At 76.5% G+C, this 56167-nt stretch carries 57 protein-coding genes (1 of these 57 cut by a window edge); 21 read left to right on the plus strand and 36 right to left on the minus strand.

Annotated features, from left to right (window positions below):
* The 3 genes from ACI79L_RS11790 to ACI79L_RS11800 form a co-directional block, all read right to left on the minus strand.
* Positions 1–1819 (minus strand): ATP-binding cassette domain-containing protein (locus ACI79L_RS11790; RefSeq protein WP_456936971.1); only part of this gene is annotated, 1819 nt, incomplete at its 3' end.
* A gap of 8 nt (positions 1820–1827) precedes the next feature.
* Entirely contained in the window at positions 1828–2850 is a 1023-nt protein-coding gene (gene cydB, locus ACI79L_RS11795) for a cytochrome d ubiquinol oxidase subunit II (protein ID WP_456936972.1), read from the minus strand.
* A 14-nt stretch (positions 2851–2864) separates the two neighbouring features.
* Entirely contained in the window at positions 2865–4433 is a 1569-nt protein-coding gene (locus ACI79L_RS11800; RefSeq protein ID WP_456936973.1) for a cytochrome ubiquinol oxidase subunit I, read from the minus strand.
* A gap of 207 nt (positions 4434–4640) precedes the next feature.
* Here ACI79L_RS11800 and ACI79L_RS11805 point away from each other — a divergent pair, with 207 nt between their 5' ends.
* Together ACI79L_RS11805 and ACI79L_RS11810 are read left to right on the plus strand one after the other, a co-directional pair.
* Positions 4641–5006, plus strand: a complete 366-nt coding sequence (locus ACI79L_RS11805) for a BlaI/MecI/CopY family transcriptional regulator (protein WP_456936974.1) — start codon at positions 4641–4643, stop codon at positions 5004–5006.
* Between the two features lies 1 nt (position 5007).
* A complete protein-coding gene (locus ACI79L_RS11810) occupies positions 5008–5937 on the plus strand; it encodes a M56 family metallopeptidase (protein WP_456936975.1) in 930 nt (309 codons plus the stop codon).
* Between the two features lie 60 nt (positions 5938–5997).
* Here ACI79L_RS11810 and ACI79L_RS11815 read toward each other — a convergent pair whose 3' ends face one another.
* The 7 genes from ACI79L_RS11815 to ACI79L_RS11845 form a co-directional block, all read right to left on the minus strand.
* Positions 5998–6897, minus strand: coding sequence for an oxidoreductase (locus ACI79L_RS11815; RefSeq protein WP_456936976.1), 900 nt, complete (start codon positions 6895–6897; stop codon positions 5998–6000).
* Positions 6894–9125, minus strand: a complete 2232-nt coding sequence (locus ACI79L_RS11820; RefSeq protein ID WP_456937085.1) for a heavy metal translocating P-type ATPase — start codon at positions 9123–9125, stop codon at positions 6894–6896. Before ACI79L_RS11820 ends, ACI79L_RS11815 begins: the two co-directional genes overlap by 4 nt.
* A gap of 35 nt (positions 9126–9160) precedes the next feature.
* Positions 9161–10033: a hypothetical protein gene (locus tag ACI79L_RS11825; protein ID WP_456936977.1), complete on the minus strand. Its 873-nt coding sequence runs from the start codon at positions 10031–10033 to the stop codon at positions 9161–9163.
* 25 nt (positions 10034–10058) lie between these two features.
* Positions 10059–10268, minus strand: a complete 210-nt coding sequence (locus ACI79L_RS11830) for a heavy-metal-associated domain-containing protein (RefSeq protein ID WP_456936978.1) — start codon at positions 10266–10268, stop codon at positions 10059–10061.
* A gap of 29 nt (positions 10269–10297) precedes the next feature.
* Positions 10298–10609, minus strand: a complete 312-nt coding sequence (locus tag ACI79L_RS11835; protein ID WP_387990729.1) for a metal-sensitive transcriptional regulator — start codon at positions 10607–10609, stop codon at positions 10298–10300.
* A gap of 32 nt (positions 10610–10641) precedes the next feature.
* Positions 10642–11046, minus strand: a complete 405-nt coding sequence (locus tag ACI79L_RS11840; protein WP_456936979.1) for a helix-turn-helix domain-containing protein — start codon at positions 11044–11046, stop codon at positions 10642–10644.
* Positions 11047–11143: 97 nt separating this feature from the next.
* A complete protein-coding gene (locus ACI79L_RS11845) occupies positions 11144–11644 on the minus strand; it encodes an Hsp20/alpha crystallin family protein (RefSeq protein WP_456936980.1) in 501 nt (166 codons plus the stop codon).
* A 164-nt stretch (positions 11645–11808) separates the two neighbouring features.
* Here ACI79L_RS11845 and ACI79L_RS11850 point away from each other — a divergent pair, with 164 nt between their 5' ends.
* The 4 genes from ACI79L_RS11850 to ACI79L_RS11865 all read left to right on the plus strand — a co-directional run bounded on the left by ACI79L_RS11850 (position 11809) and on the right by ACI79L_RS11865 (position 14610).
* On the plus strand, positions 11809–12276 hold the full coding sequence (locus ACI79L_RS11850; protein ID WP_456928705.1) for an STAS domain-containing protein: 468 nt from the start codon (positions 11809–11811) through the stop codon (positions 12274–12276).
* A 63-nt stretch (positions 12277–12339) separates the two neighbouring features.
* Entirely contained in the window at positions 12340–13608 is a 1269-nt protein-coding gene (locus tag ACI79L_RS11855) for a YibE/F family protein (RefSeq protein ID WP_456936981.1), read from the plus strand.
* On the plus strand, positions 13605–14291 hold the full coding sequence (locus ACI79L_RS11860) for a class I SAM-dependent methyltransferase (RefSeq protein WP_456936982.1): 687 nt from the start codon (positions 13605–13607) through the stop codon (positions 14289–14291). The genes ACI79L_RS11855 and ACI79L_RS11860 overlap by 4 nt, the downstream gene beginning before the upstream one ends.
* Positions 14281–14610, plus strand: coding sequence for a TraR/DksA family transcriptional regulator (locus tag ACI79L_RS11865; protein ID WP_456936983.1), 330 nt, complete (start codon positions 14281–14283; stop codon positions 14608–14610). Before ACI79L_RS11860 ends, ACI79L_RS11865 begins: the two co-directional genes overlap by 11 nt.
* Here the strand turns inward: ACI79L_RS11865 and yczE are convergent.
* The 6 genes from yczE to ACI79L_RS11895 form a co-directional block, all read right to left on the minus strand.
* Positions 14594–15223, minus strand: coding sequence for a membrane protein YczE (yczE, locus tag ACI79L_RS11870; RefSeq protein ID WP_456936984.1), 630 nt, complete (start codon positions 15221–15223; stop codon positions 14594–14596). The two genes, ACI79L_RS11865 and yczE, sit on opposite strands and share 17 nt — an antisense overlap.
* 209 nt (positions 15224–15432) lie before the next feature.
* Positions 15433–16368, minus strand: a complete 936-nt coding sequence (locus tag ACI79L_RS11875; RefSeq protein WP_456936985.1) for a glycosyltransferase family 2 protein — start codon at positions 16366–16368, stop codon at positions 15433–15435.
* Positions 16365–17183, minus strand: coding sequence for a glycosyltransferase (locus ACI79L_RS11880; protein ID WP_456936986.1), 819 nt, complete (start codon positions 17181–17183; stop codon positions 16365–16367). The genes ACI79L_RS11875 and ACI79L_RS11880 overlap by 4 nt, the downstream gene beginning before the upstream one ends.
* 65 nt (positions 17184–17248) lie before the next feature.
* Entirely contained in the window at positions 17249–18283 is a 1035-nt protein-coding gene (locus tag ACI79L_RS11885; RefSeq protein ID WP_456936987.1) for a prenyltransferase, read from the minus strand.
* A 37-nt stretch (positions 18284–18320) separates the two neighbouring features.
* The gene (locus ACI79L_RS11890) at positions 18321–19082 is read right to left on the minus strand and encodes a class I SAM-dependent methyltransferase (protein WP_456936988.1); all 762 of its coding nucleotides are present in this window, start codon (positions 19080–19082) and stop codon (positions 18321–18323) included.
* A gap of 34 nt (positions 19083–19116) precedes the next feature.
* Positions 19117–20370 (minus strand): glycosyltransferase family 4 protein, encoded by a 1254-nt coding sequence (locus tag ACI79L_RS11895; protein WP_456936989.1) that lies wholly within the window; start codon positions 20368–20370, stop codon positions 19117–19119.
* 62 nt (positions 20371–20432) lie between these two features.
* Between ACI79L_RS11895 and ACI79L_RS11900 the strand changes: the two genes are divergently transcribed.
* The 3 genes from ACI79L_RS11900 (at position 20433) to ACI79L_RS11910 (ending at position 22702) form a co-directional block, all read left to right on the plus strand.
* Entirely contained in the window at positions 20433–20726 is a 294-nt protein-coding gene (locus ACI79L_RS11900) for a Dabb family protein (protein WP_456936990.1), read from the plus strand.
* Between the two features lie 54 nt (positions 20727–20780).
* The gene (locus ACI79L_RS11905) at positions 20781–21524 is read left to right on the plus strand and encodes a hypothetical protein (RefSeq protein ID WP_456936991.1); all 744 of its coding nucleotides are present in this window, start codon (positions 20781–20783) and stop codon (positions 21522–21524) included.
* Between the two features lie 95 nt (positions 21525–21619).
* Positions 21620–22702, plus strand: a complete 1083-nt coding sequence (locus ACI79L_RS11910; RefSeq protein ID WP_456936992.1) for a DUF4192 domain-containing protein — start codon at positions 21620–21622, stop codon at positions 22700–22702.
* 6 nt (positions 22703–22708) lie between these two features.
* On the opposite strand, the gene ACI79L_RS11915 is transcribed toward ACI79L_RS11910, so the two are convergent.
* The gene (locus tag ACI79L_RS11915) at positions 22709–24790 is read right to left on the minus strand and encodes a S9 family peptidase (RefSeq protein WP_456936993.1); all 2082 of its coding nucleotides are present in this window, start codon (positions 24788–24790) and stop codon (positions 22709–22711) included.
* A 104-nt stretch (positions 24791–24894) separates the two neighbouring features.
* Positions 24895–25602, minus strand: coding sequence for a metal-dependent transcriptional regulator (locus tag ACI79L_RS11920; RefSeq protein ID WP_456936994.1), 708 nt, complete (start codon positions 25600–25602; stop codon positions 24895–24897).
* A gap of 209 nt (positions 25603–25811) precedes the next feature.
* Between ACI79L_RS11920 and ACI79L_RS11925 the strand changes: the two genes are divergently transcribed.
* The gene (locus ACI79L_RS11925; RefSeq protein WP_456936995.1) at positions 25812–26993 is read left to right on the plus strand and encodes an acetoin utilization protein AcuC; all 1182 of its coding nucleotides are present in this window, start codon (positions 25812–25814) and stop codon (positions 26991–26993) included.
* Positions 26986–29691 (plus strand): bifunctional acetate--CoA ligase family protein/GNAT family N-acetyltransferase, encoded by a 2706-nt coding sequence (locus ACI79L_RS11930; RefSeq protein ID WP_456936996.1) that lies wholly within the window; start codon positions 26986–26988, stop codon positions 29689–29691. The genes ACI79L_RS11925 and ACI79L_RS11930 overlap by 8 nt, the downstream gene beginning before the upstream one ends.
* A gap of 6 nt (positions 29692–29697) precedes the next feature.
* Here ACI79L_RS11930 and ACI79L_RS11935 read toward each other — a convergent pair whose 3' ends face one another.
* From ACI79L_RS11935 to ACI79L_RS11955, 5 genes are all read right to left on the minus strand, one after another.
* Positions 29698–30342 (minus strand): dihydrofolate reductase family protein, encoded by a 645-nt coding sequence (locus ACI79L_RS11935; protein ID WP_456936997.1) that lies wholly within the window; start codon positions 30340–30342, stop codon positions 29698–29700.
* Positions 30343–30420: 78 nt separating this feature from the next.
* Positions 30421–30972 (minus strand): TIGR03086 family metal-binding protein, encoded by a 552-nt coding sequence (locus ACI79L_RS11940; protein WP_456936998.1) that lies wholly within the window; start codon positions 30970–30972, stop codon positions 30421–30423.
* A gap of 111 nt (positions 30973–31083) precedes the next feature.
* Positions 31084–32067 carry an RNA polymerase sigma factor SigB gene (sigB, locus tag ACI79L_RS11945; protein WP_456928687.1) on the minus strand — a complete coding sequence of 328 codons (984 nt, stop codon included), beginning with the start codon at positions 32065–32067 and terminating at the stop codon, positions 31084–31086.
* Between the two features lie 245 nt (positions 32068–32312).
* The gene (dtd, locus tag ACI79L_RS11950) at positions 32313–32744 is read right to left on the minus strand and encodes a D-aminoacyl-tRNA deacylase (RefSeq protein WP_456936999.1); all 432 of its coding nucleotides are present in this window, start codon (positions 32742–32744) and stop codon (positions 32313–32315) included.
* A gap of 56 nt (positions 32745–32800) precedes the next feature.
* On the minus strand, positions 32801–33580 hold the full coding sequence (locus ACI79L_RS11955) for a PIG-L deacetylase family protein (protein WP_456937000.1): 780 nt from the start codon (positions 33578–33580) through the stop codon (positions 32801–32803).
* Positions 33581–33809: 229 nt separating this feature from the next.
* Between ACI79L_RS11955 and ACI79L_RS11960 the strand changes: the two genes are divergently transcribed.
* The 3 genes from ACI79L_RS11960 (at position 33810) to ACI79L_RS11970 (ending at position 36477) form a co-directional block, all read left to right on the plus strand.
* Positions 33810–34601, plus strand: a complete 792-nt coding sequence (locus ACI79L_RS11960; RefSeq protein ID WP_456937001.1) for an alpha/beta fold hydrolase — start codon at positions 33810–33812, stop codon at positions 34599–34601.
* A complete protein-coding gene (locus ACI79L_RS11965) occupies positions 34598–35053 on the plus strand; it encodes a GNAT family N-acetyltransferase (protein ID WP_456937002.1) in 456 nt (151 codons plus the stop codon). Before ACI79L_RS11960 ends, ACI79L_RS11965 begins: the two co-directional genes overlap by 4 nt.
* Positions 35054–35145: 92 nt before the next feature.
* The gene (locus ACI79L_RS11970) at positions 35146–36477 is read left to right on the plus strand and encodes an adenylate/guanylate cyclase domain-containing protein (protein ID WP_456937003.1); all 1332 of its coding nucleotides are present in this window, start codon (positions 35146–35148) and stop codon (positions 36475–36477) included.
* Positions 36478–36488: 11 nt separating this feature from the next.
* On the opposite strand, the gene ACI79L_RS11975 is transcribed toward ACI79L_RS11970, so the two are convergent.
* The 7 genes from ACI79L_RS11975 to ACI79L_RS12005 form a co-directional block, all read right to left on the minus strand.
* Positions 36489–36911 carry a CBS domain-containing protein gene (locus tag ACI79L_RS11975; RefSeq protein ID WP_456937004.1) on the minus strand — a complete coding sequence of 141 codons (423 nt, stop codon included), beginning with the start codon at positions 36909–36911 and terminating at the stop codon, positions 36489–36491.
* Positions 36912–37061: 150 nt separating this feature from the next.
* On the minus strand, positions 37062–38186 hold the full coding sequence (locus ACI79L_RS11980) for an anti-sigma factor RsbA family regulatory protein (RefSeq protein WP_456937005.1): 1125 nt from the start codon (positions 38184–38186) through the stop codon (positions 37062–37064).
* Complete coding sequence (locus ACI79L_RS11985) at positions 38183–39004, minus strand: MEDS domain-containing protein (RefSeq protein WP_456937006.1); 822 nt, start codon at positions 39002–39004, stop codon at positions 38183–38185. The genes ACI79L_RS11980 and ACI79L_RS11985 overlap by 4 nt, the downstream gene beginning before the upstream one ends.
* A 109-nt stretch (positions 39005–39113) precedes the next feature.
* A complete protein-coding gene (locus ACI79L_RS11990) occupies positions 39114–40295 on the minus strand; it encodes an AI-2E family transporter (protein WP_456937007.1) in 1182 nt (393 codons plus the stop codon).
* 271 nt (positions 40296–40566) lie between these two features.
* On the minus strand, positions 40567–40881 hold the full coding sequence (locus tag ACI79L_RS11995) for a hypothetical protein (protein WP_456937008.1): 315 nt from the start codon (positions 40879–40881) through the stop codon (positions 40567–40569).
* Entirely contained in the window at positions 40863–42758 is a 1896-nt protein-coding gene (locus tag ACI79L_RS12000) for a glycoside hydrolase family 15 protein (protein WP_456937009.1), read from the minus strand. The genes ACI79L_RS11995 and ACI79L_RS12000 overlap by 19 nt, the downstream gene beginning before the upstream one ends.
* Before the next feature lie 18 nt (positions 42759–42776).
* Positions 42777–43862, minus strand: a complete 1086-nt coding sequence (locus ACI79L_RS12005) for a medium chain dehydrogenase/reductase family protein (protein ID WP_456937010.1) — start codon at positions 43860–43862, stop codon at positions 42777–42779.
* A 362-nt stretch (positions 43863–44224) separates the two neighbouring features.
* Between ACI79L_RS12005 and ACI79L_RS12010 the strand changes: the two genes are divergently transcribed.
* From ACI79L_RS12010 to ACI79L_RS12035, 6 genes are all read left to right on the plus strand, one after another.
* A complete protein-coding gene (locus ACI79L_RS12010; RefSeq protein WP_456937011.1) occupies positions 44225–44506 on the plus strand; it encodes a hypothetical protein in 282 nt (93 codons plus the stop codon).
* Between the two features lie 104 nt (positions 44507–44610).
* Positions 44611–45222, plus strand: coding sequence for a hypothetical protein (locus ACI79L_RS12015; RefSeq protein ID WP_456937012.1), 612 nt, complete (start codon positions 44611–44613; stop codon positions 45220–45222).
* A gap of 74 nt (positions 45223–45296) precedes the next feature.
* Complete coding sequence (locus tag ACI79L_RS12020; protein ID WP_456937013.1) at positions 45297–46937, plus strand: LuxR C-terminal-related transcriptional regulator; 1641 nt, start codon at positions 45297–45299, stop codon at positions 46935–46937.
* Between the two features lie 262 nt (positions 46938–47199).
* Positions 47200–48039 carry an alpha/beta fold hydrolase gene (locus ACI79L_RS12025; RefSeq protein ID WP_456937014.1) on the plus strand — a complete coding sequence of 280 codons (840 nt, stop codon included), beginning with the start codon at positions 47200–47202 and terminating at the stop codon, positions 48037–48039.
* A gap of 83 nt (positions 48040–48122) precedes the next feature.
* The gene (locus tag ACI79L_RS12030) at positions 48123–48716 is read left to right on the plus strand and encodes an HhH-GPD-type base excision DNA repair protein (RefSeq protein WP_456937015.1); all 594 of its coding nucleotides are present in this window, start codon (positions 48123–48125) and stop codon (positions 48714–48716) included.
* Positions 48717–48903: 187 nt separating this feature from the next.
* A complete protein-coding gene (locus ACI79L_RS12035; RefSeq protein WP_456928674.1) occupies positions 48904–49263 on the plus strand; it encodes a DUF3099 domain-containing protein in 360 nt (119 codons plus the stop codon).
* Positions 49264–49275: 12 nt separating this feature from the next.
* Here the strand turns inward: ACI79L_RS12035 and ACI79L_RS12040 are convergent, their stop codons facing one another.
* Both ACI79L_RS12040 and ACI79L_RS12045 read right to left on the minus strand, forming a co-directional pair.
* Entirely contained in the window at positions 49276–50157 is an 882-nt protein-coding gene (locus ACI79L_RS12040) for a carbohydrate kinase family protein (RefSeq protein WP_456937086.1), read from the minus strand.
* A complete protein-coding gene (locus tag ACI79L_RS12045; RefSeq protein WP_456937016.1) occupies positions 50154–51107 on the minus strand; it encodes a pseudouridine-5'-phosphate glycosidase in 954 nt (317 codons plus the stop codon). Before ACI79L_RS12045 ends, ACI79L_RS12040 begins: the two co-directional genes overlap by 4 nt.
* Before the next feature lie 101 nt (positions 51108–51208).
* On the opposite strand from ACI79L_RS12045, the gene ACI79L_RS12050 reads away from it, so the two are divergent.
* Complete coding sequence (locus ACI79L_RS12050) at positions 51209–51439, plus strand: DUF3039 domain-containing protein (protein WP_456928672.1); 231 nt, start codon at positions 51209–51211, stop codon at positions 51437–51439.
* A gap of 91 nt (positions 51440–51530) precedes the next feature.
* Here the strand turns inward: ACI79L_RS12050 and ACI79L_RS12055 are convergent, their stop codons facing one another.
* The 4 genes from ACI79L_RS12055 to ACI79L_RS12070 all read right to left on the minus strand — a co-directional run.
* Positions 51531–52601 (minus strand): YihY/virulence factor BrkB family protein, encoded by a 1071-nt coding sequence (locus ACI79L_RS12055; protein WP_456937017.1) that lies wholly within the window; start codon positions 52599–52601, stop codon positions 51531–51533.
* A gap of 82 nt (positions 52602–52683) precedes the next feature.
* Positions 52684–54933, minus strand: a complete 2250-nt coding sequence (locus ACI79L_RS12060; protein WP_456937018.1) for a VanW family protein — start codon at positions 54931–54933, stop codon at positions 52684–52686.
* Positions 54934–55076: 143 nt separating this feature from the next.
* Positions 55077–55301: a DUF7455 domain-containing protein gene (locus ACI79L_RS12065; protein ID WP_143108228.1), complete on the minus strand. Its 225-nt coding sequence runs from the start codon at positions 55299–55301 to the stop codon at positions 55077–55079.
* 463 nt (positions 55302–55764) lie between these two features.
* Positions 55765–56167, minus strand: partial view of an RNA polymerase sigma factor gene (locus ACI79L_RS12070; protein ID WP_456937019.1) — the end only. 974 nt of this gene lie beyond the right edge of the window; only the last 403 of its 1377 coding nucleotides appear in the window; its start codon lies beyond the right edge, outside the window; its stop codon occupies positions 55765–55767.

The raw sequence follows: 56167 nt of genomic DNA on the forward strand, positions 1-56167 counted from the left end.
CGCCGCCGGGGGCGGGGGGGCGCGCGGGCCGCCCACGCGGAGGTGGCCGCGCCCCGGCGGGCGGCGCGGGGGGGGGGGGGGGGGGGGGGGGGCCCCCCCCCCCCCCCGGCCCCGCGAGATCGGCGGTCTCGTGGCCATCAGCCGCCGATCGCCACGAGACCGCCGATCTCGCGCCGGGGAGCGCCGGGACCGCAGGGCCCGGCAGCGTGACCGTGCGGTCGGCGAGCGCCGCCAGCGCCGGGTCGTGGGTGACCAGCAGGACCGTGACCGTGCCGCCCAGGCCGGCCAGGACGGCGGCGACGCGGGCGGCCGAGGCCTCGTCGAGGTGCGCGGTGGGCTCGTCGAGCAGCAGCAGCCGGGCGCCGCGGCGCACCCGCACCAGCGCCCGCGCGACCGCCACCCGCTGCAGCTCGCCGGGGGAGAGGGTGGTGCAGTCCCGACCGGCCAGCGCCTCGGCGCCCACCCGCTGCAGCGCCTCGACGACGAACGCCTCGGCCACCACCGCGTCCACGCCCGGCGAGGCGGCGGCGTGCCGGCGCAGCTCGTCGGCCACCGTGCGCGCCGTCGTCCGGGGGTGCTGCGGGACCAGCGCGACCGCGCCGGCGGGGACGCCGGTGACGGTGCCGCCGACGTCCGCGGCCGGGTCGAGCGCGCCGGTGAGCGCGGCCAGCAGGGTGGACTTGCCCGAGCCACTGGGGCCGCGGAGCACGACCAGCTCGCCCGGGCGCAGCGCGAGGTCGACCGGTGGGAGGGCGGGCAGCGCGCGGCCGGGGTGGCGCACGGTCAGCCCGCAGACGGCGACGTCGGCGCCGCGCGGGTCGTCGTCGCCCGCCGCCGGGGGGACGGGGGCGACCGGGGCGGCGAGCACGGCGCGCGCCTCGGCGGCGGCCAGGGTGGCGGCCTCGCCGGCGTGGTGGGCGGTGCCGAGTGCGCGCAGCGGGGCGAAGGCCTCGGGGGCGAGCAGCAGCGCGGTGAGCCCGACGGCGAGCGCGAGGTCGCCGTGCACCAGCCGCAGGCCCACGGTGACCGCGACCAGCGCCACCGACAGCGTGGCGATCAGCTCCAGCACCAGCGCGGAGAGGAACGCCAGGCGCAGGGTGGCCAGCGTGCGGCGGCGGGTGGCCTCGCCCAGCTCGGCGAGCGCGGTCACCTGGTCAGCGGCGCGGCCGAGACCCACCAGCACCGGCAGGCCGCGGACCAGTTCGGCGACGTGCGCGGCCAGCCGGTCCAGGGCGCGGGCGGCGCCGGTGGTGCCGTCGCGGGTGGCCAGCCCCACCAGCGCCATGAACAGCGGCACCAGCGGCAGGGTGGCCGCGACCAGGCCGGCCGAGAGCAGGTCGGTGGCGGCGAGCACGACCAGCAGCACCGGCGGGACGACCGCGGTCTGCGCGAGCGCCGGCAGGTAGGTGGCGAGGGCGGGCGCGAGGTCGGCCAGCCGGGTGGTGGCCAGCACCGCGGCCGGTGCCGGGCCGCCCGCGGCGGCGACCGCGGCGGGGGAGGCGGCCAGCCGGTCGAGCAGCGCGCGGCGCAGCGCGTCCTCGGCGCGGCGGGCGTCGCGGGCGGCGGCCCGCTCGCCGAGGGTGCCGGCCACCCCGCGCAGCACGGCGCCGGCAGCGGCCAGCGCGAGCGGCGGCAGCAGGTCGCCGTCGGCGTACCCGGCGGCCCGGGCGACGGCGTGCGCGAGGCCGGCGGCGAGCAGCACGAGCCCCGCCGTCGAGCCGAGGGCGGCGGCCGCCGCCCGGGCCAGCGCGCCGGGCAGTCCCGGCACGCCGGCCAGCGGGGCCAGCGGCCCCCGGCCCGGGGCGGCAGAAATGGCCATTTCTGCCGTCACGCGGCCACCGGCTCGGACTGCGGCTCGGCGGTCAGGCGGCGGCGGAACACCCAGTACGTCCAGGCCTGGTAGGCGAGCACCACCGGCAGGCCGACCGCGGCCACCCAGGTCATCACGGTGAGCGTGTAGTCGCTGACCGACGCCTCGGCGATGGTGACGTCGAAGGCCGGGTCGACCGTCGAGGGCACGACCACCGGGTAGGCCGAGCCGAACAGCGTGGCCGCCGAGGTGAGCAGCACGGTGGCCCAGCCGGCGAAGGCCTGCCCCTCGCGGTCCAGCCGCACCCGGGTCCAGGTGACGACGACGGCGAGGGCGGCCACCAGCCACAGCGCGCCGGTGAGCGCCGTGCCCGAGCGCAGCTGCACCAGCCCGGCCCACGCCAGCAGCGGCAGCGCGGCCACCGGCGACCAGCGCAGCGCGAACGCCCGCGCCCGCAGCCGCAGCGGGCCGTCGGTCTTGAGCGCGAGGAACAGCGCGCCGTGCACCAGCGAGTAGCCGACCACCGCGGCCGCGCCGAGCAGCGCGGACCAGCCCACCCCGGCGAACGCGCCGCCGACCCGGTTGCCGTCGGCGTCGATCGGCAGGCCGAGGGTGGTGGCGGCCAGCGCCGCGCCCACGCCCGCCGCGGCCACCAGCGAGCCGCCGGTGATGACGCGGGTCCAGGCGGCGTCCCAGCGCGGGTCGTGCGAGCTGTGCCGCCACTCGAAGGCCACCGCCCGCACGATCAGGCCGAGCAGCACCAGGACGAAGGGCAGGTACAGCGCCGGCAGCCAGGTGGCGTACCAGCCGGGGAAGGCGGCGAACACCGCGCCGGCGGCGGTGATCAGCCAGACCTCGTTGCCGTCCCACACGGGCCCGATCGTGCGGAGCATCAGGTGCCGGTCGGCACGCCCGTCGACAGCACCGCGGCGGCCGAGCACCGGCAGGAGCGCGGCGACGCCGAAGTCGAACCCCTCGAGCAGCAGGAAGCCGGTCCACAGCACCGCGACGGCGGCGAACCACAGGGTCTGCAGGTCCATGTCAGGCACTCCGGTCAGTACGCGAAGGAGAGGACGTCGTCGTCGGCCCGGTCGTCGCCCGGGCGCGGGTCGTCGTCGTCCCGGCGGGACGACCCGACCGCCGGCGGGGTCGGCGTCGTGTCCCCGGTGGTGACGCCGCGGCGGGCCAGCCGCACGAGGAGGAACAGCTCGACGACGGCGAGGGCGCCGTAGAGCAGGCCGAGGCTGATCAGCGACGTCCACACCTCGGCGGCGGTGATGCCGGGGGAGACGGCCTGGGCGGTGAAGAACCACACCTGCTCGTCCACGGGCACGTCCGGGTTCGGGTAGACGACGAAGGGCTGGCGGCCCATCTCGGTGAACACCCAGCCGGCCGCGTTGGCCACGAAGGGCGCGCCGACGGCGAGCAGCGAGCCGTAGACGCCGATCCGCGACGTCGGCACGCGGCCGCGGCGGGTGGCCCACAGCGCGTAGGCGGCGACGCCGGCCGACACCGCGCCCATGCCGATCATGAGCCGGAAGCTCCAGTAGGTGACCGCGAGCACCGGGGTGTAGTCGATCTCCTGGCCGGCGCGGTCGCCGAAGGACGGGTCGTCGGGGTAGGTCTCGCCGTAGACGGCGGCGTACTCCTCCTGCAGCTCGTTGACGCCGGGGACGGCGGTCTCGAAGTCGCTGTGCGCGAGGAAGGAGAGCAGGCCGGGGACGGTCCAGCTGTGGACGTCGTCGCACTCGTTGGAGCCGAGCTTGCCCCAGGCGAAGACCGAGAACGGCGCCGGTGCCTCGGTCTCGCACAGCGCCTCGGCCGAGCTCATCTTCAGCGGCTGCTGCGCGTACATGAGCTTGCCCTGCCAGTCGCCGGTGACGGCTACCAGGACGAAGGCGGCCAGCGACACGTACCCGCCGAGCCGCACCGAGCGGCGCCAGACGGTGTCGTCCACCCGCCCACCCGAGACGTCGGTGGTCGGGGCGCCGGCCAGCTTCCGCTTCCGCAGCTGGTAGAGGCCGATGCCGACGAGCAGGGCGCCGGCGACCATCAGCGCGGCGACGATCGCGTGGCTGAACGCGGCCAGGGCGGTGTTGTTGGTCAGGACGGCGAGGAAGTCGACCTGCTGCGGGCGGCCGTCGTCGCCGACGGTGACGCCGACCGGGTGCTGCATCCACGAGTTGGCCGCGATGATGAAGTACGCGCTGACGATCGAGCCGATCACCGCGGCCCACAGCGCCGCCAGGTGCAGTTTCTTCGGGATGCGGCCCCAGCCGAAGATCCACAGGCCGAGGAAGGTCGACTCGAGGAAGAAGGCGAGCAGCGCCTCCATCGCCAGCAGCGAGCCGAACACGTCGCCGACGAAGCGCGAGTACTCGCTCCACGCCAGGCCGAACTGGAACTCCTGGACCAGGCCGGTGGCCACGCCGAGCACGAAGTTGACCAGGTAGACGCGGCCCCAGAAGCGGGTCATCCGGAGCCACTCCGGCTTGCCGGTGCGCACCCAGAGGGTGTGCATGACCGCCACCAGGATCCCCAGTCCGATGGTCAGCGGGACCATCAGGAAGTGGTAGACGGTCGTGATGCCGAACTGCCACCGGGCGATGTCGAGCACGTCCACGCGCGCTGCTCCTCGTCTGTGCCGCCTCTGAGCCGACACACTCTTTCTACGCTCTGTAGAACCCGTTTTCTACGCCGCGTAGACGATCGGCGTGTGAGGTCGCGGACAGGCAGGGACCTCGGTCCCGCCGGGCAGGGACCAGGGGCACGACCGGCCCCCGGCGCACGTTCTACGCTGGGTAGAGAAACCGAGCCGGGAGGAGTCGTCGTGGCGTCGCTGGGGGACCTGGAGCGCACCGTCATGGACGTGCTGTGGGCGGCCGACGGCCCGGTGGCCGCGGCCGAGCTGCGCGACGCGCTGGCCGACCGCGAGCTCGCGCTCACCACCGTGCACACCGTGCTGTCCCGGCTGGAGGCCAAGGGCTTCGTCGAGCACGACGACGCCCGGCCGCGCCGCTTCCGCCCGCGGGCCAGCCGCGCCGACCACGCCGCCGAGCTCATGCACGAGGTGCTCGGCCAGGCCGGCGACCGGCAGGCGGTGCTCGCCCGGTTCGTCGGCGGCGTCGACCCCGAGGAGGCCCGCCTGCTGCGGCAGCTGCTGGCCGAGAGCGCCCCGGACGCCGGCGCCCGCTGACGTGCTGCCCGCGACCGCCGCGGCGCTCGCGGTCCTCGCCGCCCTGCTCGCCTGGCCGGTGCCGGCGCTGCTCGGCCGCGCCCGGTGGCCCCGGCGCGACCCGCTCGCGGCGCTGGTCTGCTGGCAGGCGCTCGGGCTGGCCGGCGGCCTGTCGATCATCGGCGCGCTGCTCGTGCACGGGCTGGCGCCGTGGGGCCACTCGCTGCCCGAGGCCGGGTGGGCGGTGCTGACCGGGCACCCGGCCCGCGACCCGGTCCGCGGTGACCACTGGGTGACCCTCACCCTGGCCGGCGTCCTCGCCGCCGAGCTGCTCGGCGTCCTCGCGCTGTCGTGGGTGCGCACCGCGCGCACGCGGCGGCGGCACCGGGCGCTGCTGGAGCTGGTCGTGCAGCCGTCCGCGGCCGCCCCCGACGCCCGGCTGCTCGAGCACCCCGCACCGGTCGCGTTCTGCATCCCCGGCGCCCGTCCGCTGCTCGTGCTGTCCTCGGGCATGGTCGCCGAGCTCGACGACGGGCAGCTGGCCGCCGTCGTCGCGCACGAGCGGGCGCACCTGGCCGAGCACCACCACCTCTACCTGCTGCCGTTCGTCGCGTGGGAGGCGGCGCTGCCGGTGCTGCCCGCGGCCGCCCGGGCACACGCCGCGGTCCGCGAGCTGGTGGAGATGCGCGCCGACGACCGCGCGGTGGGCTCGCTGGCCGGGCCCGACCCGCGGCGCACGCTGGCGCAGGCGATCGTCGTCACGGCCGGGGGCGCGGGCGGGGGCGTGCCGAGCGGCGCGCTGGCGGTGACCGGCAGCGCGGTCGCCGCCCGGGTGCTGCGGCTGGTCGGCCCGCCGGCCCCGCTGCCGGCCGCCGCCCGGGCCGCCGTCCTGCTCGGCGCGGGCCTGCTCCTCCTGGTCCCGACCGTCCTGCTCCTGCTCCCGGCCCTGTGAGCGGGCACCTCCGCGGAGATGCACGGTGCACTTCCGCGGAAGTGCACCCCGGGGGGCGGGTCAGCGGGTGGGCAGGGCCGCCGGGAAGTCGACGCCGGTGAGCCGCGCGGACGCCGTCCAGAGCCGGGCCGCGAGGTCGGGGTCGCTGGCCGCGGCCGTCCGGCCGACCAGCGTCGGGTACCCGCGGAGTTCGCCCAGCCCGTCCGGCCCGGCGTAGCTGCCGCCGGGGAGGTCGGCGGTCGCGGCGAACAGCGTGGGCAGCGCGCCCTGCTCCGCGGACTGGGCGACCACCCGGTTGCCGAGGAGCGCGAACGCGTCCTTCAGCCGGTTCCCGGTGCGGCCCTGCAGGTTGGTGGCCGACCAGCCCGGGTGCGCCGCCATGGCCCGCACCGGCGAGCCCGCGGCGGTCAGCCGGCGCTGGAGCTCCAGCGTGAACAGCAGGTTGGCCAGCTTCGAGGCGCCGTAGGCGCGCTCGGCGGAGTAGCGCCGCCGCTCCCAGTCGAGGTCGTCGAGGTCGATCGCGCCCATCCGGTGCGCTCCCGACGACAGGGTCACCACCCGGTCGGTGACGTGCGGCAGCAGCAGGTTGGTCAGCGCGAAGTGGCCGAGGTGGTTGGTGCCGAACTGCAGCTCGAAGCCGTCGGCGGTGCGGCCCTCGGGCACCATCATGATCCCGGCGTTGTTGACCAGGACGTCGAGCGGACCGTCCCAGGCCCCGGCGAAGGCGCGCACCGAGGCCAGGTCGGCCAGGTCCAGCCGGCGCACCTCGACGTCCCCGGGCAGGCCGGCGGCCGCCGCCTCCCCGCGGGTGGTGTCCCGCACGGCGAGCACCACCCGCGCGCCCCGCTCCGCGAGCGCCCGCGCGGTGGCCAGGCCCAGCCCGCTCGTGGCGCCGGTGACGACGGCGGTGCGCCCGGTCTGGTCGGGGACGTCGGCGGCGGTCCAGCGGCGGCTCGTCATGCCGGGTCCAACGCGGGCGCGGGCGCCGGCGTGCCGGACGGCACCGCCGTGGTGTCGTTGCCCGGCAGGGGCCGGAACCGGCGCAGCCGCAGGCTGTTGGTGACGACGAAGACCGAGCTGAACGCCATCGCGGCGCCGGCGATCATCGGGTTGAGCAGCCCGGCCATCGCCAGCGGCAGCGCGGCGACGTTGTAGGCGAACGCCCAGAAGAGGTTCCCCTTGATCACCGCGAGGGTGCGGCGGGCCAGCCGGACGGCGTCGGCGGCGGCGCGCAGGTCGCCGCGGACGAGGGTGAGGTCGCTGGCCTGGATGGCGACGTCGGTGCCGGTGCCCATCGCCAGCCCCAGGTCGGCCTGCGCCAGCGCGGCCGCGTCGTTGACGCCGTCGCCGACCACCGCCACCGTCGCGCCCTCGGCCTGCAGCCGCCGGACGGCGTCGACCTTGTCCTGCGGCAGCACCTCGGCGACGACGTCGTCGATGCCGACCTCGGCGGCGACCGCGCGGGCCGCGGCGGCCGAGTCGCCGGTGAGCAGCACCGGCCGCAGCCCGAGCGCGCGGAACTGGCGGACGGCGGCCGCCGACGTCGGCTTGACGGTGTCGGCGACGACGAGCACGCCGCGCGCGGCGCCGTCCCAGCCGACGGCGACCGCGGTGCGCCCGGCGGCGTCCGCGTCGGCGACCGCCGCGGCCAGCTCCGGGGGCAGCGGGCCCACCAGCGCGGGCCGGCCGACGACGACCGGCACGCCCTCGACGGTGCCGCGGACGCCCAGCCCGGCCTCGCTGCGGAACCCCGTGACGGCCGGCAGCGCACCGGTGCGCTCGCGGGCGGCGGACGCCACGGCCGCGGCGATCGGGTGCTCGGAGGCGTCCTCCAGCGCGCCGGCCCGGCGCAGCACCTCGGCGGCGTCCTCGCCGGCGGCGGCGACCACGCCGGCCAGGCTCATCCGGCCGGTGGTGACGGTGCCGGTCTTGTCGAGCACGACGGTGTCGACCCGGCGCGTGGACTCCAGCACCTCCGGGCCGCGCACGAGGATGCCGAGCTGCGCGCCGCGGCCGGTGCCGACCATGAGCGCGGTCGGCGTGGCCAGCCCGAGCGCGCAGGGGCAGGCGATGATCAGCACGGCGACGGCGGCGGGGAACGCCCCGGCCACGCCGGCGCCGGTGCCGATCCAGAAGCCCAGCGTGGCCAGCGCCAGCGCGAGCACGACCGGCACGAACACCCCGGACACCCGGTCGGCCAGCCGCTGCACCTGCGCCTTGCCGTTCTGCGCCTCCTCGACCAGCCGCGCCATCTGCGCGAGCTGGGTGTCCGCGCCGACCCTCGTGGCCCGCACGACCAGCCGGCCGCCGGCGTTGACCGTGGCGCCGACGACGGCGTCGCCCGGGCCGACCTCCACCGGCACCGCCTCGCCGGTGAGCATCGAGGCGTCGACGGCGGAGGAGCCCTCGACGACCTCGCCGTCGGTGGCCACCCGCTCGCCGGGCCGGACGACGAACAGGTCGCCGGGCCGCAGCTGCTCCACCGGCACGCGCGCCTCGGCGCCGCCGCGCAGCACCGACACCTCCTTGGCGCCCATCTCCAGCAGCGCCCGCAGCGCCGACCCGGCCCGCCGCTTGGCGCGCGCCTCGGCGTAGCGGCCGGCCAGCAGGAAGGTGGTCACGCCCGCGGCGGCCTCGAGGTAGACGTCGCCGCTGCCGTCGCCGCGGGTCACGGCCAGCGAGAACGGGTGCGTCATGCCGGGCTCGCCGGCGGTGCCGAGGAACAGCGCGTACAGCGACCAGCCGAACGCGGCGAGGGTGCCCAGCGAGACGAGGGTGTCCATGGTGGCCGCGCCGTGGCGGAGGTTGGTCCAGGCGGCGCGGTGGAACGGCCAGCCGCCCCAGACGACCACCGGCGCGGCCAACGTCAGCGAGGCCCACTGCCAGTACTCGAACTGCAGCGCCGGGACCATCCCGAGCAGGACGACCGGCAGGCTGAGCGCCGCGGAGACGAGCAGCCGCTGCCGCAGCCCGGCGTCCGGATCGGCCTCGGGGGCGTCCTCCTCGGGCGGCGCGGGGAGGGCGGCGGTGTAGCCGGCCTTCTCCACGGTCGCGACCAGGTCCTCGGGCGCGACGCCGTCGCCGAAGGTGACCCGGGCCTTCTCCGTCGCGTAGTTGACGGTGGCGGTCACGCCGTCGAGCCGGTTGAGCTTCTTCTCGATGCGGGCCGCGCACGACGCGCAGGTCATGCCGCCGATCGACAGCTCGATCTGCGTGGGGGTGCTCACGGGGCGCTCCGGGCGGTCAGGGTGAAGGCGGCGGTGCGGACGACGTCGCCGTGGCGGAAGTCGAGGAACAGCCGGTGCTCGCCGGCCGCGGGCACCTCGACGGCGAAGCGGACCTGCCCGCCGGAGTCCCCGGTGGGATGGACGTGCAGGTAGCCGAGGTCGCCGGCGCGCAGCGCGACCAGGTGACCGCGGGCGCCGAGGTACGGCTGCAGGTCGGTCACCGGCACGCCGTCGCGGCTCACGGTGAGCACGACCTCGGACTCCCGGCCGGCCACCAGCTCGCCGTCGAGGGTGACGGTGTAGCCGTCCACCTCCGCGGTCGCCGCGGGGGCGGGCAGCGGCGCGGGCTCCCAGGCGCCGCCGACGGCGAGGTCGGCGCCGAGCACGAGGTCCTCGCCGAGGGCGGTGGGCGTGGCGTCGGCCAGCACCCGCCAGGCGCCGGGCTCGAGCGCGACCGCCGTCGTCCAGGTGCCGTCGGGGGACATCTCGGGGTGCACGTGCTGGTAGCCGGTGAGGTCCCGGCGGACGACGACCAGGTGCAGGTCCTGCTCGTGCACGGTCTCGTAGGCGGTCACCGGGGCGCCGTCGGGCCCGAGCAGCCGGAACGACAGCGGGACGGCGGCGCCGGCGGGCAGGGCGTCGTCGGCGAGGTCGAGGGTGTGGCCCTCGGCGGAGACGGCGAGCCCGGCGGGCAGGTCGTGCTCCCCGGCGGGGGGAGCCGCCGGCGCGTGCCCGCCGTCGCCGGCGTGCTCCTCGACGACAGCCGGGGGCGCGCCCACCGGGCCGGCGAGGGCGCCCACACCCCAGCCGGCACCGAGGACGGCGGCCGCGGCGCCGAGGACGGCGGCGACCCGGGTGGCTGTGCGCACGACGGCTCCCTCCCGACCGGCCGCGTCAGCGGCCGGCGACCTCGTAGCCGGCCTCCGCGACGGCGGCGCGCACGGCGGCGTCGTCGACGGGGGCGTCGCTGGTGACGGTCAGGCCGCCGCTGGCCAGGTCCACCTGGACGTCGGTGACGCCGGGGATCTCGCTGACCTCCTCGGTGACCGAGGCGACGCAGTGCTGGCAGGTCATGCCGGTGACGGTGTAGCTGGCGGTGCTCATGGCGGGGTCCTCCGGGGTGGGGGTGGGGATCAGGAGCGGACGAGCCGGGCGATCGCGGCGGAGGCCTCGCGGACCTTCGCGTCGGCCTCCGGGCCGCCGGTGGCGACGGCCTCGGCGACGCAGTGCGACAGGTGCTCCTCGAGCAGGCTCAGCGCCACCGACTGCAGCGCGGAGGTCATCGCCGAGACCTGGGTGAGGATGTCGATGCAGTACTTCTCGTCCTCGACCATGCGCTGCAGCCCGCGGGCCTGGCCCTCGATGCGGCGCAGCCGCTTGAGGTGGTCGTCCTTGCGGTGGATGTAGCCGTGGACGTGGCCGGGGGCGCTCTCCGAGTCGGTCACGCGGCCGACTGTACCCCTACCCCCCGGGGGTATCAACTCCCGTCCTGCTCCGGCTCCTCCGGGCGGCCGGCGCGCAGGCGGGCGACGGTCTCGCGCAGCCGGTCGGTGTCGGCGCGGGCGTCGGCGAGCTCGTCCTGCAGGCCGAGGATGACCTCGGCGGAGGCGAGCGTGTGGCCGTCGTCGAGCAGGCCGCGCAGCCGCGCGGCGAGGACGAGCTGGTGGCGCGAGTAGCGCCGGTGGCCGCCGGGGGAGCGGTGCGGCTGCAGGACCCCGGAGCCGTCGAGGCTGCGCAGGAAGGCGGCCTGGACGCCGAGCAGCGCGGCGGCCTGGCTCATCGTCAGCGCCGGGAAGTCGGGGTCGTCGAGCCGGCGCACGGCGTCGGCCGCCGGGTCGGCCTGCTGGGGGTCGCCCTGCTGACGGTCGACGGGGCCGGCCACGGGACCTCCTCCTCCTGCGGTGCCGGGGCCCGGCGGGCCCCGGATGTGGCGCGGGGGCCGGGCCGCACCGGCCCGGCCCCCGCGGACGGGACGCCGATCAGCCCTCGACGGCCCGGGTCTCGCCCTGGGCGGGCTCCTGCTCGCCCTCGATGGTCCGGCCCTCGACCGCGGCCGGCACGTCGGCGCGGGTCACGGTGATCTTGCGGGACCGGGCCTTCTCCGCGACCGGGATGCTCACGGTGAGCACGCCGTCGTGGTAGCTGGCCTCGAGCCGGTCGGTGTCGAGGCTGCGGCCGAGGACCAGCTGCCGGGTGTAGGCGCCGTAGGGGCGCTCGGCGACGGCCCACTCCGCGCCCTCCAGCTGCGGGATCGAGCGCTCCGCGCTGACGGTGAGGGTCGTGCCCTCGAGCGACAGGTCGATCGAGCCCGGGTCGACGCCGGGCAGGTCGAAGTGGGCGACGAACTTGTCACCGACGCGGTAGGCGTCCATCGGCATGCCCGACAGGGCGCGGGCGGTGCCGGTGCGGCCGGTGAGCTGGTCCAGGGCGCGGAAGGCGGCGGACGCGGTCGGGAAGGGGTCGTACGCGGTCAGCACCATGGCTGGTGAACCTCCTGGGAGATCCGGTGTGGAGTTCGCTGCCCGGGGATGAACCTCCAGCGGCAAGTGGAGATTACCTCGACCGGACACCCGTGTAAACGTCCCTCGTCGGTTGTTGTTCCCGGCCGCGCATGGACGACGGGCAACGGGGGCAGACCCCGGGCATGGACGAGCACCGAGAACCCGGTGGACCCGCGGCCGAGGACCCCGGCGCCGCGCCGCACGAGGGCGAGCCCGAGGTCGACGCCCGGCTCGACGGCGACGTCAGCTGCATCACCGTGACCGGCGAGCTCACCGAGGCCGCCCGCCGGCCGCTGGTCCGCGTGGTCACCGACCAGCTGCTGTCGGTGCCCACGCTCTCGCGGGTGGAGCTGGAGCTGAGCGGCGTCTCCTACATGAACTCCGCCGGGATGGCCGTCCTCGTGCAGCTGCAGCGGATGACCCAGCCGCGGGCGGTCACCGTGGCGCTGGTCGAGCCGCCGGCCGCGGTCGCCCGGCCGCTGCAGCTGACCGGCCTGTGGCGCCGCTTCGAGGTGGTCGGCGAGGGCGCCGGGCCGGCCGACGCCGGCGGCGCACCGCCGTCGGGGGGTCCGTCGCGGCGCCCGGACGGGCCGGACGGCCGCAGCGCCTGACCGGCAGCGCCCGACCGCGGTATCGGGCGGTCCCGGGCCGGGGGCTGCTCCTAGCCTGGCCGGGTGCCGCCCCACACCCACAGCCACGGGCCCGACCCCGACGCGCCCCCGCCGAGCCCGGAGACGCTGACCCGGCGACGGCGCGCGGTCACGCTGATGCTCCTGCTGCTGGTGCCGGTCGGGCTGGCCACCGTGGTCGGCCTGGTCGTGCTCTGGCCCGGCGGCGAGCCGACCCGCGCCGAGCAGGTCGCGGCCACCTTCCTGCCGGCGGGGACCACCTACGCCGACGCGCGGGTGGTCTCGCTGCAGACGCTGCCCTGCGGGGAGACCGGGACCGGGCAGGCCACGTGCGCCACCGCCGTCGTCGAGGTGCTCGAGGGCGACGGCGCGGGTGACTACCAGCAGGTCGACCTGTCGGCCGAGGTGGTCGCCAACGGGGTGGGCGAGGGCGACACCCTCGTGCTCACCCGCGACCCCGGCGCCGAGGGCGGCCCGAACTACCAGTTCGCCGACTTCGAGCGGACCACGCCGATCGTCGTCCTCGCGGTGGCGTTCGCCCTCGTCGTCGGGGCGGTCGCGCGGCTGCGCGGGCTCGCCGCGCTGGTCGGCCTCGCCTTCGCGTTCTTCGTGCTGCTCCAGTTCGTGCTGCCCGCGCTGCTCGAGGGGTCCTCGCCGACGCTGGTCAGCCTGGTCGGCTCGTCGGCGATCATGTTCGTCGTCCTGTACCTCGCGCACGGCTTCTCCGCCCGGACGACGACGGCGCTCGTCGGCACCCTGTTCGGCCTGGCGCTGGTGACCGTGCTGGGCTCGGTGGCCGTCGGCGTCGCGCGGCTGACCGGGCTCACCAGCGAGGAGACCATCCAGCTCCTGACGTTCGACCCGACGCTGGACTTCTCCGGCCTGGTGATCGCCGGGGTCGTCGTCGCCGGCCTCGGCGTGCTCAACGACGTCACGATCACCCAGGCCTCGGCGATCTGGCAGCTCAACGAGGTGGACCCGGCGATGGGGTGGCGGCAGCTGTACCGCCGCGGCATGGCCGTCGGCCGCGACCACATCGCCTCGACCGTCTACACGATCGTCTTCGCCTACGCGGGGGCCGCGCTGCCGCTGCTGCTGCTGTTCGAGGTCTACACGCAGCCCGCCGGCGTCACGCTCACCAGCGCCGCGGTGGCCGAGGAGGTCATCCGCACGCTGGTCGGCGCGATCGCCCTCGTGCTGGCGGTCCCCGTGACGACGGCGGTCGGCGCGTTCTTCGCCACCGCGGCCGGGACGGCGGCCGGCGCGGCCCCCGAGCGACGTCTGTCGGGGCTGCGTGCGAGGTTTGCCCGATGAACACGAGCACTGACCGGCCCCGTCGAGAGGCTCGCGCCGAGCTCGCGAGGCGGGAGGAGGACGGGGGCCTTCTACTGCTGGCCGCCGCGGAGGCGGCTCCGGGGTTCATGCCCGCCGACGAGGGCCGCGCCCTCTACGAGGCCGCCCGCACGGTGGCGGTGCCGGGCCCGCTGCTGGAGATCGGCTCGTGGATGGGCAAGTCGGCGCTCTACCTCGCCGCCGCCGCGCGGGAGACCGGCCGGCAGGTGGTCACCGTCGACCACCACCGCGGCTCCGAGGAGCACCAGCCCGGCTGGGAGTACCACGACCCGTCGCTGGTCGACCCCGCCGTCGGGCGCATCGACACCCTGCCGCGGTTCCGCCGCACGATCGCCGACGCCGGCGCCGAGGACGTCGTCGTCGCCGTCGTCGCGCGGTCGGAGGTGCTCGCGCCGCTGTGGACGGCCCCGCTGGCGCTGCTGTTCCTCGACGGCAGCCACACCGAGGAGTCCGCGCGCCGCGACCAGGACGCCTGGGTGGACAAGCTCGCGGTCGGCGGCACGCTGGCCATCCACGACGTCTTCCCCGACCCCGCCGACGGCGGCCAGGCCCCGTTCGGCGTGTACCGGCGGGTGCTGGACTCCGGGGACTTCGAGGAGCTGCCGGGCACCGGCTCCCTGCGGTTGCTGCGCCGTGTCCGCTGACGCGCTCGGGGCCGAGCGGGCGGCCGCCCAGGCGCAGATCGAGGCGCTGACCCGCCAGTTCGAGGAGATCGTCGCCGCGTCGCGGGCGTCCAACGCCGACGACGAGCACGACCCCGAGGGCGCGACGATCGCCTTCGAGCGGCAGCAGGTGGCGGCGCTGCTGGAGCAGGCGCGCCGCCGGCTGGCCGACGTCGACGCCGCCGTCACCGCCGTCGAGGCCGGCACCTACGGCCGCTGCGAGACCTGCGGCGGCGCGATCGCGCCCGAGCGGCTGGCCGCCCGGCCGACGGCGCGCACCTGCATCAGCTGCGCGCGCTGACCCCCGGCCGCACCGACAGGCGGGGCAGCAGCGCCTGGGTGAGCGGGCCGATGGCCAGGGCGTAGGCGACGGTCGCGACGCCGAGGGTGCCGCCGAGCACCCACCCGGTCGCGACGACGGCGACCTCGATCGTGGTCCGCACCAGCCGCACCGATCCGCCGGTGCGACGCACCAGCCCGGTCATCAACCCGTCCCGCGGGCCGGGCCCGAGGTGCACCCCGACGTAGGCGGCCGTGGCGACGGCGTTGAGGACGATGCCCGACACCGCGAACGCCGCCTGCGCCGCCAGGTGCGACGGCGCCGGCAGGACGGCGAGCGTGCCGTCGACGGCGACCCCGATGACGACGACGTTGCTCACCGTGCCGATCCCCGGCCGCTCCCGCAGCGGGATCCACGCCAGCAGCACCAGCGCGCCCACCACCACGGTCACCAGCCCGAGCGACCAGCCGAGCCGCTGCGCCAGCCCCTGGTGCAGCACGTCCCACGGCGTGACCCCGAGCGAGGACCGCACCAGCAGGGCCATCGACGCGCCGTAGAGCGCGAGGCCGGCGTAGAGCTGGACGAGGCGGCGCGGGAGGCGGGCGGACAGGGGAACCGGACGGTGCTGCAACACGCCCGCCACTCTGCTGCGCGGCCGGGCTGCCTCCTACGGACCAATCGGCCGGATTGGCCTGGTCCCAGCGCCGCGCGGACCTCGAGCGTGTGCGCCGGGGCCGCGTTCCGCGGCGTCGGACGCGGCCCCGGCGCACACGCTCGGGGAGGTCACGGGGCGGTCACCGCCGGCTGGGGCGGCGGAGATGGCCATCTCTGCCGCCCGGGTCCTCAGCTCACGTAGCGGCGGGCGGTGGAGCGGCGCTGGGCGGCGTCGAGCGCGGCGAACCGGGCCTCGGCGTGCGGAGGCAGCACCCGCCGCTCGCGCACCAGCCACGGGATGCCGCGGACGGCGGCCCACAGCCCCTGCGCGGTCACCCGGTCCCGCGGCAGCGTGGCCAGCAGGTGCAGGGTGCGGCGCAGCGCGGGGCGCAGCGGGCGCCGCAGCCACGTCGTCCAGAGGGTGTTGCGGATGCCGTCGCGCCGGCGGCGGTGCCCGTCGCGGGCCTTCGACGCCTGGTGGTGCACGGTCAGCTCGGGCAGGTAGCACAGCTCCCAGCCGGCGGTGGCGAGGTCGCCGGCCATGAGCTCCTCCTCCCCGCCCAGCCACAGCCGCTCGCAGAAGCCGCCGACCTCGAGGAACGCCTCCCGGCGGACGACGCTCGCGCCGGCGAGGAAGGACCCGAGCGCCGGACCGGGCAGCCAGCCGGCGCCGCGGACGGGGGAGTCGCGCAGCTCCGGCACGATCGGGTCCTCCCGCCCGCCGGGCTCGACCAGGATCCGCGCGGTCACCACGGCCAGCCGGGGGTGCGCGTCGAGGACGTCGGCCGCCCGCCGCAGCGAGCCCGGCTCCCACCACGTGTCGTCGTCGCAGAAGGCCACGTAGGGCGTGTCCACCCGGTCGACGCCGACGTTGCGGCCGGTCGCGCCGAGGTTCTCCGGGCTGGCGACCAGCTCGACGGCGGGGAAGTTCCGGGCGATCGCCTCCGCGGTCCCGTCGGTGGAGCCGTTGTCGACGACCACCACGTGCGGCCGCTCGGGCAGCGCCAGCAGCCGGGACAGCGCCCCGAGCACCTCGTCGCGGCGCTGGTGGGTGATCACGACGACGGCGACCCGCGGGTCCGGGCCGGTGTCCGCGTGCAGGGGCCGGGGCGCGGTGGCCGTCACCGGGCGTCCCCGGCCAGCAGCCGCAGGTCGGCCAGGACGTGCGCGGGCAGCCGGCGACGGCGCCGCAGCGCGGCGGGCAGGTCCGGCAGCGCCCGCCGCAGCCCCCGCCGTTCCGGTGCCCCGGTCCGCAGGGCGGTGCCCACGGTGCGGACGACGTCGCGCAGCGGCAGCCGCATCACCGCGGTGAGCGCCTTCGAGCGCCAGATCGCCGCGCGCCGCGCGTCCGGGTCGGACCGGCGGACCGAGGGGTGGTGGTGCACGGTCACCGAGTCCACGTAGGCGATGTCCCAGCCGGCGGCGGCCAGGTCCAGCGACAGCCGCTCCTCCTCGCCGGGGAAGCGCACCACCGGGTCGAAGCCGCCGACGGACAGGAACGCCTCGGTGCGCACCATCGCCGCGCACGCGATGAAGCCGAGCAGCCGCGGCCCGGGCAGGTGCGCCGGGGTGCCGAGCGGGCTCGCGGCCAGCTCCGGGCACAGCGGGTCCAGCCGCTCCTCCGGGCCGACGAGGACCCGGGCGTTGAGCACCGCCAGCCGCGGGTGCGCGCGCATGACCTCCGCGGCGCGGGCCAGGTCGCCGGGCGCCCACCACGAGTCGTCGTCGGCGAAGGCCACGAACTCGCTGCCCGCGTGACCGGCGCCGATCGTGCGGGCGTGCGCGCCGGCGTTCTCCGCCAGCGGTAGCACGGTCACCTGCGGCAGCGCGGCGCGGACGGCGTCGACGGTGCCGTCGGTGGAGCCGTTGTCCACCAGCACGACCGGCGCCTCGTGGCGGGGCAGCGTGGCCAGCAGGTCCGCGCGCCGGTCGCGGCTCATCACGACGACGCTGACGCCGTCGGGGGTGGGAGTGCGGGAGGAACGGGGCCGTGCCGACGTGCGCGTCACGCAGAGGCACTGCCCGGCAGCGGCGCCGCCGAACCGGCGTCCTCGGTGCCCGGCGCGGGCAGCGCCGCCGGGTCGGCGAACAGCCCGCAGGCGGGCGTGGCGCCGGCCAGCGCGTCCGCGGCGAGCACCACCGCCGCCGCGGTCCACGTCGTCCGCTCGACCGGCCAGCGGGCGTCGTCGGGGTAGACGAACCCGGTCCAGTACGAGCCGTCGTCGTGCCGCAGGTGCTGCATGGCCGCCACCTGCTCCAGCGCGGCCTCCGGCTGCCCGGCGACGACCAGCGCCAGCGCCAGCTCGCAGGTCTCCGCGCCGGTCACCCACGGGCGGTCGGCCACGCAGCGGGCGCCGAGGCCCGGGACGACGAAGCGGTCCCAGTCGGCGGCCAGCCGGGCGCGGGCGGGCCCGCCGGTGACCGCACCGGCCAGCACCGGGTAGTACCAGTCCATCGAGTACCGGGAGCGGTCGGCGAAGGCGGCGGGGTCGGTGCGCAGCGCCGTGCCGAGGCCGGTGACCGCCAGCTCCCAGTCCGGCTGCGACTGCCCGGCCAGCCCCGCCAGCGCGATGCCGCAGCGCAGCGCCTGGAACAGGCTGGCGTTGCCGGTCAGCAGCGCGACGTCGTCCGGCGTGCCGTCGGGCCGCAGCGCCCAGCCGATGGCGCCCGACGCCAGCTGCATGTCCACGACGAGGTCCAGGCCGCGGCGCACCGTCGGCCACAGCTCCCGGACCAGCCGCTCGTCGCCGCTGGCCAGCCACGTGTGCCACGCGCCGACGGCGAGGTAGCCGGCGTGGTTGCTCTCGACGGCGGGCTGGGTCTCGGCGCCGTCGCGGTACTCCGCGGCCCAGGAGCCGTCCGCGCGCTGCCGGGCGGCCAGCCAGCGGTAGGCCGCCGCCGCCCGCGCGTGCTCCCCGCCGACGTCGAGGGCCATCGCCGCCTCGACCGAGTCCCACGGGTCCAGCTGCCCGCCGCGGAACCACGGCAGCGACCCGTCGCGGCCCTGCTCGGCGGCGATGGCGGCCACGGTGCGCCGCACGGCGCCCCCGTCGAGGACGCCGGGCAGCTCGGGCAGCTCAGCGGACGGCAGCGGTCCGCTCCCGCTCCGGGCGGGTCCCCGCCGCCGGCACCCGCGGCTTGTCCGCGTAGACCACGAGGCTCTTGCCGATCAGCGGGTCGAGCACCTTCTCGGCCAGCCGGGTCACCCACGGCCGCTTCGTCAGGTCCCAGACCAGCAGCCGGTGGTAGGCCCGGACGACGGCGGCGTCCCGGTCCACCCCGACGGCGCACTTGAGCCACCAGTAGGGCGCGTGCAGCGCGTGCGCGTGGTGGCTGCGCCCGGGCACCAGGCCCGCCACGGACAGCCGGGCGCGCAGCACGTCGCCGCGGTAGATGCGGATGTGCCCGCCCTCGTTGGCGTGGTAGGCGTCCGACAGCGCCCAGCAGACCCGCTCGGGACCGTACCGCGGCACGGTGACGGCGACCCGCCCGCCCGGCTTGAGCACCCGGGCGATCTCGGCCATCGCGGTGCCGTCGTCGGGGATGTGCTCGAGCACCTCCGAGGCGATCACCCGGTCGACGCTGCCGTCGGGGAACGGCAGGTGCCGCAGGTCGCCGCGGACCACCTCGTGGTGCGCCCCGGCCGGCGCCTCGCCGGCCTCCGCGATCGCGCCCAGCCACCGCTTGGTGGTCTCCACCTCGGACACGCCCCAGTCGACCGCGACCACGGACGCGCCGCGGCGGTAGGCCTCGAAGGCGTGCCGGCCCTCGCCGCAACCGAGGTCCAGCACGGTCATGCCGGGGCGCAGGTCGAGCAGGTCGTAGTCGACGGTCAGCACGGACGACCCTCCCGGTCGCGCGTCGGGCCCGGCGTCATCCGCGGCGCCCCTTCCGGTCCAGCACCGCGGCGTACCAGTCCGCGGTCCGCTCCGCGGTCGAGCGCCACGTGTAGGAGGCCAGCACCCGGCGGCGCCCGGCGCGGCCCAGCTGCTCCTGCAGCGACGGCTTCTCCAGCACCAGCTTCAGCGCCGCCGTCAGCTCGTCGACGTCCCCGGCCCGCACCCGCAGGCCGGCCTGGGAGCCGACCACCTCCGGCAGCGCGCCGGCGTCGGTGGTGACCAGCGGCGTCCCGCAGGCCATGGCCTCGACCGCGGGCAGCGAGAAGCCCTCGTAGAGGGAGGGGATGGCGGCGACGGTCGCCGTCTGCAGCAGGCGCACCAGGTCGGCCTCGGGCAGCGGCCCGGTGAAGCGGACGGCGTCGCGCAGGCCGAGGCGGTCCAGCGCCGACTCGGCCGGCCCGCCGGGCCGCGCGGTGCCGACGACGGTCAGCCGCACCGGCCGCTCGGTGCGCAGCTTGGCCACCGCCTCGAGCAGGTGCACCAGGCCCTTGAGCGGGACGTCGGCGCTGGTGGTGACGACGATCGAGTCGGCCTCGCGCGGCCGGCCGGCCGGCGGCGGGGTGAACACCTCGGGGTCGATGCCGACCGGGATGACCTCGACGCCCGCGGCCGGCACGCCGAGGTGGGTCTCGATGTCGCGCCGCGAGTTCTCCGAGACGGTGGTGACCGCGTCCAGCCGGGGCGCCACGCGGGCCTGCATGGCGGTGAAGGCGTACCAGCGGCGCAGGGTCAGCCGGCGGCGGAGCGTGGGCGCGGCGGCGAGCTCCAGCTGCCGGTCGATGGCGATCGGGTGGTGCACGGTCGCCACGGTCGGCACGCCGGCGCGGAGCAGCCGCAGCAGCCCGTAGCCCAAGCTCTGGTTGTCGTGCACGACGTCGAACTCGTGCGCGCGGGGGAGCAGCAGCCGGGCGGCGCGCAGCGTGAAGGTCAGCGGCTCCGGGAACGCGGCGGTGCACATCGCCGCCCACTCCAGGACGTCGATCGGGTCGCGGAACTCCGAGGGCCGCGGCGTCCGGAACGGGTCGGGCTCGCGGTAGAGGTCCAGGCTCGGCACGCGGGTGAGCGGGACGCCGTCGTCGAGCTCGGGGTAGGGCTGGCCGGAGAGGACCTCGACGTCGTGGCCGAGGGCGGTCAGCTCGCGCGAGAGTGCCCGGACGTAGACGCCCTGGCCGCCGCCGTGCGGCTTGCTGCGGTACGACAGCAGTGCGATCCGCAGCCGTCGTCCCATGCGCCGGACCCTACCGACCCCGTCCGGTCCTCTTTCCGGGCCCGCCTGACAGGGTGACCGGCGTGATCCGACACGTCGTGCACTTCACCTGGTCCGACGCCGCCGACGACGCCCGGCGGGCCGAGACGGTGGCCGCGCTGCGCCGGCTGCCCGAGCAGGTGTCCGGGTCGCTGGCGTTCACCGTCGCGCCCGACGCCGGCCTGGTCGAGGGCAACGCGCACACGGTCCTGGTCGCCGACTTCCCCGACGCCGAGGCCTTCCGGCGCTACGCCACCGACCCGGTGCACCTCGCGGTCATCGCCGAGCACGTGCGCCCGTACCTGGCCGCCCGCAGCGCCGTCCAGTACGAGCTGTGACCCGGACGGGTGGCTGACCTGCTCGTCCGCCCGGCGCTGGATAGCGTCCGGCGCATGACCGGACGCCCCCGCCCCGTCCTCGCCGCCACCGCGGGCCTGCTCGCCGTCCCGCTGCTCGCGGCCTGCGGCGGGGAGGACGTCCGGGGCACGGCCTCGCCCGCCTCCACCGCTCCGCCGGGCTCGTCCTCGGCGTCGCCGTCCTCCGGGACCGACCTCGCGCCGGGCCTGCTCCCGGCCGAGGCGTTCGGCGCCGGTGCGCAGGTCACCCCGCTGACCGAGGCCCAGCTGGAGCAGGGCGCGGCGGCGGCCGGCGGCACTCCCGAGGACCTGCAGGTGACGCCGCCGGAGTGCGAGCCCGCGGTGCAGGGCACCCAGCCGTCCTTCGACGAGTACGACGACGTCGCCGCGCAGGTCGCGGTCGCCGGGACGGTCACGACCGTGCAGGCGCTGGCCTCCGGCGGCCCGGCCGAGGACGCGCTGGCCGGCTTCGGGCAGCAGCTCGACCAGTGCCGGGAGGTGCAGGTGAGCGCGCCGGAGATCGGCACGGTGACCATCGCCTTCGCCGAGCTCGACGTCCCCGACCTCGGCGACGGCTCCGCGGGGGTCACCTACACCACCACGATGACCGGGCCCGACGGGCAGCAGCTGACCGTGCCGGCGCTGGTCGGCGTCGTGCAGGACGGGGAGCGGGTGGTCGTGCTGCTGACCACCGACACCGCCGGCGGCCGGCCCGACCCCGCGGCGTTCACCGCCCTGCTCGAGCAGGCCTACGAGACGCAGGCCGACGCCCTCGACTGACGGTCCGGGGCCCCGGGCCGTCCACAGGGCCGGACCCCTCCACAGGTGGGCCTCGACGACGCTCACGGCGGGCTCCCGGCTGCAGCGTTGCCCGGGTGGACCACCCCCCGATCCCCGTCATCCGGCTCGGCGACACCGGCGAGGTCGCCGCCGCCCTGCCCCACCTGCTCGGCTTCCACCCCGCCGAGTCGATCGTGCTGGTCGGCCTGCGCGGGCCGGGCGGCAGCCGCGTCGGCCTCACCGTGCGCGCCGACCTCCCGCCGCCCGCCGCGGCCCGCGCACTGGCGGTCACGCTGGCCGGGAAGGTGCTCACCGACGACCCGGTCGCCGTGCTGCTCGCCGTGGTGTCCGAGGACCCCGACGAGCGGTCGGCCCCTGTCCTGGCGTTCGGGCCGGGGGAGCGGGCCCCGGAGCTCCCGCACCGCGACCTGGTGCACGAGCTCGTGCTCGCCCTCGACGCCCGGGACGTGCCGGTGCGCGAGGCCCTGCTGGTCCGGTCGGGCCGCTGGTGGGACTACGACTGCCCGTACCCGTGCTGCGAGCCCGGCGCCGGGACGCCGCTGCCCGCCGGGGCCAGCCCGCTGGCCGCGGCGGCGGTGGCCGGCGGCGCGGTCCTGGCCGCCGACCGCGCCGCGCTCGCCGCGCGGATCACCCCGCCCGACGGCGACCCGGGGGCGCCCGCCATGGCGGCGGCCTGCCTGGCGGAGGGGCGCGAGCACGCCGCCCGGCTCCGGGCGCTCGGCCGGGACGCGGTCGCCGCGGAGGCCGGCGCGGCGATCGCCGCGGCCCTGGCCGACTGCCGGCCCGGACCGGCCACCGCGGCCACCCGGCTCCCCGACGCCCGGGTGGCCCGGGTGCTGTGGGGGCTCACCATCCCCGACGTCCGCGACCGCGCGCTCGGCCTCGCGCTGGGCGAGGACGCCGCGGCCGCCGAGGTGCTGTGGACCGAGTGCACCCGCCGCGCGCCGGTGCCGCTCGACGGGCCGCCGGCCACGCTGCTCGCGGTCAGCGCCTGGCTGCGCGGCGACGGCGCCACGGCCAACGTGGCCCTGGACCGCGCCCTGGCCGCCGACCCCGGCGCCCGGCTGCCCCGGCTGCTCGCCGACGGCCTGGCGCAGTGCCTGCCACCGGGCGAGCTCCGCGGGCTGATCAGCCGCACCCTCGAGGAGGCCGGGTGAGCGGGCTCAGACCAGCTCGGGGCGCTGCCACCCCTGCCCGAGGACGTGCTCGGCGAGGAAGGCGATCACCGTCTCGTACCAGACCGTCGCGTTCCCGGGCGTGAGCACCCAGTGGTTCTCGTCGGGGAAGTACAGGAACCGCGACGGGACGCCGCGCTTCTGCAGGTCGTACCAGAGCCGCAGGCCCTCACCGATCGGCACGCGGTAGTCCTTGTCGCCGTGGATCACCAGCACCGGCGTGCGGATGGCGTCGGCGAACCGGTGCGGGGAGTTCTGCTCGTAGCGCTTGGGCTCGACCAGCGGCGCGCCCCACTCCCGCTCCCAGTAGTAGGCGGCGTCCGTGGTGCCGACGAACGAGTCGAGGTCCCACAGGCTCGCGTGGGTGACGATCGCCCGGAACCGGTCGGTCTGGGTGGCCACCCAGTTGGCCATGTAGCCGCCGAAGGAGCCGCCCATCGCCGCGGTCCGCTCCGCGTCCACCTCGGGCCGCTCGAGGGCGGCGTCCACGGCGGTCATCAGGTCGGTGTACGGGGCGCCGCCCCACTCGCCCCAGCCGCGGCGGACGAAGTCCTGCCCGAACCCCTGCGACAGCGCCGGGTTGGGCAGGAGGACGGCGTAGCCGCGGGCCGCCAGCACCCACGGGCACCAGCGCCACGACCAGGAGTTCCAGCTCATCAGCGGCCCGCCGTGGATCCACAGCAGCAGCGGCGCCGGGTCCTCCGCGGTGGCGCCCTCGGGCAGCACCAGCCACGACTGCACCTCCGCGCCGTCGGCGGCGGTGGCGCGCACCTCGTGCAGGGTGCCCGGCAGCGGCCCGAGCGCGCCGGGGGCCGGCAGCGGCTCGGGGTGCTGGCCGGGAGCGCGCGGGTCCAGGCGCACCGGCGCCGGCGGCTCGTCGTAGGCCGAGCGGAGCGCGAACAGGGCGCTCCCGTCGCGGGCCACCCGCAGGTCGCTGTAGGCGCCGTCGCCGGTCAGCCGGACCGGGGCGCCGCCGGCGACCTCCACCCGGAACAGGGCGTGCCGGCCGTCGTCGTCGGCGAGGAAGTAGACGGCGTCGCCCTCGGCGCTGAACTGCGGGGCGCTGGGCCAGCGGTCGAAGTCCGGGGTCAGGTCGCGGGCGTCCCCGGAGGCGACGTCGACCAGCAGCAGCGTGTAGTCCGGCGGCTCGGCGTAGGTGGTCATCGACTCGCGCACGCAGACCACCGCGGCGCCGTCGGGGGAGAACGCGGCGGCGTACACGTCGGCCAGCGGGTCGTCGACCAGGACCCGGGCGTCGCCGGTCGCGGTCTCGACGAGGACCAGCCGGTCGCGCCGGCCGGCCGGGCCGTCGGCGACGGAGTCCACGCGCACCAGCAGCCGGCCGTCGGGGGAGAGGGCCACCGCCTCCCCGGAGCCGAGCGGCGGGAGGGCGTCGGGGGTCAGGTCGCGCAGCGGCACCGGTCCGGCCGGCTCGCCGGCGGGGTCCTCCCCGGGCAGGGCGCCGGCCCAGAACAGGTGCGGGGCCGCCGGCCCGAGGTCGCTGTCCCAGTACCGGACCGGATAGGCCTCGTGCAGCACCGCCGACACCCCCGCGTCCGCGCGGGCCTTGCGGCGCTGCTCGTCCTCGTCCGCGTCGGCGGCGCCGGGCATGGTCGAGGCCACGACGACGACCTCGCCGCTGCCGGCCGCCACGGCGAACCCGCCCACGCCGCCGGGCCGGGTCACCACCGGCCGGGCCTCCCCGCCGCCGGGCGGCAGCGCCCACAGCGCCGGCTTCGGGTCGCCGCCGTCCTTGCCCGCGGCGGGGTCGGGGCGGGCCGAGAGGAACAGCAGCGTGCCGTCCGGGGCGAACGCCGGCGCCCCCTCCCCGGGCGCGCTGCGGGTCAGCCGGCGCGGCGGGCGGTGCCCCTCGGGGTCGACGTCCCACAGCGCCGAGACCCACTTCTTCCGGTCGGCGTCGAGGGTCTGCACCGAGACCGCCAGCCGGCCGTCGCGGGCCAGCGCCAGGCCGGTCACCCGCGGGATCGCGACGAAGTCGGACAGCCGGGCGAACGGGTGCGCCGGATCGGGGTCGGGAGCGGTCTCGGGCACGGCGTCGGACGGGCTCACCGGGGCTCCTCGCGGGGACGACGGGACGGTGCCGCCCACCGTAACCAGCAGCGCCCGGCCCCCCCGCCGGAGCGGGGGGCCGGGCGCTGCGACGCTCCGGGGGCCTACAGCTGGGCGGCGGCCTCGACCGGGGTCAGGTCCTCGTCCATCGCCGAGACGAACAGGTGCTGGGCGACGCCCTGCGGCAGCGGGTGCCCGTCGAGGCTGATCGTGCCGTTCACCGACTGCGCCACCATCGTGACGCCGGGGCGGATGCCCTGGTCGGCGAGCTGACGCAGCAGCGCGGCGTCCTCCTGGAGCTGCTCGCTGATCCGCCGGATGGTCACCTGCCGGCCCTCGGCGGTCGCGGTGTTCGACAGCAGCGTCAGGGCGTCGAGGACGGCCGAGGTCTCCCCGCCGAGCGCGTCCAGGCCCGGGATCGGGTTGCCGAAGGGCGAGACCGTCGGGTTGCCGAGCAGGGTCAGCAACCGGCGCTCCACCGCCTCGCTCATGACGTGCTCCCAGCGGCAGGCCTCCTCGTGGACCTCGGCGTAGTCCAGGCCGATGACGTCGACGAGCAGGCACTCGGCCAGCCGGTGCTTGCGCATGACCGCGGTGGCCAGCGCCCGCCCGGTCTCCGACAGCTGCAGGTGGCGGTCGCCCTCGACGGTCAGCAGGCCGTCGCGCTCCATGCGGGCCACGGTCTGGGACACCGTCGGGCCGCTCTGGTGCAGCCGCTCGGCGATGCGCGCCCGCAGCGGGACGATGCCCTCCTCCTCCAGCTCGAAGATCGTGCGGAGGTACATCTCGGTGGTGTCGATGAGGTCGTTCACTGGCACTCCTCCGTGTCTGACCCGATCGTACGGTGCACGGGACCCCGCTCCGGGGACCGCGAACGGGGTTCCCGGGCGACCGGCGTCACGGGCGCGGCGCCGTGGAGGGGACGGCCGGAGGGCGCGGCGGTAGCGTCCGGGCCGGGCGCCATCCGCGCGGGCACCGGCCCGGACGGCGCGCCCGGCGGGGACGGCGACAGGGAGGGCTCGTGAGCGACTCGGTGGCCGTCGTCTGGGACGACGCCCTGCTCGGCTACACGATGGGCGGTGACCACCCGCTGCACCCGGTGCGGCTGGACCTCACCATGCGGCTGGCCGACGGCCTGGGCGTGCTGGCCCCGGGCCGGGTGGAGGTGGTCCGCCCCATCCCGGCCGGCGAGGACCTGCTCACCCTGGTCCACGACCCCGCCTACCTGGAGGCGGTGCGGCGCGCACCCACCCACCCCGACGAGGCGTTCGGCCTGGGCACCGCCGACAACCCGGTCTTCGAGGGCATGTACGACGCCGCCGCGCTCATCACCGGCGGCAGCGTGCAGGCCGCCGAGCTGGTGCACTCCGGCCGGGCGCAGCACGCGGTCAACATCTCCGGCGGCCTGCACCACGCCATGCGCGACCGCGCCTCGGGCTTCTGCGTGTTCAACGACGCCGCGATCGCCATCGCCTGGCTGCTCGGCCAGGGCTACGAGCGGATCGCCTACCTCGACCTCGACGTGCACCACGGCGACGGCGTGCAGGCCGCGTTCTACGACGACCCGCGGGTGCTCACCGTGAGCGTCCACCAGACCCCGCTGACGCTGTTCCCCGGCACCGGCTTCCCCGAGGAGACCGGCGACCCCGAGAAGGCGCTGGGCACCGCGGTCAACCTCGCCCTGCCCAACGGCACCGACGACTCCGGCTGGCTGCGCGCCTTCACCGCCGTCGTCCCCAGCGTCGTGCGCGCGTTCGCACCCCAGGTCCTGGTCACCCAGTGCGGCTGCGACGCCCACCACGAGGACCCGCTGGCCGACCTCGCGCTCACCGTCGACGGCCAGCGGGCCAGCTACCGGGCGGTGCACGAGCTCGCGCACGAGGTCTGCGACGGCCGCTGGGTCGCCCTCGGCGGCGGCGGGTACGGGCTGGTGCGCTGCGTGCCGCGGGCCTGGACGCACCTGCTCGCCGAGGCGTCGGGGGAGCGGCTGGACCCGGTGACGGCGATCCCGCAGTCCTGGCGCGACGACGTCGTCGCCCGCGGGCTGCGGGCCCGGCCGCCCACGCACATGACCGAGGGCGGCTACACCGGCTTCTCGGCGTGGGACCCGTTCACCGAGTCCCGCGTCGACCGGGCGATCAGCCGCACCCGCAAGGCGTCCTTCCCCTACTTCGGCCTGGATCCGGACGACCCCCGTGACTGAGCCGCAGACCGTCGAGCAGGCCGCCGCCGAGCCGGCGCCGCAGCCGCCCGCGCACTGGGAGGCCGACATCATCGCCGCCGACGGCGGCACGGTGCACCTGCGCCCCATCTGCCCGGAGGACGCCGAGGGGCTGACCGGGCTCATGGACCGCAGCTCCGACCAGACCCGCTACTACCGGTTCTTCGGGCCGATGAGGCGGCTGTCGGACCGGGACCTGCACCGCTTCACCCACGTCGACCACGACGCCCGCGTCGCGTTCGTCCTGCTGCTCGGCGACCAGCTGATCGGCGTCGGCCGCTACGACCGCCTCCCGGGCACCACCGAGGCCGAGGTCGCCTTCCTCATCGAGGACGCCCACCAGGGCCGCGGGCTCGGCTCGGTGCTGCTCGAGCACCTGGCCGCCGCCGCCCGCGAGCGCGGCATCACCACCTTCGTCGCCGAGGTGCTGTCGCAGAACGGCCGGATGGTCCGGGTCTTCCTCGACGCCGGCTACCAGGCCCGCCGCTCCTACGAGGAGGGCGTGGTCCACCTGACGTTCCCGATCGCCCCGACCGAGACCTCGCTGGCGGTGGCCTACGAGCGCGAGCAGCGCAGCGAGTCCCGGTCGATCGCGCGGCTGCTCACCCCGACGTCGGTCGCGGTGGTCGGCGCCAGCAACGACGAGGGCAAGATCGGCAACCTCGTCCTGCGCAACCTGCTCGACTACCGCTTCGACGGGCCGGTCTACCCGGTCAACCCCGGCACCCGGCACGTGCGCGGCGTCCCCGCCTACGCCTCCATCGAGGACGTCCCCGGCGACGTCGACCTCGCCGTCGTCGCCGTCCCCGCCGACGAGGTCGCGGGCGTGGTGGAGGCCTGCCGGCGCAAGCGGGTCCGCGGCCTGGTGGTCATCTCCGGCGGGTTCGGCGAGACCGGGCCCGAGGGCCGGGAGGCCGAGCGGCGGCTGGTCGCCGCGGCCCGGGCCTCGGGCATGCGCGTGGTCGGCCCCAACTGCCTCGGCATCGTCAACACCGACCCGGCGATCCGGCTCGACGCCAGCCTCGCCCCGATGGTCCCCGGCCGCGGGCGGGTGGGCTTCTTCGCGCAGTCCGGCGCGCTCGGCGTGGCCCTGCTCGAGCGGGCCCGCAGCCGCAACATCGGCCTGTCCAGCTTCGTCTCGGCCGGAAACCGCGCCGACGTCAGCGGCAACGACCTGCTGCAGTACTGGGCCACCGACCCCGGCACCGAGGTCGTGCTGCTGCACCTGGAGAGCTTCGGCAACCCCCGCAAGTTCGCCCGGCTCGCCCGCAGCGTCGCCCGCACCAAGCCGGTGGTGGCGGTGAAGAGCGGCCGGCACGGCGGGCTCACCCCGGGCCTGGCCGGCACGTCGGTCGCGGTGCCCGAGCAGTCGGTGGCGGCGCTGTTCGCCTCGGCCGGCGTCATCCGGGTGGAGACCGTCGCCCAGCTGTTCGAGGTCGGCATGCTGCTGGCCCACCAGCCGCTGCCGGCGGGCGACCGGGTCGCCGTCGTCGGGAACTCCACGGCGCTGGGCGTGCTGGTCGCCGATGCCGTCCTCGACCAGGGCCTCACCCTGGCGCGCGAGGCGCCGGTCGACATCGGCACCGCCGGCACCCCGGAGGCCTTCCGCGCGGCGCTGCAGGAGGCGGTCGACGACGACGGGGTGGACGCCGTCGTCGCGGTGTTCCTCCCGCCGCTGGTGCGCACCTCGCCCGACGCCTACGGCCGGGCGCTGCGCGAGGTGTCGCAGGCCTCGGAGAAGCCGGTGCTCGCGACGTTCCTGTCCACGGAGGGCATCCCGCCGGAGCTCACCGTGCCCGACGAGGAGGGGATGCCCGCCCGCGGCTCGGTCCCGTCGTACGCGACGCCGGAGCGGGCGGTCATCGCGCTGGCGCGGGTCGCCGAGTACGCCCGCTGGCGCCGCCGGCCGGTGGGCACCGTGCCCGAGCTGCCCGGCGTCGACGCCGCCCGCGCCCGGTCGGTGGTGCTCGGGGCGATGGCGGGGTCGCCCGGCGGCCGGCCGCTCACCGACGACGAGGTCATCGCGCTGCTGGGCGCCTACGGGGTGCCGCTGCTCGGCACGCGGACGGCGACCACCGCGGACGAGGCCGTCGCCGCGGCCGACGCGATCGGCTACCCGGTGGTGCTCAAGTCAACGGCACCGTGGCTGCGGCACCGCACCGACCTCGGCGGCGTGCGGCTGGACCTGCCCGACGCCGGCGCCGTCCGCGCCGCGTTCGAGGCCATCCCGGCCGGCGACCCGGTGATCGTGCAGGAGATGGCCGCGCCCGGCGTGGCCACCGTCATCGAGGTCGTCGACGACCCGTCGTTCGGCGCCCTGGTCAGCTTCGGTCTCGGGGGAGTGGCCACCGAGCTGCTCGGCGATCGCGCCTACCGCACGCTGCCGCTCACCGACCTCGACGCCGCCGAGCTGGTCCGCGCGCCCCGCGCGTGGCCGCTGCTCGACGGCTGGCGGGGGGCCGAGCCGGTCGACGTCGCGGCGCTGGAGGACCTGCTGCTGCGGGTGGCCCGGCTCGCCGAGGACCTGCCCGAGGTGCTCGGCCTGACGCTGTCGCCGGTGATCGTCGGCCCGGCCGACCCCTGGCACGGTGGCCGCTCGCTGGTCGTCGCCGGCGGTACCGTGCGGGTCGGCCCGCCGACCGCCCGCGTCGAGCCCGGCCCCCGCCGCATGCGCGACTGAGCGGGGTCAGCGGCGCCAGAACAGGTGGTGGGTGACCCCGCTGGAGCTGGGGACGACGTCGCGGTGGAAGCGGTCGAGCAGCTCGTCGGGCGACGTCCACAGCCGGGAGCCGCCGCCCAGCTCGACCGGCACGACGGCGACGTGCAGCGTGTCGACCAGGTCGGCGTCGAGGAACTGCCGGATCACGCTCGCACCACCCCCGAGCCGGACGTCGGCGCCGCCGGCCGCCGCGCGCGCCTTCTCCAGCACCGTGGCCGGGTCGGCGTCGACGAAGTGGAACGTGGTGTCCGCCAGCGTGAACGAGGGCCGCACGTGGTGGGTCATCACGAACACCGGCGTGTGGAACGGCGGCTCGTCGCCCCACCAGCCCTGCCACTCGAGGTCCTCCCAGGGACCGCGGTGGGGCGAGAACTTGTTGCGGCCCATGATCTCGGCGCCGATGCCGTGCGCGAAGTCGCGGGTGAAGCAGTCGTCCAGGCCGCGGCTGCCGCCCGGCTCGGTGCGGCCGGGGAAGCTCGCGGTGGCGAGCGCCCAGGCCATCAGCTGCCGGGGGTCGGCGTGCCCGAACGGCCGCTCCAGGCTCTGCCCCTCGCCGGCGCCGTACCCGTCGCCCGAGACGGTGAAGTTCTGCACCCTCAACAGCTGACCCACGGTTCCTCCTCGGTGTCGACGAGGGGGTGACCGCCGGCGGCGCCGGAACTCATCGGTGCCGGCGTCGACACGTCCGGCTCAGGGACGGCGGCCGGTGAAGGCGAGCAGCCTGGTCTGGGCGTCGGCGTCGTCGGGGACCGGCACCCGCGGGCCGTAGTGCCCGCTGCCGCGCAGCGCGGCGTCCCACGGCTCGATGCCGGCGAGGAACGCCGCCGCCTCCTCCCGGTCCAGCGTCTCGTCCTGTCCGGTGGCGCGGGCGAGGTCCCAGGCGTGCACGAGCAGGTCCATGAGGCCGGTCATGGCGACGAGGTCCTCGAGCGGCATGTCCCCGGCGCGGGTGCTGGTCGGCCGGCGGGCGAGGTCCGGGTCGGCGAGCAGGGCCCGGATCGCGGCGTCGGTGGCCCGCCAGGCGCCCGCGGGGTCGTCGTCGACCGAGGGGTGCGCGGGCACCGGCCGGTCGACGGCGGGGAAGTAGAGCCCCGGCATCCACTCCACCAGGTGCCGGACGACGTCGCGGGCCACCCAGCCCTCGCACGGCGCCGGGTCGTCCCAGCGGCCGGGCGGCACGCCGTCGACCCTGCGGCCGAAGTCGTCCGCGAGCCTCGCCCACCGCTCCGCCGTGTCCGCCATGGCCGCCTCCTCAACCGATCGGTTGAGCACGAGCCTGGCCCGGGGCGCGGCCCCTGTCAACGCCGAGAGCCGGCCCCCCGCGAAGGGGGGCCGGCTCTCGGGTGGCAGTGCTCAGGCCAGGTAGTCGCGCAGGGCGTCGGCGCGCTGCGGGTCGCGCAGCTTGGCCATCGTCTCGCGCTCGATCTGGCGCACCCGCTCGCGGGAGAGACCGAACTGCTTGCCGATCTGCTCGAGCGTGCGGGGCTGGCCGCCGTCGAGGCCGAAGCGCAGCACCACCACGTCGCGCTCGCGCTCCTCCAGCGTGGAGAGGACGTTGCGCACGTCGCCCTTCATCATCTGGAAGGCCACCGCGTCCTCGGCCACCGCGGCGTCGGCGTCCTCGATGAAGTCACCGAGGCGGGACTCCTCGTCGGCGCCGACGGTCTGGTCGAGGCTGACCAGGTCGCGGCTGTACTCGAGCAGCTCGGTGACCCGCTCGGGCGTCATGTCGAGCTCGAGGCCGAGTTCCTCGGCGGTGGGCTCGCGCTCGAGCTCCTGGTGCACCCGCCGGCGGGTCCGCACGACCTTGTTGACCTGCTCGGCCAGGTGCACGGGGAGCCGGATGGTGCGGCCGGAGTCGGCCATCGCGCGGGTGATCGCCTGGCGGATCCACCACGTCGCGTAGGTCGAGAACTTGAAGCCCTTGGTGTAGTCGAACTTCTCGACGGCGCGGATCAGGCCGACGTTGCCCTCCTGGATGAGGTCCAGGAACGTCATGCCGTGGCCGGTGTAGCGCTTGGCCACCGAGACGACCAGGCGCAGGTTGGCCTCGAGCAGGTGCCGCTTGGCGGCCTTGCCGTCGACCGCGAGGGCCTTGTAGTCGCGCTGCAGGGCGGGGGTGAGCTGCCGCTCGGTGAGCAGCCGCTCGGCGTAGAGGCCGGCCTCGATGCGCTTGGCCAGCTCCACCTCCTGCTCGGCGGTCAGCAGGGCGGTCTTGCCGATGGTGTTGAGGTACACGCGCACCAGGTCGGTCGACACCAGGCCACTGGTGTCCGGCTCGCGGCGGGGCGAGCGGACCTCGAGGGCGTCGCTGGGGGAAGACTGGAGGAGCGTCACGGGATGTCTTCGTCCTTGCTCGGAGTTCGGATGCACCGCCGGCTGTCCGGTGACGGTGGCGCACCTGCGTCGGGGTGGGGCTCCGTTGTCCGGCGGGGCCCCACGGTTCGTTCGTCCGTTGTGGTCCGTTGTGTTTCGCCCCGTACAACGGTCCCGACGGGGTCAGGTGTTCCGCGCGGCCCGGGTTCACAGGCAACGCACAGGCCGTGTGTTCGGTCACCACCCGTACCCGCCCCGTCGCCGGGTCAGACCTCCAGCAGCAAGGTCATCGGCCCCTCGTTGACCGACGCCACCGCCATCCGCGCGCCGAACACGCCGGTCGCGACGCCGGTCCCGCGCCGCCGCAGCTCCGCGACCACCTCGTCCACCAGCGGCTCGGCGGCGTCGCCGGGCGCGGCGGCGTCCCAGGACGGGCGGCGGCCCTTCCGCGTGTCCGCGTAGAGGGTGAACTGGCTCACCACCAGCACCGGCAGGCCGAGGTCGCCGGCCGAGCGGGCGCCGTCGGCGGTGGGGAACACCCGCAGCTCGTGGACCTTCCGGGCCAGGGTCCGGGCCCGGTCGGCGTCGTCGTCCCGGCCGACGCCGACCAGCGCGAGCAGGCCCGTCCCGATCTCCCCGACGACGGCCCCGTCGACGGTCACCGAGGCCGAGGACACCCTGCTCACCACCGCGCGCACCGGCCCATCCTGCGCGAGCGGTGTGCGGTGGGCAGGACCCGCTCCGGCGGAACGGGTCAGCGGTCCTCCCCGGCGGACACCGCCCGCGGGACCGCATCCCCCGGGGCCCGGGGCGCGGGGACGAGGACCGCCGGCGGAGCGGGGACCCGGACGAAGCTCTCCTCCGACCACCAGCGGAGGTAGGTGTCCTCCCCGACGGACTCCCGGAGGACGGTGGTCTGCGACGCGTGCGCCCGGAGGGCCTCCAGCTTGCGGCGCGCGGTCCGCCCGTGCGCCCGGACCCGCAGGGTCACCTCCGCGTCGGGCACGGACGGCGGGTGGGCCCCGGGCATCCACACGGCGGAGCGCGCCGTGAGCCGTCCCCAGCGGCGGTGGAAGCTCTCCGTGAGCGTGGCGTGCAGCAGCAGGGCGCGGCACCCGTCCGCCCGCCAGGCCCGCTCGACCCAGCCCGACACGGCCGCGTGGTCGGGGTGCCCGGTCAGGCCGTCGCGGCCGAAGGTGACCACGCTGTCCGGCCGCACGTCCTCGAGCACGGCGCGCACCGCCCGGCCGCCGTCGTCCGGGGGGACGGCGGCGCACCGGCCGTCCCGGAAGCCGAGCCACCGGTGGTCGGTGACGCCGACCGCGGCCAGGCTCGCCACCACCTCCAGCCGCCGCAGGCGGGCGACGGGACCGTCGCCCCCGAGTTCACCGTCGGTGGCGGTGACCACCACGACGGTCTGCCCCGCGTCCCGGGCCTCGGCCATCAGCGCGGCCGACAGGTAGGCCTCGTCGTCCGGATGGGCCCAGACCCCCAGGACCGTCCCCAGCTGGGACACCGTCAGCGTCTGCGGCACGGCCGCCTCCTCGTCCGCACCGGTCGGGCTCGGTGCCTGCCCGGCCGGCCGGTCCGACCCGGTCCCTGGGTCGGCCAGACAGCATCCCGCGTCCGCCGGCGGACGCACCAGGGTCGTCCGGTCACCAGGAACCGGCGTCTCGACGGCCGGCGGCCCCGGTGGGACGCTCGGTGCGCGCGGGGTGGCAGCCGCCCCGCACCACGGCCAGCGACAACGCCGAGGGGCCGCCGTGGACGTCGTCGAGGCCGGCGGGTGGACCATCGCCTACCACCGCGCGGGTGCTGGGGCGCCGCTGCTGCTCCTGCACGGTGGATGGAGCGACGGCCGGCTGTGGCGGCTGCAGCTGCAGGGGCTGTCGGACGGGTTCGACGTGGTCGCGTGGGATGCGCCCGGCTGCGGCGCGTCTCCGGATCCGCCGGCGGGCCTGCCACTGGGCGGGTATGCCGACGCGGTCGCCGCGCTCGTCGAGGGGCTGGGCCTGGGCCGGGTGCACCTGTGCGGGCTGTCCTTCGGTGGCGGCCTGGCTCTCGCGGTGTGGCAGCGCCACCCGGAGGTGGTCCGCTCCCTGGTCCTCGCCTCGGCGTACGCCGGGTGGAAGGGGTCGCTGCCCCGGGAGGAGGTCGAGGCCCGCCTGCGGCGGCTGCGCGCCGAGGTCGACCGCCCGCCGGCGGAGTGGATCGACGGGTACCTGCCCGGCTTCTTCGCCGGCCCCGTGCCGCAGGAGACCCTCGATCTCGTCCGCGCGGTCATGCTCGACGTCCGTCCGGTCGGGACGCGGTCGATGCTCACCGCCTTCGCCGACGCCGACCTGCGGGACGTGCTCCCGACCGTCGCCGTCCCGACGCTGCTGCTCTGCGGCGCCGGGGACGTGCGGGCACCGCGACCGGTGGCGGAGGCACTGCACGCGGCGATCCCCGGATCCCGGCTGGTGCTCCTGCCCGGCGTCGGCCACCTCGTCAACCTGGAGGCGCCCGCGGCCTTCGACGCCGAGGTGCGCCGCTTCCTCTCCACCGTGCCGTGAGGTCCGAGGGTGGCGTCCGGCCCGCCGGTCCCGCGGACGCCGACGCGGCGGCCGACCTGCTGGTGCGGTTCTTCCGCGAGGAGGGGTTCGCCACCCCGGAGGCCGACGTACGGGCCCGCGTCCACCCGTTCCTCGGCGAGCCGGCCAACCACCTGCTGGTCGCCGAGGACGCGACGGGCCTCGTGGCGGTGGCGACGGTGACGACCACCTTCGGCTTCGAGGCCGGCCGGAGCGCCGAGCTCGAGGACCTCTACGTGCTCCCGGAGCGCCGCCGGCGGGGCTGGGCCGCGGGACTCGTCGGCGCCGCCGCCGACTGGTGCCGCGCCCGTGGCTGCGCCGAGCTCGACGTCGTGGTCACCCCCGCCGGACAGCGGGCGCACGGGCTGGCGGAGTGGTACGGGGCCCGTGGGTTCACCCGGACCGGGCGGGAGGTCCTGACCCGGACGCTGTGACACGGCGTCGGCATCCACGACGTGCGGGGACGCCACGTGGCCCGGGTGGTCGGCGGGTGCCGCGGCCGGCGGCCGGCGTGCCAGACTGCGCCGTGGCGCCGAGGACGCGGTACGCCCGGAGCGGCGACCTCGCCATCGCCTACCAGGTGGTCGGGGAGGGGCCCTTCGACCTGGTGGCCGCGCCCGGGTTCATCTCGCACCTCGACTGGAACTGGCAGGAGCCGTCGCTGCGCCGGTTCCTCGAGCGCCTCGCCGGCTTCAGCCGGCTGATCCTGTTCGACAAGCGGGGCACCGGCCTGTCCGACCCGGTGCCGGGCCCGGCCAGCCTCGAGGAGCGGGTCGAGGACCTCACCGCGGTGATGGACGCCGCCGGCTCCGAGCGGGCGGTCCTCTTCGGGGTCTCCGAGGGCGGGGCGATGGCCCTGCTGTTCGCCGCCCAGCACCCCGAGCGCACCCGGGCGCTGGTGCTGTACGGCGCGTACCCGCGGATCACCCGGGGGCCGGACTTCCCCTGCGGGGTGGAGGAGCCGGTGATGACGGCGCTGCTGTCCGGGATGGTCGACCACTGGGGGGAGGGGGCCGGGCTGGGCGCCTGGGCCCCCGGACGCCGGGGCGACACGGCGCTGCGCGCCTGGTGGGGGACGCTGCAGCGGCTCGGCGCCAGCCCCGGGATGGCCCGCCGGATGTTCGAGCTCTACCCGCACATCGACCTGCGCGACGTGCTCCCCACCATCCGGGTGCCGACCCTGGTGCTGCACCGCCGCGGCGACCTGATGATCCCGATCGGCATCGGCCGGTACCTCGCCGGGCACATCCCCGGCGCCCGGCTGGTCGAGCTCCAGGGCGACGACCACCTCTTCTTCCTTGGGGACACCGAGACCCCGCTGGCCGAGATCCAGGAGTTCCTCACCGGCACCCGCCCGGCGGGGCAGCCCGCCCAGACCGTCCTCGCCACGGTGCTGTTCCTGGACCTGGTGGGCTCGACCGAGCTGGTCGCGCGGGTCGGCGACGCCGCCTGGGCCTCGATCCGCGACCGCTTCGTGACCCTGGCGCGGGAGGAGCTGGCCCGCTACGGCGGGTCGGAGGTCGACGTCGCCGGGGACGGGCTCCTCGCCACCTTCGCCGGCCCGGCGCGGGCCATCCGGTGCGCGGTCGCGGTGCGCGAGGCGGCCGCGACCGTCGGGCTCCGGGTGCGGGCGGGGGTGCACGCCGGGGAGGTGGAGCGGACCGACGGCGGCGGGGTCAGCGGCCTGGCGGTGCACATCGGCGCGCGGGTCCTGGCGGAGGCGGCGCCGGGGGAGGTGCTCGTCTCCGGCACGGTCCGGGACCTCGTCGTCGGCTCGGGGCTCGCCTTCGGCGACCGCGGCGTCCACGTCCTGCGCGGCGTGCCCGGGAGCTGGCCGCTGTTCGCCGTCTCCGCCTGAGCGCGCCCCGGCTAGGCCCCGCCGGCCCGCCGCTCGGCGAGCAGGCCGCGGCACACGGCCGAGATGTCGACCAGCCCGACCAGGCGGCGGTCCTGCACCACGGGCGCGTAGACGACGCCCGCCGCGAGCATCCGCTCCGCGGCGTCGGCGACCGGGGTGTCCGGCGCGACCAGCACCATCTCCGACAGGGGCAGCTCGGTGAGCCGCACCTGCTCCAGGTCCCGCCCGTCGGCGACCACCTGGGCGACGTCGCTGTCGCAGACCAGGGTGACCGGCTCCTGCGTCGCGCCGTCGGTGACGACGACCAGCGCGTTGTCGTGGTGCTTCTTCATCAGCCAGGCGGCCGCGGCCACGTGGGCGTCGCGCTCGACCGTCGTCACCGGGGGCCGCATCACCTCGCCGACGGTGACGTGGCCGGTGGTGGTCGTGGTCATCGGGTCCTCCTCTCGAGCGGCGCCGCCGCGGGAAGGGGAGCCCTCCAGGGGCCCGGCACGAGTCTGCTCCCGAGGACGGGCGCGGCACCAGCAGCACCGGGCCCGGTCCCCGCCCGACACCGGAGGCGGGGCCGCCGCTGCCCGCTCCGATCAGGACGGCTGGAGCCGCGCACCCAGCCGGCGGGCCAGCTCGCGGGCCTCGGCGCGGGCCCGGTCCGCCCGGTCGGTCCCGGCCCGGTCGGTCCCGGCCCGGTCGGTCGCGGCCCGGTCGGGCCCGGTCCCGGGGGACGCGGCGCCCGGGGCGGACCCGGGCGGGGCGTCCGGCCCGGGCAGGGAGGTGGCCAGGCGGACGGCGAACCCCGTCGGGGTGCGGGAGGTCTCGACGGTGTCGCAGGCCTGCCGGGCCATCCACAGGCCCGCGCCGGCCGCTGACGTGCCGGCGTCGGGGGGCAGGAAGCCGGCCAGCGGGTCGTCGAAGCCGTCCCCGCTGTCGGTGACGGTGCACTCCAGCCGGGTCGGCGTCGTCCACACCCGGACGGCGACCGGCGGCGTGCCGTGCCGGAAGGCGTTGCCCAGCACCTCCGTGACCGCGACGGCGAACCGGCCGTACGACTGCGCCTGTCCGTCCGCCCCGTCCAGCGCGGCGCGCACGTGCGCGCGCATCTGCGGTAGCCGGCTCGCGTCGGTCAGGCCGGTCAGGACGAGGGTCGGCGGGCGGTCCGGGGCCGCGGGCGCCGGGCCAGCGGCGTACCGGCGCAGCACGGTCGCGGGCTCGACGTGGCGGTCACCGGGCACGAGCCCGCCGGGGGTCAGCCGCAGGGGATGGGTCTCCTCCACCCCGTCCCGCACGACGTCGGAGACCTCGCGCCGGTCGTAGACGCACAGGGCCGTCAGCGGCAGCGGGGCCAGCGCCAGGGTGAGGGCCGCCTCGTAGCGGTGCCACTCCGCCCACCGCTGCGGGTCGGGGGGAACGGCGGCGACCAGCCGGACCCGCGGGGCGCCGGCGGCGGTGCAGCGGCGCACGAGCCGGCGCCAGGCGGCCAGCGCGCGGGCACAGCCGGTCCAGACGTCCCGGGGCGGCAGCCGGAGGACGCCGTCCTCGCCGCCGGCCGCCCGGGTCAGGAGCGCGTCGCGCTCCTCCCCGCAGGCGAGCACCACCGTCTCGCCGGCGGCCAGCCCGTCGGCGAGGAACGGCACCGCCGCCGCGCGCAGCTCGTCCACGGAGTCGTACAGCAGCGCGGCGTGCCGGAAGCCCGCTCCGGTGCCGGAGGTCATGGCCGCCCCGTCAGCACGTGCAGGCCCGGCAGCTCGTCGACCTCCATGAGTCGCAGGATGAGCTCGACCGGCGGCTGGGGGGCGACGAGCAGGACGTGGCCGCCGGCCAGCCGGAACGCGAGCGTCGCGTCCTCCAGCCGCCAGCAGGAACCGGCGTCCAGGTGGGCGACGTCGGCCAGGTCCAGCCACAGCACCCGCGACGCGCCCCGGCTCGCCGCGGCCAGCACGGCCTCGAAGACGTCGCTGTTCGTGCCGTCGACCTCACCGTGCAGGGCCAGCCCGTCCAGGTCCCGGGTCGTGGCGAAGGTGGCCTCGCGCATCCCGGACCGGTGGACGGCGAGCACCTCCTCCAGCCGCGAGCCGGCCGTGCCCGCGTGCGGGTACTGGCACAGCGTGTGCACCGGCCGGGTGCAGATCAGCTCGTCCATCCGCTGCTCGACGAGCCGGTGGGCGGCCGGGGGGAGGGCGGTCAGCCAGGCGCGCTCCTCGGCCGCCATCCACACCCCGGCGAAGCCCTCGGCCAGCGCGCGGTCCACCGCGGCGGCGTGGCCCTCGGCGGCGTAGAAGTCCACGGCGGGCAGCACGACGAGCCGCCCCTCCCGCACGGCCGCGCCCGCGTCGACGCCCCGTGCGTCCAGCGCGGCGACCAGCGAGTCCTCCGGCCGCGGCGGTGGTCCGGTGCAGACGACCTTGTCGCCCAGGTCCAGGCCGCGGCGGATCCAGGCGGTCAGACCGGTCAGCTGCTCGTCCTCGGTCCGGTGCAGTTGCAGGACGTGCTCGCCGCACCCGGTGCCGGGGATCTCCCCGACGACGCCCACGGATGAACGCTACGCGCGGCAGGTGCGGCGTGCAGGGCAGGTCGGGCCGTCCGGCCGGGTGCCCGTGGGCGCGGGCGTCGGCGGGGGCGAGGAGACCGGACCGCGCCGCCTAGCCACCCGCGTCCTCCCCGGCGCCGTCCCTCCCCGGTGCCGCGGCCACCCGCGGCGAGGCGGCCGCCCGCCGTCCGCGGAGCCGCCCGGACCCGGCCGGACGCCGCCCGGCGTGCTCGGCTCCCGACGCGCCGGCCAGCAGGGTCCTGGCCCAGCGACGCGCCGGGTCCTGACCCACGAGCACGGCCTGGAGGAACAGCGTGAGCGGGATGGCGAGGATCGCCCCCAGCGGGCCGAGGACGACGGTCCACAGGATCACGGACAGGAAGGTCAGGGTCACCGAGAGCCTGACCACGTCACCGACGACCATCGGCTGGACCAACGACTGCAGGACGAAGTTGGCCACGGTGTAGACGGCCACCACGAGCAGTGCCGTGCCGGGTCCGCCCACCACGAGCGCGAGGATCGTCGGCGGTGCCAGGCCGAGGAAGAACCCGATGTTCGGGACGTAGTTGGTCAGGAACGACAGCAGTCCCCACAGCAGGGGGAGCGGGATGCCGAGGACGACGAGGGCGATCGTGTCGACGACGGCCACGGCGAGGCCGAAGACGGTGGTCACGACCACGTAGCGCCGGGTGTTCCGGGCGAACTCGCCCAGGGCCTCGTGCAGGCGTGCCGTACCGGGCACCTCGGCCAGGCGCTCGGGCACCCCGGCCGCCTCGGCGGTCATGAACACGACCGTCGCCATCACCAGGAACAGCGCAGCCAGGGACCCGGCGACGCCCGACAGCACGTCGCCCAGGGCCGCGGTGACCGCCTCGGGCCCGACCGAGCGCAGTGCCTGTTCCACCTGCTCCGGGCCGACGCCCCACCCGGCCAGGGTGGAGCGCAGCCCGTCCAGGAGCTCCTGCCACTCCGCGGAGTACTCCGGCAGCACGGTCGCCAGCTGGCCGAGGGAGACCGCGAGGGCGAGCGCGAAGGCGACGAGCCCCCCGTCGACGACGAGCACGGCCACCGCGACCGCGAGCCCCCGCCGCATCCCGCGGTGCACCAGCGCACCGATCAGCGGGTGGGCCACGACGGTGAGGACGAACGCCAGGGCGACGGGTCCCAGGATCCCGCGGAGGGCGTGGACGCCCCAGAACGCGACGGCGGTACCGGCCACGCCGAGGACGACGGTCAGCCACAGCGGTCGGTCGCGTCGGCCCGGGGCGCCGGGCCCGCCGTCCTCCGCGGTCATCGGGCCTCCGGGGTCGAACGGCGTCGTGGGACGCCGACGGTAGGGAGCAACTCGGGAGGTCGCCTCACCTCCGGCGGGTGATGCCGGGAGCCGCAGCGGCGCTCACGTCCGGCGTCGATCCCGCCTCGGCTGCCTCACGGACGCCGAGGCGATCCGCATCGCCGCGCTGGTCGCTCGTGACCGCCGGTGGATGCCGCCCGGGAACCCGCGGCGAGGAACGCGAGGCAGCGTGGATCTCATCGGTGCCGCTCGCCGCCCGGACCGCCCGTGGTCACCGGCCCGTCGGCACGGTCCTCGCCAGTGCCTCGTAGGTCGCGTCGTCGGTGAGGTCGCCGTCGACGTACTGCAGGAGGGCGAGCATCCGCTCGGCGCCATCAGCGTCCGGGTCGATGCCGTTGCGCCGCAGCGACTCCGCTGCACCGCCCCGGAACTGCTCCAGCTCCCAGCTCCTCCTGCCGACCCCCACGACCGGCACCCTCGGCACGTCCCGGTCCACCAGGCCGACCAGCGCCCGGAACGTCTCCAGCTTCGCGAGGTCGCCGGTGGCGCCGAAGACGACCAGGGCGCTCACCTCGTCGGGTTCCATGCCGAGGTCCTCCCGTCCAGCCGGCGGTCCAGGTCGTAGGCGGCGCTGATCAGCGCGAGATGGGTGAAGGCCTGCGGGAAGTTGCCGAGCTGCTCGCCGGTCAGCCCGATCTCCTCGGAGTACAGCCCGACGTGGTTGGCGTAGGTGAGCATCTTCTCGAAGGCCAGCCGCGCCTGGTCGAGACGCCCGGCCCGGGCGAGCGCCTCCACCCACCAGAACGAGCACATCGAGAAGGTGGCCTCCCTGCCGGCGAGCCCGTCGGGCGAGGCGTCCGCGTCGTAGCGGTGGACGAGGCTGTCCGAGACCAGTTCGGCGGTGATCGCGTCCAGGGTGGAGAGCCACCGCGGGTCGGTGGGCGCGATGAACTTGCACAGCGGCATGAGCAGCAGGGAGGCGTCGAGCACGTCGGTGTCGTAGTGCTGGACGAACGCGCGGCGGCCGGGGTGCCAGGCCCGCTCGGTGATCTGGCCGTAGATGCGATCGCGGACCGCCATCCAGCGCAGGAGGTCGGCGGGCAGGCCGCGCTGCAGGGCGATCCGGATGGCGCGCTCGACAGCGACCCAGCACATCAGCCGGGAGTGGGTGTAGTCCCGCCGGCCGCCGCGGGTCTCCCAGATGCCCTCGTCGGGCTGGTCCCAGTGCTCGATCAGCCACTCGAGGGTCCGGGTGAGCTCGGCCCAGCCGTCCTGGTAGACGGGCAGCCCGGACTTGTCGCACAGGTAGAGGGAGTCGATCAGCTCGCCGTAGACGTCCAGCTGCAGCTGGGTCGCCGCGCCGTTGCCGATGCGCACCGGCGCCGAGCCCATGTAGCCCTCCAGGTGCGCGAGTTCCTCCTCGGGCAGGTCCGCGCGCCCGTCGATGCCGTACACGATCTGCAGCGGACCGGACTCGCGGCCGGTCCCGTGCCGGACGCGGCCCTCCAGCCACTGCATGAAGGCGCCGGCCTCCTCGGTGAACCCGAGCCTGAGCAGCGCGTACAGCGAGAAGGCGGCGTCGCGCATCCAGGTGTAGCGGTAGTCCCAGTTGCGTGCGCCGCCGACGACCTCCGGCAGGCTGGTGGTCGGGGCGGCCACGAGCGCGCCGGTCGGGGCGTAGGTGAGCAGCTTCAGCGTCAGCGCCGAACGGTGCACCATCTCCCGCCACCGCCCGTCGTAGCGGGACCGGCGCAGCCAGCCGCGCCAGAACGCCACGGTGGCGTCGAACGCGGCGGCGACGTCGGCCTCGGAGCAACGCGCCGGCAGCTCGTCCGGTTCGACGCGGTCGAGCACGAACGTGGCCGTCTCCCCGGCCCGCAGCTCGATGCGCGCGCGGACGTCCCGGCCGTCGACGAGTTCCAGCGGGCAGCTCGTCGAGAGGCCGAGCGCCAGCCGGGACGAGCGGAAGAGCGCGCCGTGCGCGGTCAGCACGCCCTGGTGGCCGGCGCGCGCGTAGTCGAAGCGCGGGGCGACGTCGACGACGAAGCGCATCTGCCCCCGCACCGCGAGGACCCGGCGGATCAGGCGGGAGCGGTGCACCGTCGCGCCGGGGCGCGGCGGTGGCATGAAGTCGTGCACCTCACCCACTCCGCCGGGGGTCAGGAAGCGCGTGATGAGCACGGTGGTGTCGGGGAGGTAGAGCTGTCTGCAGGTCCAGTCCTCGCCGTCGGGGGAGATGCGGAACAGCCCCCCGTGGTCGGCGTCGAGGATCGCCGCGAACACGCTCGGCGAGTCGAACCGCGGGCAGCAGTACCAGTCGATCGTCCCGTCGGTGCCGACCAGCGCGACGGTGTGCAGGTCACCGATGAGACCGTGCTCGGCGATGGGCAGGTAGCGCGTCCGCGGCGGCCGCCGGACCCCACCGGGGCTCACGGCCGGGCCGGCCCGGGTGTCGAGCGCCATCGGGGCACTCCTCTCCGGCTACGGCACCAGGACGAGCTTGCCCCTCGCGGCCGACTCGCCGAGCATCTCGTGCGCGCGGCGGGCCTCGGACAGCGGCAGGCGCTCGGCGACGGTCGGGTGGATCTTGTCGGCGGCGAGCAGCTCGAGCAGCACGCCGAGGTCCTCCCGGAACTCCTGCGGGTTCCGCGGGCCGCCCCCCACCAGCCGGGCCGGCCGGCGGCCGGACACGGGCAGCACCTGGCGGCTGTCGCGCAACCTCTGGATCCGGTAGGCCGTCACCTGCCGACGCGGGTCGAGCAGGCCCCACAGCGTGACGGTGGCGGTCGTGCCGTACCACTCGGCCCAGCCGGCGGCCCACCGCCGCAGGCTCGAGCGTCCGCGGGCCAGCATCGCGTAGTGGCCGTAGACGACGAGGCGTCCGCCCGGCCGCAGGGCGCGGAAGGAGCGGATCGAGGTCGCGCCGCCGATGCCGTCGAGGACGACGTCGACGCCGTCGCCGGTCAGCTCACGGATCCGGGCCAGGAAGTCCTCGTGGCGGTAGTCGATCGCCACCGCCCCGAGCCGCTCGACCGCGGCGCGGTCCCGTGCGGAGCAGGTCCCGTACAGGCGCAGCCCGTCGAGCGCCCCCAGTTCGAGGACCGCGACGCCCACCCGGCCGGCCGCGCCGTGCACGAGCACCGACTCGCCGGCCTGCACGTGCGCGCTGCGGTGCAGCACCTGGTAGGCGGTCCCGTAGGTCAGGACGAGCCCCACCACCTCCGCCGGGTCGAGGCCCTCGGGCACGTCGACGGCCTCCGCCTCGGGCACGCAGACGTACTCGGCGTAGCCGCCGTAGGCAGTCAACGCGGCCACCCGGTCCCCGGCGTGCAGCCGCGAGCAGGCAGGGCCGACGTCGTCGACGACGCCGACGACCTCGTAGCCGGGCGTGAACGGCGGCCGGGGCACGCCCAGGTAGGTCCCGGCGCGGAGCTGGGCGTCGGTCAGCGACACCCCCGCGGCCAGGACCCGGATGCGCACCTCACCGGGAGCCGGTCGGGGGATCTGGTCCTCCACCACCCGCAGGACCTCGGGCCCGCCGAAGTGGTCGACGATGACGCGCTTCATGGATCTCAGGCCTCCCCGGAGCGGTTCGACGCCTGCGGGCGGGGCCTCGGCTGAGCTCGCACCCGGGCCTGTGGGATGCCTGGACCCGACGGTGCCGCCGGTGCGCGCCGGCGCCCAGAGACGAAGGCCGCGAGTCGACCCGCCCTTCGACCCCGTCCGCCCGCCGGAGGTCCACGTGCCGGAGGTCCACGTGCCGGAGGTGCACGTGCCCTGAGAGCGACGCGGCCATCCGGGTCGGATGGTCCGATCCGACCACACCGGCGGGCGCCGATGGTTGGTCGCTTCGGTCGATGTGCCGCCGCCCCGGCATTCCTAGCGTCAGTGGACGCCAGGCACCACCCCCGGGATCCGAGGAGGCCGGAATGTCCGTCGTCATGTACATCGACAACCCGTACGGCTCACGGGAGATCTACGAACGGGCCTCGGCCGGCATGAACCTGCCGCTCGGCGGGAGCGTCCACGTGGCCGGGCCGGGGCCGCAGGGGGGCTGGCGGGTGATCGAGGTGTGGGAGAGCGAGGAGGAGGCGCGCCGCTTCGTGCGCGAGGAGCTCGCACCCGCGCTGCGCGCGGCCGGCGCCGAGGGGCCACCGCCGTCCGCGGAGTTCTGGCCGCTGCACCGCATCGTGACGGGGGTGCGGGCATGACCGCCAGCACGTCCCCTGGACGTGTGGCGGGCATCACCGGGCCGTCGTCCCCAGTGCGCTCGGCGGGGGCCGGCCCCGGGTCGTGGAGCCGTGCGCGGCGCAGGGTGGCCGCGGCGACCGTCGTCGTCGCGCCGGTCGTGCTGCTCGGTGCCCTCGTCCACCACCCGTTCATCGCCGACCTCCGGCACGAGCACGACGTCGCGGCGGCGCTGACCGTGGATGCGACCCGGTGGTCCGTCGCCCACCTCGGGGTGGCCCTCGCGTCGGCACTGGTCGCACTCGCGTTCCTCGCGGTCGGTGCGGCCCTGCGGCGTCGTGGCGAGTGGCGGTGGAGCGGTCGTTCGGTTCCGTTCGTCGTCGTCGGCAGCACCCTGTTCGCGCTGCTGCCGGCGATGGAGCTCGCGGTGCTGGCGGCCGACCTGGCCGGTGCCGACACCGAGGCGGTGCTGCTCGAACTGGACGCCTGGTTCCGGCCGCTGCTGGTCGGCTCGGCCGCGGTCCTCGCGGTCGGCCTGGCCTGTGTCGCCTGCGCCGTCGTGCGCGCCGGGGTGCTCGGCCGATCGGCGACCGCGCTGGTCGTCGGCGCGCTGACCGTGGCGGGCGTGTCCCGTTTCCTCCCGTTCGGGGCGGCGCTGATCGTGGGCGCCGCCGCCCTCGTCGTCGCCCTGTGGCCGCTCGTCGGCACGGTGGCGGCGCGACCGCCGGCGGCCGGCTGACGATCTGCCGGAGACGGGACGGGGCCCTGGACCGTTCGGACGTGGTGCGGTTCCCTGGGCGGGGGTGCAGCGGCATGACGCTCGCGGATGAGGTCGCGGCGGGGCGGGACGCCGTGCGCGCACGGGAGTGGGCTCGTGCCTACGACGCACTGCGCACCGCTGACCGGGACGGCGACCTGGGGGCGGACGACCTCGAACGCCTGGCGCTGGCGGCCTATCTCAGCGGGCGGGACGGTGCCTACGAGCAGGCGATGGAGCGCTGCGTGCAGCTGCTCCTCGACGCGGACGACCCCCGCCGGGCCGCGCGCGACGCGTTCTGGCTGGCCCTCGCCCTGTTCCTCCGGAACGAGCCCGCTCGCGGCGGGGGCTGGCTGTCCCGCGCATCTCGCAGCCTCGCCGAGGCCGGGAACCCGCCGTGCGCGGAGCAGGGCCTGCTGCGGATCCCGGCGGCTCTGCACCACCTCTCGTCCGGGGACGGCGAGGCCGCCTCGGAGGTGTTCGACCAGGTGGTCGCCGTCGGCACCCGCTTCCGCGACCCGGACGTCACCGCTCTCGGCGTCTGCGGCAGCGGGCAGGCGATGGTCGCGCGGGGCCGGCGCGAGACCGGGCTGGCCTTCCTGGACGAGGCGATGGTCGCCGTCACGGCGGACCACGTCTCACCGATCACCGTCGGCATCGTCTATTGCGCGGTGGTCCGGACCTGCCACCAGGCGCTCGACCTGCAGCGGGCGCGGGAGTGGACGGGCGTGCTCACCCGGTGGTGCGCCGCCCAGCCGGACCTCGTGCCCTTCCGCGGGCAGTGCCTCGTGCACCGCGCGCAGGTGCTCGCGATGGAGGGCCGCTGGCCGGAGGCGATGCAGGAGATCACCCGGGCGCGGGCGCGGCTGGCCGATCCCCCCGGTCAGCCCGCCGTCGGGATGGCCTGGTACGAGACCGGCGAGCTGCACCGGCGGCAAGGGCGGCACGAGGACGCCGAGGACTGCTACCGGCAGGCGAGCCGGCACGGTCATCCACCGCAGCCCGGCCTGCTCCTGCTGCGCCTGGCCCAGGGGCGCAGCTCGGAGGCCCGCTCCGCGGTCGATGCGGCGCTGGTGACAGCGACCTCCACGGCCGATCGCTGGCCCTTGCTGGCCGCGGCGACCGAGGTGCGCTGCGCGTGTGGCGACACTGTCGCCGCCCGCGAGGCCGCGGAGGAGCTGGACGCGGTGGCGGACGGGCAGTCGGGGGAGTGGTTGCGGGCGATCGCCGCGACCGCGGTCGGATCCGTCCTGCTGGCGGAGGGGGCGGCGCGGGACGCCGGACCCGTCCTCCGCCGCGCCTGGCGGGACTGGCGTGAGCTGCTCGTGCCCTACGAGGCGGCGCGGGTGCGCATCCTGCTCGGCGAGGTCTGTGCGGCCCTCGGTGACACCGACGGGGCGATCCTCGAGTGGGACGCCGCCCGCTACACCTTCGAGGAGCTGGGCGCGGTCGACGATCTGGCGCGGGTCGCTGCCCGGCTGTCCCCCGAGACCCCCTCGCGGCCCAGCGGGCTGACCGAGCGCGAGCTGGACGTCCTCCGGCTCGTGGCACAGGGACGCACGAATCGGGAGATCGCGGACGCGCTCTTCCTCAGCGAGCACACCGTGCGGCGGCACCTGCAGAACGTGTTCGGCCGCCTCGGGGTCTCCTCCCGCGCGGCCGCGGTGGCCTTCGCCGTGCAGCACGATCTCGTCTGATCGCCGCGGGAGCAGGTTCCCGCCGGTGGCGACGGGGGCCTGCCCGTGGACCGTTCGGACCACGCCGGCGGCTCGCCGGATTGGTCCTCCCGGTCGATGCCGGCGACACGGTGAGGTTCCTAGCGTCGACGGCGTCCGAAACGCGACGAGACCGAAGGAGGCCGTCATGCGATCCACCGACCGAACGGACCGGAACCGCCCGGGCGCGTACCCGGCGCGGCCACGCACCGACGCGGGCATCCGTGCGGGCACCGTCCGAGACGTGCCGCTGACCGAGCGACGGCTCGAGGCGGCCGGCATCCCGACCGTCGTCCTCGAGGGCGGCGACGGCCCGACCGTCGTCCTGTTGCACGGCCCCGGAGAGTTCGCCGCCCTGTGGGGCCGCGTCGTCCCCCCGCTCAGCGAGACCCACCGGGTGGTCGTGCCCGACCTGCCCGGCCACGGCGCCTCGGGGAGACCCGGTGACGGGCCGCTCGACTCCGAGCGCTGGCTGGACTGGCTGCGCGCCCTCGTCGAGCAGACCTGCCCCGGGCCGCCCGCGCTCGTCGGTCACCTCGCGGGCGGCGCCCTCGCGCTGCGCCACGCCGTCGACGGCGGGCCGACCGAGCGCATCGTGCTGATCGACTCGACCGGCCTGGCCGTCAGCCGACCCGCGCCGTCGTTCGTCGGTCCGCTGGCCGGGTTCCTCGCTCACCCGACCGAACGCAGCCGCGACCGCTTCCTCGACCGCTGCATGTACGACTTCGACGGCATGAGACGGGAGCTGGGACCGCGCTGGGATCCCTTCGCCGACTACGCGCTCGACCGGGCGCGGCAGCCCGGCAGCCGATCGGCGGTGTTCTCGCTGGTGAGCGCCTTCGGCGTGCTGCCGATCCGCCGCCGCGACCTGGCCCGCCTCCCGATGCCGGTGTCGATGATCTGGGGGCGGCACGACCTGCAGAACCGGCTGCGGATCGCCGAGGCCGCGGCCGCCCGGTTCGGCTGGCCGCTGGCGGTCATCGAGGACACCCGTGACGACCCCTGCTGGGAACGTCCGGACGCCGCCGTCGCCGCGCTGCGAGCCGCGCTGGCCCGGCCCCTGCGCCGCCACGTACCGGCCTGACCGGAGGGTGCCCGCCCGCCGTCGACCGTGGTGCGGTGCAACGGGAGCGACGCCCTGGGCGTGGGGTGGGGCAGGATCGTCGGGTGCCGACCCTTCGCATTGCCCAGGACGCGGCCGCCGACGAGTTCCTGAGCCGCGACCCGCTGGCCCTCGTCCTCGGCATGCTGTTCGACCAGCAGTTCCCGATGGAGCGCGCCTTCGCCGGCCCGCGGCTGCTGGCCGACCGCATGGGCGTGGACACGCTCTCGGCGGCCGCGATCGCCGACGCCGACCCCGACCGGCTGCTCGCCTGGTTCCAGGGGCCGCCGGCCGTGCACCGCTACCCGGGCTCGATGGCCCAGCGCGCCCAGGCGCTGTGCCGGTTGCTGGTGGACCGCTACGACGGCCGGGCCGAGGGCCTGTGGGACGGCGTCCCGGACGGCGCCACGCTGCTGCGCCGGGTCGGCGAGCTGCCCGGCTTCGGCGCGCAGAAGGCGAAGATCCTCGTCGCGCTGCTCGGCAAGCAGTACGGCGTGACCCCGCCGGGGTGGCGCGAGGCGGCCGGCTCCTACGGCGAGGAGGGGTCGCGCCGGTCGGTTGCCGACATCACCGGCCCGGAGTCGCTGGCCGAGGTCAGGGCCGCGAAGCAGGCCGCCAAGAAGACGGCGAAGCAGGCGGCGGAGCAGGCCGCCGGGTAGGCGGCGGGGAGTCCGCCGCGACACGCTGGATGTGGCCCGGGATCGTCCGCGGAGGTACCTGCGCAGCCCCTGTCCCGGTGGCACCATGGGTGGCCGGACCGGGGATCCCGGGGTCGGCCAGCAGGGACCGGTCCCGGCCGTGAGGCGACAGCGCCGGCCCCCGGTCCAGCGGAGGGGATGGGTGTCCGTGGCCTCGAGCCAGCAGTCCGCACGACCCCGCCGGTCGGAGCCGGTGCTGATCACCCAGGCCGAGCCGAGCCTGGCCGAGCAGCACGCGGCCCGGAAGAAGCGGTACGTCCTGACCATGGCCGTGCGCGCCGTCGCGCTGGTGCTGGCCGCGGCGACCTACCAGATCCTCTGGCTGGCGATCGTGTTCGCCGTCCTGGGCACGGTGCTGCCGTGGATCGCCGTCGTCATGGCCAACGACCGGCCGCCGAAGAAGAAGCTCGACGCCCACCGCTACAGGCCGCCGCAGCCCGACCGGATCCTCGACGACCCGGCCCGCCGGCGGCGCGCCATCGAGGGCGGCACCGTCATCGAGGGCTGAGCCCGCCGGTCCTCAGCGCGCCCCCGCCCGGCCGACCACCTCGGCGGCCCGCGCCAGCCCCGCGTCCAGCGCCGCGGCCGGGTCGGCGTCCGGGCCGCCCAGCCACACCGCGAGCAGCCCGGCGGTGAACGCGTCCCCGGCGCCGGTGGTGTCCACCACCCGGGCCGGGTGCGCCGGGCGGTGCAGCACCGCGCCCCCGGCGGCCCACAGCGCGCCGTCGGCCCCGAGGGTGACCGCGACCGCGCCGTGCCGGGCGGCCAGCGCCCGCGCGGCGTCGGCGACGTCCGCGCACCCCGACAGCAGCCGCGCCTCGTCGGCGTTGGGCAGCAGCAGGTCGACGCCCGCGGTGTCGGCCAGCCACCGGTCCACGCCGTACGCCGCGAGCGGCCCGGTGGAGGCCGGGTCCAGCGACACCGTGCAGCCGGCCGCCCGGGCCGCGGCCAGCGCCGCGAGCCCGGCCGCGCGGGGGCGCGCGTCGAGCAGCGTGTAGCCCGACAGGTGCAGGTGGGCGCCGGGCACCGGCGGCGGGACGTCGCCGGGCCGCAGGTCCAGGTTGGCGCCGCGGTCGGCGAGCATGCTCCGCTGCCCGTCCGGCTCGACCAGGCTGACGATCGTCCCGCTGGCCGCGCCGGGCACGGTCCGCACCGCCAGGCCCACCCCGGCGGCGGCGAGCTCGGCCACCAGCGCCGCGCCGGCCGGGTCGTCACCCACGCACCCGGCGAGGGTGACCGGCACCCCGAGCGCGGCCAGGTGCGCGGCGACGTTGGCCCCGGCCCCGCCCCCGCGGGTGCGGATGGCGGCCGGCCGGTCCGAGCCCGGCGCCGGCCCGCCGGAGAGGACGGCGACGACGTCGGTGGCCAGGTCGCCGACGACGACGACCGGGCGGGTGCTCAGCGAGCCGCGGCGGCCAGCGCGGCCGCGATCCGCCCCGCCAGCTCCGCGTTGCGCAGCACCAGCCGCACGTTCACCGCGAGCGTGGCGCCCTCGCTGGCCCGGTGCAGGTGGTCGAGCACGAACGGCGTCACCGCCTTGCCGCGCACCCCGGCGGCCTCCGCGGCGGCCAGGGCGTCGGCGATCACCCGGGCGTGCAGCTCCGGGTCCAGCTGCTCGTCGGCCGGCAGCGGGTTGGCCACGACCACCGCGCCCGGCGCCACCTCGCGCCGCGCGGCGAGCACCGCGGCCGCCTGCCCGGGGGACTCCACCGCCCAGTCCACCTGCGCGCCGGAGTCGGCGACGTAGAACCCGGGGAAGGTGCGGGTGCCGTAGCCGACGACGGTGACCGACAGGCTCTCCAGCCGCTCCAGCGTCGCCGGGACGTCGAGGATGGACTTCACGCCGGCGCAGACCACGGCCAGCGAGGTGCGCGACAGCGCGGTGAGGTCGGCGGACTCGTCGAAGGTCTCGGCCGACTGCCGGTGCACCCCGCCCAGCCCGCCGGTGGCGAAGACGCCGATCCCCGCGGCCTCGGCCAGCAGCGCGGTGCTCGAGACGGTGGTGGCGCCGGACAGGCCGAGCGCGGCCGCCACCGGCAGGTCCCGGACACCGAGCTTGGCCAGGTCGAGGTCGGCGCACACCCGGTCGACCTGCTCGGCCGTCAGCCCCACGTGCGGCACGCCGTCGAGCACCGCGATCGTGGCCGGCACCGCGCCGCCGGCCCGCACGGCCGCCTCGACGTCGTCGGCGGCGGCGCGGTTGTCCGGCCGCGGCAGGCCGTGAGCGAGCAGCGTGCTCTCCAGGGCGACGACGGGGGCGCCGGCGTCGAGCGCCTCGGCCACCTCGGGGGAGAGGGTCAGGGGCGCGGCGGCGGCATGGCGGGGCTCGGTGCGGGGAGCTTCGGGAGGCACCCTGCCATCATGGTGGGCGGGGCGGTCGCGCCCGGCCACCACCTCCGCCGGAGGACGCCGGGGCGCCCGCGCAGGAGACGTCCCTGAGCCTGGGAGAGACCGTGAGCAACACCGACCTGCTCGAGAAGCCCGACGTCCGCGACTCGGACACCGGCAACGCCAACGAGGTCTTCCACTACGTCCGCAAGAACAAGATCGCCGAGAGCGCCGTCATGGGCACGCTGGTCGAGGCGCTGTGCGGCGAGGTGTTCCCGGTGACCAAGTCGCCCAAGCCCGGCAGCCCCGTCTGCCCGGCCTGCAAGGAGATCTACGAGCAGCTGCGCAAGGACTGACGCGGGACCCCGTCCCGTCCGGCTGCCCGGTGGCCCCGTCCAGGGGCCCGCCGTGAGCTCGCGAACGGTGGGGAGGACGGGGGTCCTTCGTCTAACGCAGGCCGAGGCGCTTCGCCTCGGCCTCGAGCTCGGCGGCGCGGCGGCGCTGCGCCCGGCGGGTGTGCCGGCGCAGCGGCGCCGGCCAGCGCTCCTGGACGGTCGCGTTGAGCTCGGCGCCGAGCAGCACCGCCATCCCGAAGAAGAACAGGAACAGCAGCGCCGCGATCGGGGTGGCCAGCGCCCCGTAGGGGAGCGCGGCGACGAGGATGTCCGACACGTACAGCCGCAGCACCGTCGCCGCCACCATGAAGAAGCCGACGGCCAGCAGCGTCCCCGGCAGGTGCCGCCGCCACGGCAGCCGCCGCGGCAGGACCACGTGGTAGAAGCTCGTCAGCGCGAGCAGCAGGCCGATGACCACCAGCGGCCAGTAGACGGCGTTGATCAGCACCGTCGCCGTCTCGTGCCAGTCCTGCGGGAGCAGCCCGACCAGCACTCCGCGGCCGAGCACCAGCAGCGGCAGGCAGACCACCGCGAGCACCAGGCCGACGACGAACAGCCACAGCGCCATGAGCCGGGTGGCGATCGGGCCGCGGACGTCGCGCTGGTCGTAGGCGATGACGATCGTGTTCATGAACGTCGCCGTCGCCGAGGACCCGGCCCACAGGGTGATCAGGAAGCCCAGGCTGACGACGTCGAGCCGGCCCGAGGTCAGGATGTCGTTGAGGGTGGGCCGCACCAGCGAGTCGACGACGTCGGCGGTGAGCACCTCGCTGGAGGCGTTGACCAGGGTGTCCTCGACGGTCTGCACCGCCTGCGCGCCGATCCAGTCGCCGAGGAAGCCCAGCGACCCGAGCAGCGCGATCAGCAGCGGCGGCACCGAGAGGATCTGCCAGAACGCCGCCTCGCCGGACAGCCCGAGGATGCGGTCCTTCCAGGCCTTGGCCACCGTTCGGCCGAGGACCTGCAGCGGCACCCGCACCACCGGCGGCCAGTGGTCGAGGCGACCGGGGGCCGGGAGGTCGGCGCGGCGGGCGCCGGCAGCGGGTGGGGCGGCCGCGGGGGCGTGCGCGTCCTCCGCGGCCCCGCCGGTGCGGGACCGCCCGCCGGCCCGCACGGTGCTCACCAGGCCAGTGTGCACGCCCGGCGCCCGCCCCCGCCGCCGACGGGGCGGGGACGGGCGCCGGTGGGCCCGATCGGGGAGCGGGTCAGGCCGTGGGGCCCGCCGGCGGCGTGCCGCCGTCGGGCGGGGGCGCGGCCGGGTCGGCAGCCGGCGGCGGGGCGACGCAGCGGATGACCGCCTCCGCGGCGTAGCTGGTCTCGAACGTCTCCCGCTCGATCTCCGAGCCGCTCTGCAGGTCGCGGAACACCCGGGTCACGGTGACGTCGAAGCCCTGCACGCCGGACTGCGGGATGCAGTCGCCGTCGTCGACCTTCTCCTGCACCGCCGGCTGCCGGTAGTTCGTCCGCGGGCCCTCGATCGCCTCGATCTCGTAGCGCCGCGTCCCGTAGAAGGTCACCGTGATCGACCCGCCGGAGGCGCCGGGGGTCCACTGGGTGTCGACGAAGATCCCGGTGTCGGAGTCGTTGCGCCACTGCAGGTCGATCTGGCCCTCGTACACCGTGGCCTCGCGGCCGGCGGGGTAGCGGCTGATGTAGAAGCTGTGCGGCTTGTGGTAGACGTCCTCGAGGCCGGCGAAGAAGACCGCGTTGAACATCGTGGTGGCGAACTGGCTGATCCCGCCGCCGACCGCCGTCGACAGCTCGCCGCCGCTGATCACGTTGGCCGGCACGTAGCCCTGCGCGGTGCCACGCGGGCCGGTGTGGGTGTTGAGGCTGAACGTCTCGCCGGGCAGCACCAGCGCGCCGTCGACCTCCTCGGCCACCGTCCGGATGTTGGTGGCGCTGGCGTTGTTCGTCGTCGTGGTCGTGAAGGAGCTGACCTCCTCGACGATGCCGAGCGCCTGCGCCTCCTCGGTGGTCAGCTCGGCCGGCACCGGGCCCAGCTGCGCGGTGACCGTGCGCGGCGCCGGGTCGTCCAGCACCTCGAGCAGCTGGCCGGACAGCGCCTGCGGGTCGACGCCGGTGCCGTCGACCGACGGGACGACCTCCACGCCGTCGCCCACGACCTCGAAGCGGGCGTCCTGGGCGGGCTCGCCGAAGGCGGTGAACTCCTCGGCCATCGCCGACTGCAGCGCCGCCGGGTCGACGGCGACGGCGAGCTCGCCGCCGTCCTGCGGGGTGAAGGTCAGGGACGCCGCGATCGCCTCGACCGGGATCTCGACCGAGGTGCCGCCGTCCTGGCTGGTCACCGTGACCGGCGCGGCGAGCGCGGGGGTGACGGTCTCGTCGAGGACGCGCTGCGCCTCCTCGGTGCCCACCCGCACCGGCTCGACGTCGACCGGCAGCTCGATCGGCGTCCCCGGGTCGCCGCCGGCGGCCAGCGCCGTGGTGATCGCCTCGGCGGCGCCCTCGCGGTCCAGCGTCCGGCCGTCCACCGGCTCGACCAGGGCCGGCGTGGTGCCCTCGATCGCGATGGTCGCGTCGACCGGCACCCGGTCCACCTGGGTGGCGATGGTGTCGACCTGGGCGGCCAACGCGGTGTCCTCGCCGGTGATGACCGGGTCGACCTCGCGCTCGGTGAACAGCGAGACCAGGCGGGTCCAGGGGTTCAGCGGCTGGTCGTCGGCGGCGTCGACGGTCGCGTCCACGTCGAGGGTGATGCCGGCGGTGGCGGGGGAGAGGGTGGCCTCCACGTCGTCGGCGACGACGACGTGGTCGGCGGCGACCCGCGGGGCGAGGTCCTGCTCGAGCCGGTCGGCGGCGGCCGCGGGGGACAGGCCGCCGACGTCGACGCCGGCCACCACGGTGTTGCGGGGCACGTCGTCGCCGGCCACCAGCACGTCGGCGCCCCAGGCCAGCCCCAGGACGGCGAGCAGGCCGACGGGGGCCAGCACGGCGGGCCGGCGCCAGCCCGGGCGGCGGGTGCCCGCGGGGGGCTCCCCGGGACCGCCGGAGCCCGCGGCGGAGCTCTCGCCGGAGCCGGGCGGGGGGACGGGGGGAGCGGCGGGCGGCTGGAGGGCCGGCGGGTCGGCCGGGACGGCGGCGTCACTGAGGACGACGGTGTCCGAGGCGTCCCCGGCCGGGGCTCCCGGAGCGGCGGGCTCGCCCAGCCCGACCGGCTCGGTGGTCCGCTGCCCGGGCTCCGGTGCGGCCGGGCCACCGGTGAGCGCGACGGTGTCGTGGACCGGGTCCGGCCCGGGCGTGTCGCCGGCGTCCGCGGCGGGCTGCTCCGGCGGGGCGGCGGGGGCGGCGGCCGGCCGAGGGGGTGCGTCGGGCCCGACGGGGCCGCGGTCGCGGGGGACCGGGCGGGTGTCGTCGGACAGGTCCGCGTGCGCGTCGGTGTCCGCCTGGGGGGCGGTGCCGGTCGACGGGGACGAGGCAGGGTGCTGCGGCATCGGGGGTTCCTCGGGTCGCCGTCGACCGGGGGTCCCCGGGAACGACGGAGCCGCCGGGTCCCCGTCCGCGTCAGGCGGGACGGGGACGCCGGCGGCGGCGTCGGGTGAGGGCATCATCGCGGTGAGCGACGATAGCGCCTCTCTCAGTGTGCGAGGCGCTGCTCGCCGTCGGTCTCGATGATGTCGACGGCGATGTCGCGGAGCTTGGACTCGTACTCGCGGGCGTGGTGCCCGCAGAAGACGAGGTCGCTGCCACTGGCGAGCACGACACGCACCTTGGCCAGTGCGCCGCACCGGTCGCAGTGGAAGGGCACGACCAGGTCGTCGGCGGCGGGGGTCGTCGTCAGCGTCTGGGTCATCTGGGTCATCACTCGCTCTCTACCGCACGGACCCGCTGCTGCGGATCGGCCTCCTGCACAGCGCCAGGATGGATCCTCCTGTTCCCGTGCCTCCTGTCACTGCGGGCGACTCGCCGGGTTCCGGTGAGCCGGTGACCGCTGGGACCGGTGGGGACGGTGTTCAGCAGGGACCTCTGGGTGGTGCCGGTCTGTTGGTGGTGCTGGTTCGTTCCGGGCGCCGGGCTGGTTTCCGGCTGTGGGTCCGCTGCTGTCTCGACGTCGCCCACGCTACGCCGTCTACCCGGCCGGTGCTTCGGTACACCGCGTCGTCCGCCCGGCGGGGTGAGATCGTGACCATCCCGCAACGCGGCCGACACACGCCGACGGCCGGCACCCGTGCTGGGTGCCGGCCGTCAGGTGACGTGCTGGAACGGCCCTCCTGCAGGGACCCGCCGCGAGCCTGCGAGCGGTGGGGGGGCAGGAGGGCCGTTCCTCAGTCGAGGTAGTCGCGCAGCACCTGGGAGCGGCTGGGGTGGCGCAGCTTCGACATCGTCTTGGACTCGATCTGCCGGATCCGCTCGCGGGTGACCCCGTAGACCTGGCCGATCTCGTCGAGCGTGCGCGGCTGGCCGTCGGTGAGGCCGAACCGCAGCCGGACCACGCCGGCCTCCCGCTCCGACAGCGTCTGCAGCACGCTGGTCAGCTGGTCCTGCATGAGGGTGAAGCTGACCGCGTCGACGGCGACGACCGCCTCGGAGTCCTCGATGAAGTCACCGAGCTGGCTGTCGCCCTCGTCGCCGATGGTCTGGTCGAGGCTGATCGGCTCCCGGGCGTACTGCTGGATCTCCAGCACCTTGTCCGGGGTGATGTCCATCTCCTTGGCCAGCTCCTCCGGG

It is taken from the genome of Geodermatophilus sp. SYSU D00684 (assembly GCF_054050455.1).

Excerpts from the sequence above, each read along its gene's own strand:
- ACI79L_RS12005 (WP_456937010.1), bottom strand. The coding sequence starts at position 43,862 with ATGAAGCGCGTCATCGTCGACCACTTCGGCGGGCCCGAGGTCCTGCGG.
- ACI79L_RS11820 (WP_456937085.1), bottom strand. The coding sequence starts at position 9,125 with ATGACCTGCGCGTCGTGCGCGGCCCGCATCGAGAAGAAGCTCAACCGG.
- ACI79L_RS11845 (WP_456936980.1), bottom strand. The coding sequence starts at position 11,644 with ATGGTGCTGACCGCGTACGACCCCTTCCCGACCGCGTCCGCCGCCTTC.
- ACI79L_RS11895 (WP_456936989.1), bottom strand. The coding sequence starts at position 20,370 with ATGGGACGACGGCTGCGGATCGCACTGCTGTCGTACCGCAGCAAGCCG.
- ACI79L_RS12020 (WP_456937013.1), top strand. The coding sequence starts at position 45,297 with ATGACGCTCGCGGATGAGGTCGCGGCGGGGCGGGACGCCGTGCGCGCA.
- ACI79L_RS11905 (WP_456936991.1), top strand. The coding sequence starts at position 20,781 with ATGACCGGACGCCCCCGCCCCGTCCTCGCCGCCACCGCGGGCCTGCTC.
- ACI79L_RS11975 (WP_456937004.1), bottom strand. The coding sequence starts at position 36,911 with ATGACCACGACCACCACCGGCCACGTCACCGTCGGCGAGGTGATGCGG.
- ACI79L_RS11990 (WP_456937007.1), bottom strand. The coding sequence starts at position 40,295 with ATGACCGCGGAGGACGGCGGGCCCGGCGCCCCGGGCCGACGCGACCGA.
- ACI79L_RS11815 (WP_456936976.1), bottom strand. The coding sequence starts at position 6,897 with ATGACGAGCCGCCGCTGGACCGCCGCCGACGTCCCCGACCAGACCGGG.
- ACI79L_RS11995 (WP_456937008.1), bottom strand. The coding sequence starts at position 40,881 with ATGGAACCCGACGAGGTGAGCGCCCTGGTCGTCTTCGGCGCCACCGGC.
- ACI79L_RS11830 (WP_456936978.1), bottom strand. The coding sequence starts at position 10,268 with ATGAGCACCGCCAGCTACACCGTCACCGGCATGACCTGCCAGCACTGC.
- ACI79L_RS11940 (WP_456936998.1), bottom strand. The coding sequence starts at position 30,972 with ATGGCGGACACGGCGGAGCGGTGGGCGAGGCTCGCGGACGACTTCGGC.
- ACI79L_RS11880 (WP_456936986.1), bottom strand. The coding sequence starts at position 17,183 with ATGAGCCGCGACCGGCGCGCGGACCTGCTGGCCACGCTGCCCCGCCAC.
- ACI79L_RS12010 (WP_456937011.1), top strand. The coding sequence starts at position 44,225 with ATGTCCGTCGTCATGTACATCGACAACCCGTACGGCTCACGGGAGATC.
- ACI79L_RS12065 (WP_143108228.1), bottom strand. The coding sequence starts at position 55,301 with ATGACCCAGATGACCCAGACGCTGACGACGACCCCCGCCGCCGACGAC.
- ACI79L_RS12000 (WP_456937009.1), bottom strand. The coding sequence starts at position 42,758 with ATGGCGCTCGACACCCGGGCCGGCCCGGCCGTGAGCCCCGGTGGGGTC.
- ACI79L_RS11980 (WP_456937005.1), bottom strand. The coding sequence starts at position 38,186 with ATGACCTCCGGCACCGGAGCGGGCTTCCGGCACGCCGCGCTGCTGTAC.
- ACI79L_RS11860 (WP_456936982.1), top strand. The coding sequence starts at position 13,605 with ATGAACACGAGCACTGACCGGCCCCGTCGAGAGGCTCGCGCCGAGCTC.
- ACI79L_RS11850 (WP_456928705.1), top strand. The coding sequence starts at position 11,809 with ATGGACGAGCACCGAGAACCCGGTGGACCCGCGGCCGAGGACCCCGGC.
- cydB (WP_456936972.1), bottom strand. The coding sequence starts at position 2,850 with ATGGACCTGCAGACCCTGTGGTTCGCCGCCGTCGCGGTGCTGTGGACC.
- ACI79L_RS12060 (WP_456937018.1), bottom strand. The coding sequence starts at position 54,933 with ATGCCGCAGCACCCTGCCTCGTCCCCGTCGACCGGCACCGCCCCCCAG.